This window comes from Micromonospora sp. I033, from assembly GCF_053890995.1.
Genome location: NZ_JBSSLX010000013.1, coordinates 1 through 55,633, shown reverse-complemented (window position 1 = coordinate 55,633; position 55,633 = coordinate 1). Strand labels below are relative to the sequence as shown.

Annotated in this window: 47 protein-coding genes and 1 tRNA gene; 34 read left to right on the top strand and 14 right to left on the bottom strand. The window is 72.4% G+C overall.

Features of this window, described 5'->3' with window-relative positions; all coding sequences use genetic code 11:
• A partial coding sequence (locus tag ACW0Q9_RS04345) for a tetratricopeptide repeat protein (RefSeq protein ID WP_456178565.1) occupies positions 1-433 on the bottom strand: 433 nt, incomplete at its 3' end.
• 232 nt (positions 434-665) lie between these two features.
• On the opposite strand from ACW0Q9_RS04345, the gene ACW0Q9_RS04340 reads away from it, so the two are divergent.
• A tRNA-Leu gene (locus tag ACW0Q9_RS04340) sits at positions 666-752 on the top strand.
• Positions 753-1,053: 301 nt separating this feature from the next.
• Complete coding sequence (locus tag ACW0Q9_RS04335; RefSeq protein ID WP_456178564.1) at positions 1,054-1,452, top strand: MerR family transcriptional regulator; 399 nt, start codon at positions 1,054-1,056, stop codon at positions 1,450-1,452.
• Positions 1,453-1,588: 136 nt separating this feature from the next.
• Here ACW0Q9_RS04335 and ACW0Q9_RS04330 read toward each other — a convergent pair whose 3' ends face one another.
• The 5 genes from ACW0Q9_RS04330 to ACW0Q9_RS04310 all read right to left on the bottom strand — a co-directional run bounded on the left by ACW0Q9_RS04330 (position 1,589) and on the right by ACW0Q9_RS04310 (position 10,024).
• A complete protein-coding gene (locus tag ACW0Q9_RS04330; RefSeq protein ID WP_456178562.1) occupies positions 1,589-2,347 on the bottom strand; it encodes a methyltransferase domain-containing protein in 759 nt (252 codons plus the stop codon).
• 187 nt (positions 2,348-2,534) lie between these two features.
• Positions 2,535-3,371, bottom strand: coding sequence for a DUF4352 domain-containing protein (locus ACW0Q9_RS04325; protein WP_456178561.1), 837 nt, complete (start codon positions 3,369-3,371; stop codon positions 2,535-2,537).
• A gap of 250 nt (positions 3,372-3,621) precedes the next feature.
• On the bottom strand, positions 3,622-7,413 hold the full coding sequence (locus ACW0Q9_RS04320) for an AfsR/SARP family transcriptional regulator (protein WP_456178560.1): 3,792 nt from the start codon (positions 7,411-7,413) through the stop codon (positions 3,622-3,624).
• A 183-nt stretch (positions 7,414-7,596) separates the two neighbouring features.
• Positions 7,597-8,895, bottom strand: a complete 1,299-nt coding sequence (locus ACW0Q9_RS04315) for a hypothetical protein (protein WP_456178559.1) — start codon at positions 8,893-8,895, stop codon at positions 7,597-7,599.
• Positions 8,896-8,911: 16 nt separating this feature from the next.
• Complete coding sequence (locus ACW0Q9_RS04310) at positions 8,912-10,024, bottom strand: TOMM precursor leader peptide-binding protein (RefSeq protein ID WP_456178557.1); 1,113 nt, start codon at positions 10,022-10,024, stop codon at positions 8,912-8,914.
• A 504-nt stretch (positions 10,025-10,528) separates the two neighbouring features.
• On the opposite strand from ACW0Q9_RS04310, the gene ACW0Q9_RS04305 reads away from it, so the two are divergent.
• From ACW0Q9_RS04305 to ACW0Q9_RS04290, 4 genes are all read left to right on the top strand, one after another.
• Complete coding sequence (locus tag ACW0Q9_RS04305) at positions 10,529-11,386, top strand: MerR family transcriptional regulator (RefSeq protein ID WP_456178555.1); 858 nt, start codon at positions 10,529-10,531, stop codon at positions 11,384-11,386.
• Entirely contained in the window at positions 11,383-12,372 is a 990-nt protein-coding gene (locus ACW0Q9_RS04300) for a BtrH N-terminal domain-containing protein (protein ID WP_456178553.1), read from the top strand. Before ACW0Q9_RS04305 ends, ACW0Q9_RS04300 begins: the two co-directional genes overlap by 4 nt.
• Before the next feature lie 123 nt (positions 12,373-12,495).
• A complete protein-coding gene (locus tag ACW0Q9_RS04295; protein ID WP_456178552.1) occupies positions 12,496-12,870 on the top strand; it encodes a YciI family protein in 375 nt (124 codons plus the stop codon).
• 125 nt (positions 12,871-12,995) lie between these two features.
• A complete protein-coding gene (locus tag ACW0Q9_RS04290) occupies positions 12,996-13,343 on the top strand; it encodes a VOC family protein (protein WP_456178550.1) in 348 nt (115 codons plus the stop codon).
• A gap of 17 nt (positions 13,344-13,360) precedes the next feature.
• Here ACW0Q9_RS04290 and ACW0Q9_RS04285 read toward each other — a convergent pair whose 3' ends face one another.
• Positions 13,361-14,023 (bottom strand): response regulator, encoded by a 663-nt coding sequence (locus ACW0Q9_RS04285; RefSeq protein ID WP_456178549.1) that lies wholly within the window; start codon positions 14,021-14,023, stop codon positions 13,361-13,363.
• 76 nt (positions 14,024-14,099) lie between these two features.
• Entirely contained in the window at positions 14,100-15,230 is a 1,131-nt protein-coding gene (locus ACW0Q9_RS04280) for a sensor histidine kinase (RefSeq protein ID WP_456178547.1), read from the bottom strand.
• 143 nt (positions 15,231-15,373) lie between these two features.
• Between ACW0Q9_RS04280 and ACW0Q9_RS04275 the strand changes: the two genes are divergently transcribed.
• The 5 genes from ACW0Q9_RS04275 to ACW0Q9_RS04255 all read left to right on the top strand — a co-directional run bounded on the left by ACW0Q9_RS04275 (position 15,374) and on the right by ACW0Q9_RS04255 (position 20,808).
• Complete coding sequence (locus ACW0Q9_RS04275; protein ID WP_456178546.1) at positions 15,374-16,363, top strand: carboxymuconolactone decarboxylase family protein; 990 nt, start codon at positions 15,374-15,376, stop codon at positions 16,361-16,363.
• Between the two features lie 3 nt (positions 16,364-16,366).
• The gene (locus tag ACW0Q9_RS04270) at positions 16,367-16,819 is read left to right on the top strand and encodes a DUF6220 domain-containing protein (protein WP_456178544.1); all 453 of its coding nucleotides are present in this window, start codon (positions 16,367-16,369) and stop codon (positions 16,817-16,819) included.
• On the top strand, positions 16,816-18,555 hold the full coding sequence (locus tag ACW0Q9_RS04265; RefSeq protein WP_456178542.1) for a multicopper oxidase family protein: 1,740 nt from the start codon (positions 16,816-16,818) through the stop codon (positions 18,553-18,555). Before ACW0Q9_RS04270 ends, ACW0Q9_RS04265 begins: the two co-directional genes overlap by 4 nt.
• Positions 18,556-18,684: 129 nt before the next feature.
• A complete protein-coding gene (locus tag ACW0Q9_RS04260; RefSeq protein ID WP_456178541.1) occupies positions 18,685-19,068 on the top strand; it encodes a UBP-type zinc finger domain-containing protein in 384 nt (127 codons plus the stop codon).
• A 360-nt stretch (positions 19,069-19,428) separates the two neighbouring features.
• On the top strand, positions 19,429-20,808 hold the full coding sequence (locus ACW0Q9_RS04255; protein WP_456178539.1) for an FAD-dependent oxidoreductase: 1,380 nt from the start codon (positions 19,429-19,431) through the stop codon (positions 20,806-20,808).
• 81 nt (positions 20,809-20,889) lie between these two features.
• On the opposite strand, the gene ACW0Q9_RS04250 is transcribed toward ACW0Q9_RS04255, so the two are convergent.
• Together ACW0Q9_RS04250 and ACW0Q9_RS04245 are read right to left on the bottom strand one after the other, a co-directional pair.
• Positions 20,890-21,966, bottom strand: coding sequence for a glycosyltransferase family 2 protein (locus ACW0Q9_RS04250; RefSeq protein WP_456178538.1), 1,077 nt, complete (start codon positions 21,964-21,966; stop codon positions 20,890-20,892).
• 4 nt (positions 21,967-21,970) lie between these two features.
• Complete coding sequence (locus ACW0Q9_RS04245) at positions 21,971-23,770, bottom strand: hypothetical protein (protein ID WP_456178537.1); 1,800 nt, start codon at positions 23,768-23,770, stop codon at positions 21,971-21,973.
• 176 nt (positions 23,771-23,946) lie between these two features.
• On the opposite strand from ACW0Q9_RS04245, the gene ACW0Q9_RS04240 reads away from it, so the two are divergent.
• The 3 genes from ACW0Q9_RS04240 to ACW0Q9_RS04230 all read left to right on the top strand — a co-directional run bounded on the left by ACW0Q9_RS04240 (position 23,947) and on the right by ACW0Q9_RS04230 (position 25,947).
• The gene (locus ACW0Q9_RS04240) at positions 23,947-24,393 is read left to right on the top strand and encodes a hypothetical protein (RefSeq protein WP_456178535.1); all 447 of its coding nucleotides are present in this window, start codon (positions 23,947-23,949) and stop codon (positions 24,391-24,393) included.
• Positions 24,384-25,304 (top strand): hypothetical protein, encoded by a 921-nt coding sequence (locus tag ACW0Q9_RS04235; RefSeq protein WP_456178534.1) that lies wholly within the window; start codon positions 24,384-24,386, stop codon positions 25,302-25,304. Before ACW0Q9_RS04240 ends, ACW0Q9_RS04235 begins: the two co-directional genes overlap by 10 nt.
• Before the next feature lie 115 nt (positions 25,305-25,419).
• Positions 25,420-25,947, top strand: a complete 528-nt coding sequence (locus ACW0Q9_RS04230; protein WP_456178533.1) for a hypothetical protein — start codon at positions 25,420-25,422, stop codon at positions 25,945-25,947.
• A gap of 27 nt (positions 25,948-25,974) precedes the next feature.
• Here the strand turns inward: ACW0Q9_RS04230 and ACW0Q9_RS04225 are convergent, their stop codons facing one another.
• Complete coding sequence (locus tag ACW0Q9_RS04225; protein WP_456178531.1) at positions 25,975-26,481, bottom strand: tetratricopeptide repeat protein; 507 nt, start codon at positions 26,479-26,481, stop codon at positions 25,975-25,977.
• A 109-nt stretch (positions 26,482-26,590) separates the two neighbouring features.
• On the opposite strand from ACW0Q9_RS04225, the gene ACW0Q9_RS04220 reads away from it, so the two are divergent.
• The 9 genes from ACW0Q9_RS04220 (at position 26,591) to araA (ending at position 37,803) form a co-directional block, all read left to right on the top strand.
• Complete coding sequence (locus tag ACW0Q9_RS04220; protein WP_456178530.1) at positions 26,591-27,559, top strand: DUF5937 family protein; 969 nt, start codon at positions 26,591-26,593, stop codon at positions 27,557-27,559.
• A gap of 247 nt (positions 27,560-27,806) precedes the next feature.
• Complete coding sequence (locus ACW0Q9_RS04215; RefSeq protein ID WP_456178528.1) at positions 27,807-28,793, top strand: LacI family DNA-binding transcriptional regulator; 987 nt, start codon at positions 27,807-27,809, stop codon at positions 28,791-28,793.
• A 232-nt stretch (positions 28,794-29,025) separates the two neighbouring features.
• A complete protein-coding gene (gene araB / locus ACW0Q9_RS04210; protein ID WP_456178527.1) occupies positions 29,026-30,708 on the top strand; it encodes a ribulokinase in 1,683 nt (560 codons plus the stop codon).
• Positions 30,705-31,394, top strand: coding sequence for an L-ribulose-5-phosphate 4-epimerase (locus ACW0Q9_RS04205; RefSeq protein ID WP_456178525.1), 690 nt, complete (start codon positions 30,705-30,707; stop codon positions 31,392-31,394). Before araB ends, ACW0Q9_RS04205 begins: the two co-directional genes overlap by 4 nt.
• 158 nt (positions 31,395-31,552) lie before the next feature.
• The gene (locus ACW0Q9_RS04200) at positions 31,553-32,542 is read left to right on the top strand and encodes an ABC transporter substrate-binding protein (protein ID WP_456178524.1); all 990 of its coding nucleotides are present in this window, start codon (positions 31,553-31,555) and stop codon (positions 32,540-32,542) included.
• A 137-nt stretch (positions 32,543-32,679) separates the two neighbouring features.
• The gene (locus tag ACW0Q9_RS04195; RefSeq protein WP_456178522.1) at positions 32,680-34,221 is read left to right on the top strand and encodes a sugar ABC transporter ATP-binding protein; all 1,542 of its coding nucleotides are present in this window, start codon (positions 32,680-32,682) and stop codon (positions 34,219-34,221) included.
• Positions 34,218-35,288, top strand: coding sequence for an ABC transporter permease (locus tag ACW0Q9_RS04190; RefSeq protein ID WP_456178521.1), 1,071 nt, complete (start codon positions 34,218-34,220; stop codon positions 35,286-35,288). Before ACW0Q9_RS04195 ends, ACW0Q9_RS04190 begins: the two co-directional genes overlap by 4 nt.
• The gene (gene yjfF / locus ACW0Q9_RS04185; RefSeq protein ID WP_456178520.1) at positions 35,285-36,274 is read left to right on the top strand and encodes a galactofuranose ABC transporter, permease protein YjfF; all 990 of its coding nucleotides are present in this window, start codon (positions 35,285-35,287) and stop codon (positions 36,272-36,274) included. Before ACW0Q9_RS04190 ends, yjfF begins: the two co-directional genes overlap by 4 nt.
• Positions 36,275-36,300: 26 nt before the next feature.
• Positions 36,301-37,803 (top strand): L-arabinose isomerase, encoded by a 1,503-nt coding sequence (araA, locus tag ACW0Q9_RS04180; RefSeq protein WP_456178519.1) that lies wholly within the window; start codon positions 36,301-36,303, stop codon positions 37,801-37,803.
• A gap of 71 nt (positions 37,804-37,874) precedes the next feature.
• Here the strand turns inward: araA and ACW0Q9_RS04175 are convergent, their stop codons facing one another.
• The gene (locus ACW0Q9_RS04175; RefSeq protein ID WP_456178517.1) at positions 37,875-39,068 is read right to left on the bottom strand and encodes an endo-1,4-beta-xylanase; all 1,194 of its coding nucleotides are present in this window, start codon (positions 39,066-39,068) and stop codon (positions 37,875-37,877) included.
• 391 nt (positions 39,069-39,459) lie between these two features.
• Between ACW0Q9_RS04175 and ACW0Q9_RS04170 the strand changes: the two genes are divergently transcribed.
• On the top strand, positions 39,460-40,497 hold the full coding sequence (locus ACW0Q9_RS04170; protein WP_456178516.1) for a LacI family DNA-binding transcriptional regulator: 1,038 nt from the start codon (positions 39,460-39,462) through the stop codon (positions 40,495-40,497).
• 43 nt (positions 40,498-40,540) lie between these two features.
• On the opposite strand, the gene ACW0Q9_RS04165 is transcribed toward ACW0Q9_RS04170, so the two are convergent.
• Positions 40,541-41,545 (bottom strand): LacI family DNA-binding transcriptional regulator, encoded by a 1,005-nt coding sequence (locus tag ACW0Q9_RS04165; protein ID WP_456178514.1) that lies wholly within the window; start codon positions 41,543-41,545, stop codon positions 40,541-40,543.
• 140 nt (positions 41,546-41,685) lie between these two features.
• On the opposite strand from ACW0Q9_RS04165, the gene ACW0Q9_RS04160 reads away from it, so the two are divergent.
• From ACW0Q9_RS04160 to ACW0Q9_RS04130, 7 genes are all read left to right on the top strand, one after another.
• The gene (locus tag ACW0Q9_RS04160) at positions 41,686-42,996 is read left to right on the top strand and encodes an extracellular solute-binding protein (protein WP_456178512.1); all 1,311 of its coding nucleotides are present in this window, start codon (positions 41,686-41,688) and stop codon (positions 42,994-42,996) included.
• Positions 42,993-43,991 (top strand): carbohydrate ABC transporter permease, encoded by a 999-nt coding sequence (locus tag ACW0Q9_RS04155; RefSeq protein WP_456178511.1) that lies wholly within the window; start codon positions 42,993-42,995, stop codon positions 43,989-43,991. Before ACW0Q9_RS04160 ends, ACW0Q9_RS04155 begins: the two co-directional genes overlap by 4 nt.
• Positions 43,988-44,854, top strand: a complete 867-nt coding sequence (locus tag ACW0Q9_RS04150) for a carbohydrate ABC transporter permease (protein WP_456178567.1) — start codon at positions 43,988-43,990, stop codon at positions 44,852-44,854. Before ACW0Q9_RS04155 ends, ACW0Q9_RS04150 begins: the two co-directional genes overlap by 4 nt.
• Before the next feature lie 39 nt (positions 44,855-44,893).
• Positions 44,894-47,218, top strand: a complete 2,325-nt coding sequence (locus ACW0Q9_RS04145; RefSeq protein WP_456178509.1) for a beta-xylosidase/alpha-l-arabinosidase — start codon at positions 44,894-44,896, stop codon at positions 47,216-47,218.
• An 86-nt stretch (positions 47,219-47,304) separates the two neighbouring features.
• Entirely contained in the window at positions 47,305-48,270 is a 966-nt protein-coding gene (locus tag ACW0Q9_RS04140; RefSeq protein WP_456178508.1) for an acetylxylan esterase, read from the top strand.
• 359 nt (positions 48,271-48,629) lie between these two features.
• Complete coding sequence (locus tag ACW0Q9_RS04135; protein WP_456178507.1) at positions 48,630-49,625, top strand: glycoside hydrolase family 11 protein; 996 nt, start codon at positions 48,630-48,632, stop codon at positions 49,623-49,625.
• Positions 49,626-49,745: 120 nt separating this feature from the next.
• On the top strand, positions 49,746-50,618 hold the full coding sequence (locus ACW0Q9_RS04130; RefSeq protein WP_456178505.1) for an alpha/beta fold hydrolase: 873 nt from the start codon (positions 49,746-49,748) through the stop codon (positions 50,616-50,618).
• A gap of 64 nt (positions 50,619-50,682) precedes the next feature.
• Here ACW0Q9_RS04130 and ACW0Q9_RS04125 read toward each other — a convergent pair whose 3' ends face one another.
• Positions 50,683-50,841, bottom strand: coding sequence for a hypothetical protein (locus ACW0Q9_RS04125; protein WP_456178503.1), 159 nt, complete (start codon positions 50,839-50,841; stop codon positions 50,683-50,685).
• Between the two features lie 208 nt (positions 50,842-51,049).
• Here ACW0Q9_RS04125 and ACW0Q9_RS04120 point away from each other — a divergent pair, with 208 nt between their 5' ends.
• From ACW0Q9_RS04120 to ACW0Q9_RS04110, 3 genes are all read left to right on the top strand, one after another.
• Positions 51,050-52,417, top strand: a complete 1,368-nt coding sequence (locus ACW0Q9_RS04120) for a pyridoxal phosphate-dependent decarboxylase family protein (protein ID WP_456178502.1) — start codon at positions 51,050-51,052, stop codon at positions 52,415-52,417.
• A gap of 140 nt (positions 52,418-52,557) precedes the next feature.
• Positions 52,558-54,978 (top strand): ATP-binding protein, encoded by a 2,421-nt coding sequence (locus ACW0Q9_RS04115; protein ID WP_456178501.1) that lies wholly within the window; start codon positions 52,558-52,560, stop codon positions 54,976-54,978.
• Between the two features lie 147 nt (positions 54,979-55,125).
• Positions 55,126-55,578, top strand: a complete 453-nt coding sequence (locus ACW0Q9_RS04110) for an iron chaperone (protein ID WP_456178500.1) — start codon at positions 55,126-55,128, stop codon at positions 55,576-55,578.
• Positions 55,579-55,633 lie beyond the last annotated feature (55 nt).

The following is a 55,633-nucleotide window of genomic DNA, read 5'->3' as shown; positions in this document are numbered from 1 at the left end:
CGGCGGCGGAGCCGCCGAGGTACTGGCGGGCTGCGCGTACCGCGGGGTGGTCCGGACCGAGCACGGCGGGGCCGGCGGTGGCCACGCGGGCGTAGTTGCGGCGGGCCTCGTGCCGGTTGCCGAGTTCCTCCGCCACCCCGGCGAGGTCGAAGCTGAGCGCGAGCATCAGCGGGTCCCCGTCGCCGCAGCGACGCTCGCCGGCCGCGTAGGCCTCTTCGAGGACCCGGCGGGCGGCGGCCGGGTCGTCGGCCTCGCGGTGCAGCCGGGCCAGCAGGTGACCGGTGGCCAGGACGTCCGGGTGGTCCTCCCCGTAGGCCGGTCGGGCCGCCGCGAGCGCGTCGGCGAGCAGACGGCGGGCGGTCGCCAGGTCACCCGCGGAGCGCAGCGCGAGGGACTGGTGCTGAGCGGCGGTCAGGGGGGAGGGGTGGGACACGTGAGCAATGCTGCCCGGAATCGCCGGTTCCTCGCTACCCGGCCCCCGGGATCCGGTATCGGCCACCGGCGCCGGCCGCCATGCTGCGGCGTTGACCTGGGGAAACCCGGACGCGTGACGGCGATGTGCATGATCCACCAGGGGCGTGTACAGTAATGCCCCGTGCGGCCCGCCGGGCCGGCCGAAGCGGTGAGCAGATCACTTCGGCCGACAGGGTAGGCTGGACGAGCAGGTCCGGGTGGCGGAATGGCAGACGCGCTAGCTTGAGGTGCTAGTGCCCGTATAGGGCGTGGGGGTTCAAGTCCCCCCTCGGACACCAACCGAATTCCAACGGTGCGTGGCAAGGTCGATACTTGCCCGCACCGTTTATGTTTCCGGGGCGTAGGTCAGGTTCAGCCCGGGGCTGCGGTCGACCTCCCGCTTGTGTTCCGGCTCGGCGTCCCGCAGAGCGTTCACAGGTCGCCGAGCTCCTCGACGATGGCGATGATCTGGTTCTCGCTCAGGCGAGGACGGCGATGGTGTGACGCCGCTGTAGCGGCCCGAAGCTGTGGACGAGCCAGGTGTCCAACCCCGGATGGGGCCTAGTGTCGGTCGGTATGCGGTCAGGCGACGAGGCGACGATGACGATCGGTGAGATTGCCGGCAGGTTCGGGCTGGCCACCCACGTGTTGCGGCACTGGGAGTCGGTGGGGCTGCTGACGCCGGCTCGGGTGGTGGCTGGGCGCCGCCGTTACGGCTCCGCCGACCTGTACCGGGTCGCGACGATCCTTCGCGCGAAGGAGGCGGGACTGTCGCTGGAGCAGATCCGTGAGCTGGTGACCTCCGCCGTGCCGGGGCGGCGGCGCGAGATGCTGCTCCGTCACCGCGCGGACCTCGTCGCACGCATCGACGCGCTGCAGGAGTCGCTGCGGTTCATCGAGGGGGGACTGGAGTGCGAGCACGAGGACTTCACCACGTGCCCGCATTACCAGGCCATGGTGCGGGCGCGAATCGGGCCGCGGGCCACACCTCACGTGTGACGTGCAGGCCTTGTCGCGACGGCCGGCCAACGATCCGGATCCGTCGGAGCCGGCCGCGTCACCCATCGGACCGCTGACCTCCCCGACGTGGCAACCACCCAGCCGCGACAAACAGGGGTACGTCGATTCGAGGGGATCAGGGGCGGCGGGCTGAGGCGACGAGCATCGGTATGGCCACGAACAGTCGTCCGATGCTCGCCCGGGACTGCTGGTCCCGCACCCAGTCAGCACTCTGCTCCGCGGTGACGCTGCCCGCGCTGACCGCCTTGGCGGCGAAGGCCTCGACCATCGGCAGGAATCCGGGTTCGGTGAAGATGCCGGTGTGCGCTTCGACGGCGACGTCCTGGAATCCGGCGTCCAGGAGCAGGTTCCGGTACGCCCGGGCCGCCTGGGGGCTCGGGAGGGAGTCGGCCTGGCTGCGCAGGATCGCTCTGGTGAGGTCGGGGTGGGACGAGTCGATCATCAGCGCGTCCCAGTCCTGTCCGATCAGCACGATCCGCCCACCTGGGGTCAGCACACGCTGTGCCTCCGTCAGCGCCGAAGCGGGGTCCGGCAGCACGTGCAGGACCTTGTCCGCCCGGTAGCCCGCCACCGCCTGGTCGGGGAGCGGGAGAGACTCGGCGGTGCCCATCCGGAACTCGATGCCCGGCCAGCGGCGCCGCGCCGTGGCGATCATCAGCTCGTCCGGGTCGACACCGATCGCGGCGACGCCGCGCTGGTGGAGTTCGACCACCGCGCGTCCTGTCCCGCAGCCCACGTCGACGACGGAAGCGCCGGGGGCCAGGTCCAGCAGCTCGTAGCTGCGGTGTCGTAGCCGAACCAGGCCCGCCTCGGTCTCCGCGGCGTCGAGTCGTCCGATCAGCCCGGCAGTGGCATCCATTGTGTCTTCGCTCATGGACGCCACCCTCCGACTTCAGGTCGACCTGAAGTCAAGGAGTCAGCCCTCAGTCAGGGCGCCACGGGGCAAGGTGCTCGGCGACGCGACTGCTCGGGTCCCGGCTCCGGCTGACAGCGACAGCCCCGGAGGATCTCCGGGGCTGTCGGCTGTCGTCGCCAGGTCAGGCTTGTCCGCCGGCGGCCGGTCAGAGGGTGACGACGGCGTCCTCGGCGAAGGTGAACAGGCCGGCGTCGAAGGTGATCGTCTTCAGCTTCGTGCCCTTCGGCACGTCGAAGTAGACGTTCGCCTTCACCGAGTTGCCAGGGTTGATCTCGTCGAGGAAACCCTGCCCGTCGGTGTTGCCGTAGATCCCGGCCTCGCCGTCGGCCTCGTACTCCCGGCCGGTGGCGTCCTGGGCGGTGAGGGTGCCGTCGGCGTGGAAGGTGTGCGCGCTCTTCGTGACGTTCTTGACGGTCACGTTGACCTTGCAGAAGGTGCCCTGCGCCTTGGTGTTCAGGAACTGGCTGCCCACCTGGGAGATCCCGCACCTGACGCCGTTGACGGTGAACTCGAAGTCACCGCCCCGCACCTTGTCGCCGACGCCGAAGGTCTTCGGTTTGGCCGGGGCCGGCGCCGCGGTCGTCTTCGCGGGCTCCGGCTTGGCCGGCGCAGGGGCCGACGTGCTCGGGGCGACGGCCGCGGGGGTGGAGGTGCTGGAGCCGGCAGCGGGGATGTCGCTGCTGGCGGACACACCGGTCTTCTTGTCGTCGCCGCTGACCAGGCCGATCACCATCGAGCCGCCGCAGCACAGCACGATGAAGGCGCCGACGCCGATGAGGGTGGGGATCAGCCAGGGCCGCTTGCGGGCGGCGGGCGCTGGCGCGCCGGGCGGCGGCGGGAACTGGCCAGGCTGCTGAGGGAACTGCCCGGGCGCGGGCGGCGGGAACTGCCCGGCGGGCACCTGCGGGATCGGAGCCGTGGGCGGCTTCGGCTGCTGGCCGGCCGGCGGCTGGTTCTGCGCAGGGTCGTAGGGGGTGCTCATTGAGTGGTGTTCTCCCAGGTCTTGATTCGCGCTGCCCCGTTAGTTGAGCGCGATAATTTCCACTCTGGCGCATTCCCGCTCAGGCAACGGTCCTCCGGCTGGCCTGACCCAAACGCCTGGTCAGCTCGAGAAAAACCCGATCCGGTGGCCCGGCCGTCAGCCGTTGAGCCACCAACTTGTTCACACCCCGGCCGCGGCGTCCGCAGTGGCTGGAGTCGGTCCAGCTGCCCGCACCAGCTTGCAGAGCGTTCTAGGCGACGCGGCCCGGGCGACGAGGGTCAGCGGGACGCGACGTCCAGCGGTCGGGATCGGTATCGGCCAGGAACCTTTCGATCCCGGGGTCGCGGCCCGTCACGCAGTTGTCCAGGATCTCCCGCGCGGCGGACCAACTCGACTCGGCGAGGCCGACGTCTCCGGTCAATCGGTGCACTCGGGCGGACTGCCGCAGCACGATGCCGTACAGGAAGGGGCGGCCCAGACCTTCGGCGAGATGACCAGCGCGGTGCAGGTCGGCAAGGGCGACCTCGGCCTCTTTGCGGCGCAGTGCGAGTTCGGATCGGACGATCAGGCCGTGCCATTCCGCCTCGCCGTATCCCACCTCGCGGGCCTCGGCGATTCCGCGGTCCAGCCACCAGCGAGCTTCCTCGGCCCGGCCCTGCCGGACCAGGGCTCGGCCGACTGACACGCGCGACATCGCCAGAAAACGGTCGCCCAGCGCTTGCCGGACCTCCAGCGCGCGGCGGGAAAAGCGTTCCGCGGCCGCCGGGCGACCCAGGATGTCGTACGCCTCGCCGAGGTTGTGCAGGCTGATTGCCAGATTGAAGTCGTTTCCCGTGTCCCGATGCAGCCGGTACGCCTGGACGAAACACGAGACGGCATCGGCGGGCTGGTCGATCTCGTAGAAGATCAGACCGATGAGCTGCAGCGTAGTGGCCTGCAGCGGATCGCCGACCCGCTTCCGTATCGCCAGCGCGGTCCGGAGATGCGCCAGCGCTTCCTCCGGGTCGCCGAGTCGGTGCCTGGCCAGCCCCAGTGCGGTCAGCGCCAGCGACTCACCCCATGGATCGCTGGCGGCCGCGTTCCGGGCAAGCGCTGCGAGCTCGCCGAGTTCGGTCCAACGTGACCGGGGCGTCAGGTAGTGGCCGATCGCCCGCAACAGACCCGGTGCGGCCTCGCCGGGATGACGGCGAGCGACAGCCAGCAGCGTGGGGAGTTCGCGCTCCAGCCACCGGTCGGCAGCCGTCGGGTTGACGAAGGTCATGGCGTGCGGCGACTCGGCCGGACCGCGGTCGAGCGGTCCCGGCCGGACCATGTTGGCCGCCGCCCAGGCGGTCGCCACGTAGTAGGCGATGACGCGCTCCGCGGCGGCGCGCGTCTCGTGGTCGGCTTCGTCGCCGCCGACCAGTTCCTGACCGGTGAGGCGGAGCAGGTCGTGAAGCCGGTACCGGTCGGACTCGAGCTGCTCCAGCAGCTGCAGTTCGACCAGGCGCTCCAGGACGGCGTCGGCCCGAGCCAGAGGTACGTCCAACACCGCGGACACCGCGGCGGCGTCGACCGGCTGCACCGCCAGCTCCGCCAGCAGGCGGAACGCCTGAGCCGCCTGCCGGTCCACCAGGGTCCCGGACTCCTGCAGTTGCTGGTACCCGGAACGCAGGCAGGCCCGGACGCTGAACTGCGGAAGTTCCAGCAGGTCCAACCGGTCCCGCTCGTCGGTCAGCCGATCCGCCAGCCGGCGGAGCGGCAGCGTCGGGTGAGCGGCCAAGCGGGCACCGACCACCCGCAGCGGTAACGGGAGGTGCTCGCACAGCCGGCCAAGCCGGGCGGCCTGCTCCAGCTCTGCCGCCACCCGTTCCGCACCGATCAGCTCGGCGAGCATCCGCACGGACTCCGCGGGTGACAGCGGGCCGACCGGCACGTGCGCCGCACCGTCCAGCGAGTTGAGCATCATCCGGCTGGTCACCAGCACCAGGCAGTCCGCCGACGCGGGCAACAGCGGGGCGACCTGGTTCGCGTCGATGGCGTTGTCGAGCAGGATCAGCACCTTGCGGCTGGCCGACAGAGATCGGAACTGGGCGACCGCTTCCGCCTGGTCCCCACTGATCGCGGAGGCAGGCAAGCCCAGGCCGGTCAGCATGCGGGTCAGCGCCGCGAGCGGAGTGAGCGGGGTGAGCGCCGGGGTGGAACCGTGCAGGTCCAGGTAGAGCTGACCGTCCGGGAACCGGTCGGCGAACGTGTGCGCCAGCCACACCGCCAGGGTCGACTTCCCGGAGCCCGCGGGACCGTTGAGGGCGAGCACGGCGGGACGCGCCCGGGTACGGGACGCCCCGGCGGCGAGCCGCAGGGCGGTACGCTCCCGAACCCGGCCGACCAGAACGGCGGGTGCGGGCGGCAACTGTCGTGGTCGGACCGGGACCGGTTCGGCCGACGGCACCGGACCGGTGACCGGATCGCTCGGTGTCCAGAGCGTCCGGTCCTGCGTCAGCACGGCGCGGTGCGCCTGCCGCAGATCCGGCCCCGGTGCGATGCCGAGCTGCTGATGCAGGGCCAGCCGGGCACGTTCGTACGCCTCCAGCGCGCCGGCCGGATCGCCGGCCTGGCTGAGCCCGTTCATCAACAGGGCGTGGGCCCGTTCGCGGGTCGGATTGGCAGCGACGTGTCGGCGCAGGAGCGGCACCGCGTCGCCCGCCCGATCCATCCGCAACAGCAGGGCGGCCTGCTCCTCCACCGCGTACGTGAACTCTGCGTCGAGTTGCGCCGTGTACCAGCTGAGCAGCGGTCCGGTTCGCACGTCGGCGAGCGTCACGCCGCGGCGCAGGGCGAACGCCCGGCCCAGAAGGGACAACGCCCGGTCCTGGTCGTTGGCGGTCCGAGCGGCCCGGGCGGCGCCGGTCAGCTGTCGGAAGGTCAGGGCGTCGAGCTGGTCCGGCGCCAGATGCAGGATGTAGCCACTCCGGGCGGGCACCAGCAGGTCTCGACCGGCCGGGCCGAGGTGGTGCCGGATGGCGTCGACGCGTTCGCGCAGTTCGTCGTGGGCCGCGGGAGGCGGGTCCATTCCCCAGATTTCCTCCGCCAGGGTGTCGAGATCAACGGGCTCGCCGGCCCGCACCAGCAGGCAGGCGAGCACGGTGCGGGATCGGGGTGGCAGGGCCGGAAGCGCGGAGCCGTCCCACTCCACGCGCAGCGGACCGAGCAACCCGAACCACAGGACCCCAGGGGGCGTCGCAGAACGTCGCCCCGTCGTCGCGGTCGTGGCCCGCCTTGGCGACGAAACACCGCGAAGATTCTCCCGCCGGGGCTCTGTGAGCGTGGGCTCGGGCACGACCTGGAGGCGGGGATCGTTGCGCAGGATCCGGTCCCGCAGCCGTACCAGCTCCGGCGTCGGGTCGACGCCGAGTTCCTCGGCCAGCCGGCGGCGAAGCTGGTCGAAGCGGTCCAGCGCCTCGCCCGGCCGGTTGGTCAGGTACAGCGCCCGCATGAGCCGCCCGACCAGCGGCTCGCGCCACGGGTACGCCTCGACGAGTTCCAGCAGCCGGCCGATCACCTCGTCGTACCGGCCGAGGCTCAGTTCGAGATCGAGGCACCGCTCGACGACGGTCATCCGGCGCTCGTCGAGACGTTGGGCGGCGGCGGTCAGCGCCGGCGTACGCAGTCCGTCGAGCGCCGGGCCGTGCCACAGCGCCAGCGCTTCCCGGAGGCTGGCCACGGCCGCCTCCGGCCCGCCCTGGTCGACGTGCCGGTCGGACTGGCGGACCCGGGCCTCGAAGACGTCCAGATCGAGCTGACCGTCGGCGACCGTCAGCAGGTATCCGGAGCCCTGGGTGCCGATGACGTCGGCGGCGAGTCCGGCCGCACGCATCGCCCGCCGTGCGGCGGCCACCCGGTTGCGGACCTGCACCTCGGCGCTCCCCGGAGGATGGTCGCCCCAGGCGGCGTCCACGAGCCGGGAGACCGGCACCAGGCGGTTGGCTTCCAACAGCAACGCGGCCAGCATGGCCTGACTGCGCGGGCCGCCCACGCGTACCGGCCGGTCGTCGACGCGCACCTCCACCGGACCGAGCAGCCGGAACGTCACCGCTGGCACCTGTTCGCCCTCCGAAGCGCCGATCAGGGCGACCGCGATCGGCGGATCGCGGTCGCCGTGTCAGGCTCGACAGTAGGCGAGGGCGGGCAATCGGCAACGTTGGTGTCCGGGGGGAGTGGCGAACCGGCCAGCCGGCCGGGCGGGTCAGCCGGCGGGCATCGGCTCCGCCCGCGGCACGTCGCGGGCCGTGGACGGCGGCCGGCGGCGCCGGATGTGCCGGCGGTAGAGCGTGCCGAGGAAGATCGCCTGCAACGTGCCCTCGACCGCCAGGACGAGCGCTCCGTCCAGGGCCGCGAGCAGGCTTCCACCGGTCGCACCGGCGACCACCGCCGAGCCGGCCTGGACCGCCCCGTGCAGGATGATCGGGATCCCGAATCCGACGAAGCTGGCCAGCGCGACCGTGCTGCCGAGCACGACCGCCGCCGAGTAGATCCGCACCGCGTGGCGTTCGTGCGGCGGCAGGTCCGCGCTCGGATCCGCCCCGGCCGCCGCCACCCGATGGGGCAACGCCGCGTGGCCGCACCGGCGCAGCAGGTGCCGGGCGTACGCGAGACCGTCGTGGAACAGGTTGCGGCACCGCAGCAGGTCCAGCAGGACGAAGTAGAGGTCGGTCCGCATGTAGACGTGCAGTTGCGCCGCCATCGACATGACGATCACCAGCACGACGGCGGCCAGCAACCGCTCGACCAGCGGATGCGGCGCGGCGTACCCGATCACCAGCAGCGCGCCGCACACGACGGCGAAGTCACACAGCAGACCGCTGAGGTAGACCCGGTACCGGTGCCGGCGCGGCACGGACCAGATCGCCGTCACATCGGTCTCCAGCACCAGGTGGTGCAGCCGGGTCCCGAACCGGATCCGGGCCGGCGCGCCCAGTGAGCGGGCCGCGACCAGGTGGCACAACTCGTGGAGGATCGCCGTGACCGAGAAGAGCGCGGTGTTGATCAGCACGGCGAGGCCGACGTAGTCGGTCCAGAAGAAGTCGCGGTAGGACGGCAGCAACTCGGGACGCCGCACCACGGCGACCAGGGTCGCCGCGACGAGCGCCAGGTAGCCCAGCTTCGCCACGGGGCTGAAGAGCCAGCTCACGTGCCGGGCCCGCAGGCGGGACAGATGCGGCCGGAGCGGGCGGTGCGGATCGACGACCGGCCGGCCGTCGACCTCGGCGACCATGCCCGCCTCCCGCAGCGCCACCACCAGGTCCACGAGGTCGACCTCGATGTCGTGCTCGGCGGCGAGCCGGTGCTCGGCCGCGCCGATCGACATCCCGGCGTCGAGCAGCTCGACCGCCCGAACGCCGATCGCCGGCAACTCCACGAACTCGCCGACGTCCGGCCGACCCACCACCACCGTGTCGGGGTCGTCGTCGGACGGCCGGACCCGAAGCGGGTGGAACCGGACGTGGCTGTCAGCCGCCGGCAACGTCTCCGCCATGTCGGTCACGGCCACCTCCTCGTCCTCAGCTCCGGCCCTCGGCACGGGCACCGCAGGAGGGGCAGTCGGGGTCGTGCGGGACGTCGATGAAGTACTGGTGATCCCAGCGCGCGATGCTCTGATGGAAGACCCGGCCGGCGACCTGCTGGGGCAGGCCGGCCAGGTGGTAGAGAACCTCCAGCGCGCAGAGGTGACCGGCCACGTTGGCGCTGGCCGCGATGACCGCGTTGGGTCGCGGCAGACCGGTCAAGGGCCTGCCGTCGGTCTGCATCTCGTGTTTGTCCGGTCGCCGGCCCAGGCAGGTGTAGCAGCCGGTCCGGTACGGCAGGAACGAGCCGACGACGGTCATCGGGCCGGTGTAGAGAGCCATGAACCAGGGTGTGCGGGTACGCAGGGCCGCCTCGTTCGTCCAGTTCTGGATGAGGCGCTCGGGCTTGTCGGCGCAGAGCACGAAAACGTCGCAGTCGGCCATCAGCGGCACGAGCTCCTCGGCGGAGTGCACCTGGCGCTCCTCGCCGGTCACCTCCACGCGGGAGTTCATCGCCCGCAGCCGCTCCACCGCGACCTTCACCTTCGGCTGGCCGATGTCCCGCTCGGTGTAGAGCAGCTGGCGGGTCAGGTTCGGCTCGTCGACGACGTCGAAGTCGATGCAGTGCAGGCTGCCGACGCCACTGGCGACCAGGCCGGCGGCCACCGCCGTACCGGTGCCGCCGAGGCCGAGCAGGCCGACCCGGGCCCGCCCGATCCGAGCCTGAACCTCAAAGGGCGACCGGCGCGGGGTGGTGTCGATCCAGGAATAGAAGTGCCGCGCGCGGTCGTACCGTACGGCGGCGTCGGGCGTGAATCCGTCGGGCAGCGGCGCGGCGGCGTCCTCGATGAACCCCTGCTCGATCAGCTGGTCCACCACTTCGCGAACGCTGTCCTCGTCGAGGTCCGGGTGGGTGACGGCGAGGTCCGCACAGAGCTGGGCCAGGTCCCGGGTGCCGTCCAGCAACGTCAGGATCCGGGCTATCGTGCAGTCCTCGTCGTCCTGGATCTCGGCGGCGACGCCGTACTGCATCAGGCCGACGAGCAGTCGGTTTCCCGGCAGGGTGTACGGCTCGTGGACACTCTTGACGCGCGGCCGGAGCATGCGCATCCGCGACCTCACAATGCTATTGGGGCAGGTGGGATGTGGCGGCCGGGTCGGCCGGCGTTCCGGATGGAGCCCGACGGATCGGCACTTCGGTCGCCGCCCCCGATGTCCTGCAGCGACCGAAGTGCCGATCGCTGCTCAGGCGCTCTGGCCCTCGCGGATGACCGTCGTCTCCAGCCGCTCCAGCTTGCGGACCTTGAGCGCGAGCTTCTTCTTGCCGTTCTGCTCGACCTTGGCCTTCTCCATGACGTGCCTCCTCGGGTCGCATCGCCTCCCGGTCACCCCGGAAGGTGAGCCCACCCTGGCGCCGGCCGTCATCAGCCGAGCACAAGTCGATCATCGATGACCCCCGGAGCCTTGGAGGGAGCCAGGTGTCCAGCGGTGTGATCAGACGTCGCTGGCCGGGGTGCGTCCGGTGATGATTCTGTTCCTGGTCGGTGCGGCAGGGGCCGGGCCGGGGGGGTTGACCCTCTCCCAGAGGGAGGGTCGAGGCTGTGGGAGGCGCCGGTGACGGGGTTGATGCCGATCGGGGTGTTCGCGCGGGCGACCCGGTTGTCCGTTCGAGTGCTGCGTAACTACGACCGGCTGGGTCTGCTCGTCCCGGCGTGGGTCGATCCGGATACCGGCTACCGCCGGTACGGCGTCGACCAGTTCGCCCGCGCGGGGCTGGTCCGGCGGCTGCGGGAGTTGGAGGTGCCGTTGCCCGAGATCGCGGAGATCCTGTCGGCCGATACCCCGGAGCAGGCACGCGGCGTCATCGCGCGGCACCGGGAACGCGTGGCCGCGCGGGCGGCCCGGCTCGACGAGATCGCCGGGCGGTTGGGGGCCGTGCTGGCCGAGCCGGGGCGCGTGCCGGGCTGGCTGCACGTGTACGAACGGTGGCGCGACGCCCAGCCCATCGCCCGCACGCTGGTGCGTGCCCCGCTGAGCGGGCTGGCCGAGGCGCTGGCGCCCGGGTTCGCGCGGTTGTTCGCCGGCCTCGCCGAGCAGGGGATCGCCCCGACGGGACCGAGCGGGACGCGCTACCTCAGCGACGACCTCGACGCGCCGGAGCTGGAGGTGGAGGTGTTCGCACCGGTGGCGCGCCCGCCCCGGCCGACCGCGGCGATCGCACCCGGGGAGTTGCCGGGTCGCCTGCTCGCCGCGACCGTCCACGAGGGCGGCTACGACGACATCGAGGCCGCCTACCGATCGCTGGGGCGGTGGATCGCTGAGCAGGACCGGGTGCTGGCGGGCCCGGCCGAGGAGCGCTACCTCGTCCCGCCGGCGCCCGGCGTGCCCACGGCGGCGCTCCGCACGGAGATCGCCTGGCCGGTCCGGCCCCCGTCCGGCCCGTCCGGACCAGCAGACGAGGAGACCGAATGATCATCGAGGACGTGGCGTTCCCCGCCGGTCGGCACTGCGAGACCACCGCGCTCGGGGCCCTGCTGCACCACCGGGGCGTCGAACTGTCCGAGCCCATGCTGTTCGGCCTCGGCGAAGGTCTGGGCTTCGTCTACTGGGATGCGAAGAGCATGGACTTTCCGTTCCTCGGGGGCCGCACCAAGCCGAGCATGATCACTCGGACCGTGGCCGACCGGCTGGGCCTGACGCTGCACATCCAGGAGACCGCCTCACCCCGCCGAGCCTGGCAGAACGTCACCGCCGCCCTCGACGCCGGACGCCCGGTCGGCCTGCAGCTCGACTGCTACCACCTGGACTACTTCACCACGAGGGTCCGCTTCGGGGGCCACTTCGTCGCGATGTACGGCTACGACGACAGCCAGGCCTATCTGGTCGACACCGCCCAGCAGGGCGGCGCTGTGACGACCACGCTGACGAGCTTGGCGCGGGCCCGCAGCGAACGTGGACCGATGACCGCCCGCAACCTCTCCTACACCATCGCCGGCCCCACCGGCCGGCCCGATCTGGGCGACGCCGTCCGGCGGGCCATCCGCGGCAACGCACACACGTTCCTCCACCCACCCATCGCCAACCTCGGCCACCGCGGCATCGGCGGAGCGGCCCGACAGGTGGCGCGGTGGCTCGACCGCTCCAGCGACCCGTCCCGCGACCTCCCGCTGGTCGCGGCGCTGATGGAACGCGGCGGGACCGGCGGGGCCCTGTTCCGCAACATGTACCGCGACTTCCTCGCCGAATGCGCCACGATCGTCGACGACGACAATCTCCGCCTCGGTCACGAGCTCTACGCCGAGATCGCCCCACTGTGGACCGAGGTCTCCGACCGCATCGCGGCCGCCGGAGAAACCAACGACCCGGACCATCTGGCCCGCGCCTCGGCAATCCTCACCGAACTCGCGGACCGGGAACGCCACGCCATGCAGATCCTGACCGGCGTTCGCACCGACTGACGCACCTCGACGATCGAGGTCCCGTGGAGAAATCTTCTGCCCTGGCGTCGGATCCGGGGCGAGTCGTTCGTAGAACAGGTGACAGGCGGCCGGAGGAGGCCGTCGCGACAAGGGAGTCATGGGATGACGCGGTACTTGATCTCGTTCAACGACGGCGCGATGGACCACATCCCCGACGAGGAGCTACCCGACGTGGGCAAGGCCGCGCACGCGGTGGTCCAGGAGGCCGTGAACGCCGGCGTGTGGGTGTTCGGCACCGGACTGCAGAGGCAGAGGGCGAGCGTCGTGGCCACGGACGGGACGGTCACCGACGGCCCTTACCCGGAGACCAAGGAGGTCATCGGCGGGTTCGTGGTCGTCGACGTGGCCTCACCGGAGGAGGCGCTGGCGTGGGCTGCCAAGATCGCCGTCGCGTGCCGGTGCGCGCAGGAGGTCCGGCACCTCATGCCCGACCCCGAACTGGACGCGATGCTCCGCCAGGCTGACCGGCGATGGTGACATCCCACGACGTCTGATCGAGGGAGGCCCGGCGGACCCGGCCGGCGGCGTACCTCCGGCCGGTCGTCGGAGTCTCCCGCGCGGATCACCGCCGCGTGGTCGTAGGGCGCGGGTATCGTCGCAGGGTGATCAATGGCACACACGTGGTGATCTACAGCGAGGACGCCGAGGCCGACCGGGCCTTCTTCCGGGATGTGCTGGGCTACCCCCACGTCGACGCCGGCCGTGGATGGCTGATCTTCAAGCTGCCGCCGGCCGAGGTCGCCGTCCATCCCGCCGGTTCCGCGTCCCACGAGCTGTTCCTGATGTGTGACGACGTGGCCGCGACCGTCGCCGAGCTGACCGCCAGGGGCGTCGAGTTCACCCAGGCGGTCAGCGACGAGGGCTGGGGCCTGCGGACGGTGCTCCGCCTCCCCGGCGGCGGGGAGCTGGGCCTGTACGAGCCGCGCCACGACAGGGCGTACGAACTCTGAGCGACGCGGACGTGCCGTCACCGGCGACGCGGCGCGACGAGCCCCGACTCGTACGCCCACACGACCAGCTGGGCGCGGTCGCGGCAGTGCAGCTTGGTCATCGCCCGGTTGACGTGGGTCTTGGCGGTCAACGGACTGATCACCATGCGCTCGGCGATCTCGTCGTTGCTCAGCCCTCGCGCGACGAGGTCGACGATCTCCTGTTCGCGGGCGGTCAGCACGTCGCGCCCGGCCGCCGGGTCGGCCGGTGGCGGGGCGGCGACGAACTCACTGATGAGCGTCCGTGTGACCGCCGGGGCGAGCAGCGCGTCGCCGCGCGCCACCACGGCGACGGCCTGCAGCAGGTCGGCGGGGTCGGCGTCCTTGAGGAGGAACCCGCTGGCGCCCGCGCGGAGTGTGGCGAAGACGTAGGAGTCGAGCCCGTAGTTGGTGAGGATGAGGACGCGGACCGCGGCCAGATCGGGATCGGCGGCGATGCGGCGGGTGGCTTCGATCCCGTCGAGCCCCGGCATCTGGACGTCCATCAGCACGACGTCCGGCCGCAGGCGTCGCGTCAGCTGGACGGCCGACGCGCCGTCGGCGGCCTCGCCGACGACCTCGAGGTCGTCCTCGGCGTCGAGCAGGGCCCGGAACCCGGCCCGCATCAGCGCCTGGTCGTCGGCGATGAGCACACGGATCATGCCGGCTCCTCCCTTCGGTCGGAGCCGCCACGATCCGTGGCGGACTGAGCTGCTGAGACCTCGCGCAAGCGCTCGGTCATGCCGGACCGTCCAGCGGGAACGTGGCGCGCACCGCGAAGCCGCCGCCGTCGCGGGCGGCGGCGTGCAGCATGCCGCCCAGTCCGGTGACCCGTTCCCGCATGCCGCGCAGGCCCACACCCGGTGTCACCGGCCGGACCGACGACGCCTGGCCGTCGTCGGTCACCGAGACGGTCAGCTGCGCCGGGGCGTATTCGACATGGATCCGCGCGGTGGCGGGGCCGGCGTGGCGCGCCACGTTGGTCAGGGCCTCCTGGACCACGCGGTAGCCGGCCTGGTCGACCTCGACGGGCAGGTCCCGGGGCTGGCCGGTGACGGTCACGTTCACCGGTACGCCGGCCGCCCGGGTCCGCTCGGCGAGCTCGCCCACCCGGGCCAGCCCGACGCGGTCCTCGTCGGAGGGTGAGCGCAGGACGGCCAGGGTCGCCCGCAGCTCGCGCATCGCGGCGGCGCTCGCCTCCTGGATCGCCAGCAGCACGGCGGACGGTTCCTCACCGTGCTTGCGGGCCAGGTGCACGGCGATACCGGCCTGCACCTTGATCACGGAGATGCTGTGGGTCAGCGAGTCGTGCAGATCCCGGGCGATGCGCAGGCGCTCCTCCCCGGCGCGACGCAACGCCATCTCCTCGCGGGTGCGTTCGGCCTCGATCGCCCGCTGCTCGACCTGTTCCAGGTACGCGCGGCGGTGCCGCGCGACGAGCCCGGCGACGTTGGCCGCGAAGAACCAGCCCAGCAGCAGGGCGGTCCGCTCGACGATCTGCTGACCGGGCCGGCCGGCGGGCGCGACCGAGACGTCACGGGCCAGGAAACCGCCGAGGAAGACGAGGCTGGCCAGGGCGGCGATCGCGCGGTGCCCCCGCCACGCGGCGACGTAGACCGTGCCGAGGACGGGGAACGCGGCGGACACCCCGGCGTGCACCCGGACGTGGAGGGCCAGCATGGCGGCGGTCACCACGCTCAACGCCACCACCGGGTGCCGCCGGCACACGGCCAGGGCCGCCGCCATGGCCAGGACCAGGGCGACGTCGAGCGGCCGCACCGGTGCGGCGTCCGGCGCGACAGCGGCGTTGGCGAGCAGGAGCCCGCCGAGGGCGAGGCCGCCGAGGGCGTACGGCAGATCGCGGCGCATGATCGGACTCTAGAGCGGTCGTCACCGGGGAGCATCCCCCGTCCGCGGTAGCTGAGGCGTACCGCGGACGCGGTATCGGCGGCCGGGCAAGTGCCTGCGGCGGCACGACGCTTTCCCGGCCCGCCGAGCCGAGCATCTAGCCCATGACATACCGCTTCTTCACTCCCGCTCCCGCCAAGGCGGCGACCGGTCTCACCGCGGAGGTCTACCGGCAGCTGCGGACCGAGTTCATCGGGCCGGTGCCCACCTTCCAGGCGCTCTCGGCCGTGCCGGAGGTGCTGGCCGCGACCTGGGCGCTGATGCGCGAGGCACTGCTCGCCGGGGAGGCGCCCCGGGTCGACCGCGAGCTCGTCGCGTCGGCGGTGTCCCGGGCCAACCGCTGCCGGTTCTGCGTCGACGCCCACGTGATGCTGCTGCACGCGCTGAGCGAACACGAGCTGGCCGAGGTCATCGCCCGGGGCGGGACGCCTCCGGAGTCGAGGCACGCCGAACTCCTGGGCTGGGCCGAGGCGAGCCGCAGCCCCAGGGCCGCCGGCTGGACCAGTCCGCACGGCCCGGAGGTCACCGGCACCCTGCTCGCCTTCCACTTCATCAACCGGATCGTCTCGGCGCTGCTCGATCCCGATCTGCTGCCCGGCGGCCTGCAGCGCTCGCCCGTGGTGCGGTCGGTCGGGGGCCGCCTCTACGCCAGGGCGGCCCGGGAGCGGAAGGAGCCGGGCCGCAGCCTGTCACTTCTCGATCCCGGCACGACGGCGTCACCGGCCTGGGCCGGGGACAGTCCGGTCGGCGTCGCGTACGCGGCGTTGCGGACCGCCGCCCTGCGCGGCGGAGACCTGCTGGGCGACGTGGCCCGCCAGACCGTCACGGCCACGGTGCGCTGGGAGGACGGGCGGCACCCGGCCCGGCCCGCGGAGTGGGCCGCCGACCTGATCCGGGACCTGCCCGGCACCGACCGGGTCGGGACGCGGATCGCGCTGCTGGCGGCGTTCGCGCCGAGCGCGATCCGCTCGGGCGACGTCGCCCTCTGGCGGCTGTCCCATCCGGCCGACGCCGATCTCGTGCGGCTGGTCGCGTACGGCGCGATCACGGCCACCGACCACGTCGCCGGGGCACTGGCCCCGTCCCGTCGCTAGGAGATGACCATGCGTAAGGCCTTCGTCGTCGTCAGCACCCTGTCGCTCGTCGCGTTCGCCCTGCAGTTCGTGTTCGCGGCCGTCGGCGCGTTCACCAGACCCGCGGGCGAGGGCGCGTACGCCCTGCACAGCGTCACCGGGATGGCGGTCATCCCGGTCCTGACCCTGCTCACCATCCTGTTCGCGGTGCTGGCCAAGGCGCCGGGCCGGCTCGTCGGAATGGCGGTCCTGCCGCTCGGCCTCGTGATCCTGCAGGCACTCATCGCCATGCTCGCGAACGCGGCCACCGACGCGGCGGGCGCCAGCACCCCGTTCGGCCTGACCATCGCCGGGCTGCACGCGATCAACGGAATCGTGGCGGTGCACGTCGTGGTCGGCGTGGCCCGGGGCGCCCGGCAGCTGGCCCGCCCGGCGCCGGCCGGTCCCGTGAGCGTCCGGGAAGGGGCGCCGGCGTGACCACCGGCTCGCTGCTCGCGGCCGACCTGGTGATCGCGGTCCTCGCGGCCGCCGGGTGGCTGGGCGGCGGCGCCGCGTCGGCCGCCCGGCGTCGTCCGCTCGCCCTGGGGCTGGCCGCCGCCGCGCTGCTCGCCACGCTCGCCCGCGCGATCACGACCATCGCGCTCGCCCGCGCCGGCTGGTGGTTCGCGGCGGAGAAGGTGCTCATCGCCGGTCCGCTGTCGCTCGCGGCGGTGGTGGTCGCCGGTCCGCGGCTGCTGCGCATTCCGCGCGACATCCGGTCCGTCGCGGTCCCGCTCCTCTTCGCCGGGTACGCGGAGAGCGCCGCCCTGCTCGTCACGGTCCTGCACGGCTATCCGGCGTCGGCGGGCACGGGACTCCTGGCGGTCTCCGGGGTCCTCGCCGCGACCGCGGTCTCGTGGCGCGCACTCGGCGCGCGCCCGTCCGGAACGGTGTCCCGGGCCGCCCTCGCGGTGGCGGTCGGGGCGCTGGTGACCGGGACCGGGTTGGCCGTCGCGCCGGAGGCCGCTCCCGGCGTACCCCATGGGTCCGGATATCGGGAGGCGCGGACGGTGGGCGAACCGACCAGGCGGTTCACCCTGACGGCCGGAACCGCCACGGTGCGCGTGGGCGGCCGCGACGTCGCGGCGTGGGCGTTCAACGGGCAGGTTCCCGGGCCGGAGCTGACCGCCACCGCCGGTGACGTGGTGGAGGTGACGTTGCGCAACAAGGACATCGCGCGGGGCGTGACGCTGCACTGGCACGGGTACGACGTGCCGAACAGCCAGGACGGGGTGCCCGGCGTCACGCAGGCGGCGGTGCTGCCCGGCCAGGAGTTCGTCTACCGCTTCCGCGCCGACCAGGTCGGGACGTACTGGTACCACACGCATGCCGTGTCGGACCTGGGCGTGCGGCGGGGCCTCTACGGCGTCCTGGTGGTGCGGCCGGCGCCGGTGACCGGCGTCGACGTCACGGTGCCGGTGCACACGCTCGACGGCCTGCCGCTGCCCGCACCGCGAACGGAGTCCGTCGAGGCGGGGGTCCCCGTGCGGCTGCGGCTGATCAACACCGACAGCACGACCCACCGGTACGCCCTGGCCGGGACGCCGTTCCGGGTCGCCGCGATCGACGGATCCGACCTGCGGGGCCCGACGTCGCTCGTGGACACCGCCGTGCTGGTCCCGGCCGGGGGACGTTACGACCTGGTGTTCACCGCACCCGCCACGCCGGTGGCGCTGTTCGTCGACGGACGGGCGGTCTACTCGACCGGACCGGTGTCGGCGACCACCGACGCGTGGCCGGTGCTGGATCCGCTCACCTACGGCGCCGGGTCTCCGGTGCCGTGGTCCCGGTTCGACAGGAGTTTCACCCTCGTCCTCGACCGCGGCCTCGACCTGCACGGGCTGCTGCCGCGGTACGCCCACACGGTCAACGGCGCGGCCGACCCGGACATCCCGCCCCAGGTCGTGCGCCTCGGCGACGTCGCCGCGTTCACGATCGTGAACCGGTCCCAGTTCGTGCACCCGTGGCACCTGCACGGGCATCACGTCCTGGTGCTGTCCCGCAACGGGCAGCGGGCCACCGGGAGCCCTCTCTGGCTCGACTCGTTCGACGTGCGGCCCGGCGACGTCTGGGAGGTGGCGTTCCGGGCCGACAATCCCGGAATGTGGGCCAACCACTGCCACAACCTGGCACACGCCGACGCCGGGATGACGCTGCACCTGATGTACTCGTGATCCCTGCCGTCGCCGGGCGAGGTGCGGGCGGAGGCTGTCGGGTGCCAGACTGCGAGGCCGGGGCGACCCGGCGAAACAGGTGCGATCGGCACCGGCCGGGGGAGGCCGTGAAGCGGGAGGAATGACATCGTGGGTGACCCGACCGAGCCGGAGCAGGAGCGACAGCCGGTGAGCGCGGCGATCGACCCGGCTGTGCCACCGAGCGGGCCGGGCTGCGTGGAGTGCGAATCCTCCGGCGGGTGGTGGTTCCACCTGCGCCGCTGTGCGGCCTGCGGCCACGTCGGCTGCTGCGACTCCTCGCCGAGCCAGCACGCGACCGCGCACGCGGCCGCGACGGGTCACCCGGTCATCCAGAGCTTCGAACCCGGCGAGTCGTGGTTCTGGGACTACTCCGACGACCAGTTCTACGCCAGCGGGCCGGAGCTGGCGGAGCCCCGCTCGCACCCCGTCGACCAGCCGGCCCCCGGTCCCCGGGGCCGGGTGCCGGAGGACTGGAAGTCCCGGCTGCACTGACCCGACCGTACTTCGTCGGCGCGCTCGTCGCTCACCTGCGGGTGGGTTCGCGCCAGCTCGTGGGATGGGCCGTGTTCTTCTCCACCGCGGCGGCCGCGCTGGTCGTGAACCTCAGTCACCAGGGGTGACGACTGACCGCTAGTCGACTGAGACATCGGTCACGGCGTCCCTGGCGGCGGCCGCAATACGAGGCCTGACCAGGAGTTTCACCGCGCCCTCGGGTGGTTGGCGGAGGGGTCGGAACGGGCGGCGCTCCTGACCGGAACTTCACTGTCAGTTAGTCGTCCGCCAATTCGCTTCCCTCACGGACACGCTGTGCCGCTGACTGGTTACATCCCCATCAGCGAAACGGAGTCAACCGTGTCCACCACCAACCAGACCGGACGAGCGGTCGTCCTCGGCGGCAGCATGGGCGGCCTGCTCGTCGCCCGGGTGCTCAGCGAGTCGTACGCGACGGTGACCGTCTTCGACCGGGACGAGCTGCCGGCGGAGGCCGCCGACCGCAAGGGTGTGCCGCAGAGCGGGCACTCGCACGGGCTACTCGCCCGGGGTCGCCAGATCCTCGAGGAGCTGTTCCCCGGCCTGACCGCCGACCTGACCGCCCACGGGGCCGTCCCCGTCGACATCCAACGGGACTGCGTCTGGGTCAACGACGGCCACCGGATCCCCCGGGTCGCCTCCGGATTGGCGGGGCTCTGCGTCAGCCGACGCGCCCTGGAGGCGTACGTCCGGGACCGGGTCCGTGCGCTGCCCAACGTGGAGATCCGGGACCGGTGCGAGGCGGTGGGCCTGCTCGCCGACGGCGGCACGGTGACCGGCGCACGGATCCTGCCCCGCGGCGGCCGGGAGGAGCGCCACGACGCCGACCTCGTCGTGGACGCGACCGGCCGCGGCAACCGCGGCCCCACCTGGCTCGCCGAGCTCGGCTACCAGCCGCCCGTCGAGGAGCGGGTGGACCCCCGGACGGTGTACGTCTCCCGCGACTACCGCCGCGTCCCGGGCGGGACCGCCTTCGCGGCCGTCATCAGCAGCCCGTCGCCGGCCGCCCCGTACGGCGGGGTGGCCATCGCCGCGGAGGGGGACCGGTGGATGGTGACCCTCCTCGGCGTCGGCGCGGACCACGCGCCGCCGGTCGACGCCGAGGGTTACCTCGCCTTCGCCGGGCGGCTGCCCGCGCCGGAGCTGCACGCGCTGCTGAGCCGGGCCGAGCCGCTCGGCCCGGCGAAGCGGATGCGGCTGCCCACCAGCGTGCGCCGCCGCTACGAGCGCCTCGCCCGTCTTCCGGAGGGGTTCATCGCGGTCGCCGACGCGATGTGCAGCTTCAACCCCGCGTACGGGCAGGGCATGACGGTGGCCGCGGCGGAGGCGGTCGTGCTGCGTGACTGCCTCCGCCGGGGCCGGCGGGACCTGCCCCGCCGCTTCTTCGCCGCGGCGGCGAAGGTGGTCGACGTGCCCTGGGACATGGCCGTCGGCGCCGACCTGCGCCACCCGACCGTGGTGGGGCCGCGCAGCCGCCGGACACGCTTCCTCAACGGGTACGTCGCCCGGCTGCACGCCGCCGCGGCGCGGCACCCCGTCGTCGGGCGGCGCTTCCTGAGCGTCGCCAACCTGATGACGCCGCCGCCGGGGCTCTTCGCGCCGGGGATCGTCGCCCGGGTGCTCTGGTCCGGCCGGCGCACCACGCCGGCGCCGGCCCACCGGCCGCTGGTGCCGCAGGTCGAGGAGCTGGTCGCCCGGTAGGTCGGGCGACAGGGGTGGGCGGCCCGGGGCGGCCGTCCTCCCGGCGCGACCGCCGCGCGGCCACGCCCTCGTCCGGGGCGGCTACGGCGCGTCGCCGCGCACGGACCGGTCGGCGGCGCGACGGAGGCGGTCGTGCCGGGCGGGGTCCTCGCGGGCCGGCACCCCGTGCCGGACCGGGTCCGCCGACCGCGCCGCCGGCTGGGCCGGTACGCGCGGCACCGGCCCGCTCTCCGTGACCAGATCCTCCGTCTCCTGGACCAGGTAGTGCGGCCGGCGCTTGGTCTCGTAGTAGATCCGGCCGATGTACTCGCCGATCACGCCGAGGATCATCATCTGGATCCCGCCGAGACCGATCACGCTGACGATGATGGTGGTGTAGCCGGGGACGTCGATGCCCTTCTCCACGGCGTCGGCGACGACCCAGGCCATGTATCCCAGCGCGATCAGAGTGAGGAACAGGCCGCCGTAGATGGCCAGGCGCAGCGGCCGGTTGTTGAACGACAGAAGACCGTCGAACGCGTAGTTGAAGAGCTTGCCGAACGTCCACCGGCTCCGGCCGGCCTGGCGGGTCTCGTTGCGGTGCGCCACCACGACCGTCCGGAACCCGATCCAGGAGAACAGTCCCTTCGAGAACCGGTTGTATTCCGGCATGGCCAGCACGGCGTCCACCGCGAGCCGGGACAGCAGCCGGAAGTCACCGGCCCCGTCCAGCAGCCGTACGTCGATCCACCAGTTGACCACCCGGTAGAAGGACCGCGAGGCCAGCATCCGCAGGAACCGGTCACCGTGCCGGTCCCGGCGGGCGATCACCTGGTCGAACCCCTGGCGGTACAGCGCCACCATCTCGGGCAGCAACCGCGGCGGGTGCTGCAGGTCGGCGTCCATGATGACCACGGCGTCCCCGGTGGCGCGCTCCAGGCCGGCCAGCATGGCCGCCTCCTTGCCGAAGTTCCGGCTCAGCGACGTGTACCGCACCGACGGGTCGCGGGCGGCCAGCCGGCGCAGCGCCACCAGGGTGCCGTCCGCGCTGCCGTCGTCGACGTACACCACCTCCACGTCGACGTCGGGCAGCTCGGCCAGCGCGGCGGTCACCCCACGGTGCAGCCGCTCGACAGACGCCTCCTCGTTGAAGCAGGGCACCACCACCGACAGCCGCACGTCGTCACCCGCCCGCCTGGTCGAGGTGGTAGACCAGCACGCCGTCGTGGTCCTCCCTGGTGATGCCCAGGCCGTCGACCGGCCGGGCCGCGATGCCCTCCCACGGCGTCCCGACGGCCCGGTCGGGCAGGGCCACCACCGACCGCACCCCGATGCCGCGCAGGTAGGCCACGCTGCCGGGGTCGGGGAACGAGGTCGCCGCCGCCCGGGTCTGCGCCTGGGTGACGGGCTCGAAACCGCCCAGCCCGTTCGTCACCCGGGGGAACCCGTCGGTCGTCCACAGCATGTAGTGCAGGTCGTTCGTGCCGCCGATCGGCAGCAGCAGGACGGGTTCCTCCGCCACCCGCAGCGCGGCCGGTGGCCGCGGCACCACCGGGTGCGGCGTGCGGTTGACCCCCTCCAGGCCGACCAGGGCCAGGGGCACCAGGAGGGCCGCCGACGCCAGGACCCGCGTCCGCCTCCGGGCGGGCGACCGCCGCGCCGACTCGGCGAACGCCGTCACCAGCCCGGCCGCCAGCACCGCCAGCAGCAGGCTGGTCCAGTGCATCATCCGGCCCGGCGTCCGCAGCGCGTCCCACCCGGGCAGGTGCCGGGAGAGCGTGAGGTAGCCGGGGTCGCCGTCGCCACCGAGGGTGGCGCCGAGCCCCAGCAGCACCGTCCCGAGGACGCCGAGCCCCAACGCGATCCGGTGCCGGACCGGGTACACCGAGACGAACAGGCCCGCCATGGCCATCCCGATCAGGGCCATCCCGGGCAGCAACGCCATCTCCGGGGGCCAGGACAGCTGTTCCCGGGCCGCCGCGTGCCGCTCACCCCACAACCAGGAGTCCGCCGGGGCGGTGACGAAGCCCAGCAGCGGCGGCGAGAAGCTCTCCGTCCAGTCCAGGGTCCGTACGGCCTGCGGATTGAGGTCGACGACCCGCAGGTAGACCAGGCCCAGCAGCAGCGTCACCGCGCCGAAGAGGAGCCCACCGGCCAGGTCCGCCAGCAGCAACCGGCGGCCGAACGGGGGTCTCTCCCGTCGCCGCCACCACGACCAGCCGTAGCCGCCGGCGGTCACCAGCACCGCGGCGAGCAGGAAGTAGACCAGGGGCAGCCCGATGCCGAAGCCCAGGGTGACCTGCCAGGCGGCGACGAGCCACCCGGCCAGCGCCCAGCCCGGTCGGCGTCGCTCCGGCCGGTACCCGTGCCGCAGCGACCAGCCGTGACCGCGGGCCAGCATCGCCAGGGCCAACGCGATCCCGCCGCTGGACAGGATGTTGAGGTGACCCGCGTGCGCCAGCCGCCACGGCGCGTACGCCCACGCGACCCCGGCGACCGCGCCGCCCCACCGGCCCGCCCCGAGCTGCCGGACCAGCGCGTACGCTCCGACGAACGCCAACGCGTGCACCAGCACGTACATGACGTTGTAGCGCACCAGGGCGGCCTCGAAGCCCGAGCCGAGCGCGCCCGCCGGTGCGTACCCGAGCAGGGTGTCGCTGTAGGCGAACGTGTACGTCTCGGGGTAGAACGTGTTCGAGTGCCAGAGGTCGAAGGGCTGCGTCAGCACGGCGTGCCCCGCCCAGGCGAGCTGCCACGCCTGCAACGTCGGGTCGCCGAGGTCGCCGGGGACCGTGCTCGCCGGATGCCGCATCGTGGGCCACGTCAGCGCCACCGCCAGCAGCACGCCACCGACCACCGCGCCCGTCCATTCGTGGCGTAGCCGACGCCACCGGATCCGCCGGCCGCGGCTCGGGGCCGCGGGGATCCCGCTGTGGTCGGCGCCCTCGGCGGTCGGCGGGCCGTCGGCGGCTCGGATGGTCATGAACAAAGATGGTCATCGATCATCGTCGCGTTGTCGAGCCGCGGCCCGAACTGTGGGCCCCGCCGATCTGCCGACTGCCGGTCATTCGCCGGTCATTCTCCTGGCACCCCCCGGCGCGAGCTGTGACGGTGGTGGCCAGAGGGATCAGCGTCAGTCAATGCATGGGAGGCGGCATCGTGAGGACAGGAATGCTCAAGCGGCTCGGGCTGGCCGTCGGGTTCGCGGGCGTCGGCATCGCCGGGAGCGTGATCGCGGCTGCGCCGGCGTCGGCCGGACCGTACTGTGACCCGGGCAACCACTGCGTCTTCGTCGCCGGGCTCGGCAGTGCGAAGCACTCGTACTTCAACAGCGACAGCAACTTCACCGACGACTACTTCAGCGGCACCAGCGTGGTCGTCAACGACAACGTGTGGTCGGCCAGCAACTCCAGCACCGGCGGATACGAGAGCCACTACTACTACGACATCGGTAACGGTGGCGGCCTCGTGTTCTGCGTCAACCCGGGCAGCTCGGTCAACGCCTCACAGCTGTCGGACGACGGCATCAACGGCAACTGGGTCGGCCAGCGCGACGAGGCGAGTTCGCTGCTCCTGCGACCCGCCACCCCGATCCGATGCTTCTGACCGACAGCAGAGGCGGCTCGTCCGGCGACCAGCGGTCGCCGGGCGGCCGGCTCGGCCGTGCCCTCCGGCTCGTACTCGTCGTCGCGGGCGCCGGGTGGGCCCTCGGGGCGTCGGCCTCCCCGGCCGATCCCGCCGAGCAGGCCGGGCCGGCGCTCGCGCACCTGCGCACGATGCCACCGATCTACCGTCTGGTCTACACGCGGACCAGGACGGACGAGCGCATCGACACCGCGCAGCAGCGCCTCGTCACCGCCTGCATGGCCAAGGTGGGCCTGACCTACACCGCCCCACCACCGGCGAAGGCGGGTCACGCGGCGGAGGGCCCACGCCCGTTCGGCCTCGAATCGCTCGACGCGCCCGACGCCGACCGGGCGCGGTCGGTACGGGAGGAGCAACGGCCCGACGCGGTGGCCTACACCCGCGCGCTCTACGGCGACCCGGAGAAGCGCCTGTCCGGCAGGGGCGAGAGGCTGTCGGTGTCCCGCCCCGCGACCGGGTGCCTCGCCGAGGCCGAGCAGCGGCTGCTCGGTGACGCGCGGCAGCGCTGGATCCAGCTGCGGGTGCTGCTGTTCGAGGCGGAGCAGCGGTCCCGGGACCTTCTCGACCAGGACAGCGGGTTCCGGGCGGCGAACGCCGGGTGGCGGCGCTGTATGAACCGGGCCGGCTTCACCGCGCCGGATCCGCTCCGGCTGCTGGCGACGCTGCCGGCCGGAACCGACGTCCGCACGCACCCGGCGACCAGGGCCGACACCCGGTGCAAGGCGAGCACCGGCTACCTGCGGATCGCGTACACCCGGCTCGCCGTGGTCCAGACCGAGGTGCTCGGCGCCGACCCCTCGATCGTCCGGGACTGGCGCGGCATCCTGGCACGCCAGGACGCGGCAGCCCGGGCGGCGCTCGGCGCCGGCTGACGCGCCGACCCGCCGCGACACGCGCACGGTATTGACACCCTCACCCGTCGAGAGCACATTCCGGAGTGGACCCGGTCGGTCGCGGCCGGGGCGTCCGCCTGGAGGGACGACCGCCATGCAGAAGATCAGGTCCACCGGCAGGGCCCGGCTCGCCTCGGCGGTGGCGCTGCTCGCGCCGTCGCTCGTGCTCGTGGCCGGGCCGGCGCCCGCGTACGCCGCCGACACGACCACCCGGATCCTCCGGGCCCCGCTGGATCTCTCCGTCGTCCTGCCCTGCGCCAACGGCGGCCTCGGCGAGGTCGTCGACTTCGACGGCACGTTCTCCGAGCTGTACCACGTGACCGTCGACGAGACCGGCGGCTTCCACGTGCACATCGTCGAGACCCAGTCCCACGTCCACGGCACAGGTGCGACGACGGGGGACCGCTACGTCAGCACCCGGGTAAACCTCTTCGCCTACAACGAGGGTTCCGGCGGGCTGCCGATCACCTCCACACAGCAACTGGTGTTCAAGATCGTAGGGCCGGGGCCGGGCAACGACGCCTCGCTCCGGATCACGAACCACACGACCCTCAACGCCGACGGCACGGTGACGGTCGCCTTCGACACGTACACGGCGGAGTGCGAACCCACCGCGCCCTGACCCGCCGGGGGCGCCCGGCAACACGGCTCAGTGGGGCTCGACCAGGAGCCGGGCGTAGTTGGCCATCGACCGCTGGTAGCGCGGCAGGTGTTTGGCGAGCGCCCCGACAGCGATCGACACCGCCTCCCGCTCCCGGCCGACGCTGGTCAGCGCCAGCGCGAGCGTCGCACTGACCGCGTCGTCGAGCTCGTCGGAGCCGCGCTCGCGCTCCTCGGTCAGCAGCCGGACGCTCTCCTCGGCCTGCCCGATGTTCCGTAGCGAGCTGGACATCTGGATCACGGAGCGCCGCCGGCGGATGCCGTCGATGCCCAGTTCCAGCGCCGTGCGGTAGAGCGGGACCGCCCTGTCCGAATGGCCGGTCGAGTCCCAGGCGCAGGCCCGCTCGAACGCCGCCACCGGATGATCCGGCCCCAACTCCGCGGCGAGGGCGTCGACCCGCTCGCGGAACTCCTCCTCGTCCCAGTCGTCGGGCCCCGCGTTGAAGGCCGCCCACAGGTCCGCGCTGCGCTGCTCCCAGTCGGCGCTCGGGTTCATCGTCTTCTCCTCGTGATCATCGGTCCGTACGGGGAGAACTGTGCGAGCGCTGGTACGGTGGCCGCCAGTGATTCGGCGAGGGCCGAATCTCTTCTCTGGGGCGGTGCGGATGGCGATCACGCTGCGGTTCGGCACCGTCGACCTGCTGCGCTGCCGCTTCGCCATTTCACCCATGGTCGAAACGCTGTCCGCGGTGCGCCTGCTCTCCCCGCGGGAAGGCGTCGGCCCCCACCGCCGCTGGCTCGACACCCTCGACCCGCGGGCGCTCGACCTCCGGCCGATCGCCCTGCTCCAGCCGCGCCGCGGCTACACCCCCGACTTCCTCTCGCCCCCTCCGGTCAGCCCGCACGTCCGGTTCGAGGACGAACTCGCGGCGGTGGCGGCCACCGACCATGAGCGGGTACGCGCAGAGGTGCGACGGTCACTGGCGGACACCCCGGGGGCGGCCGAATCGGCGACGGGACGCCTCCTGCTGGGCGACCCGGCCGTCGTGCTCCAGACGCTTGTCACACTCGTGAAGCAGGCGTGGGAGGCCCTGGTCGAACCGTACTGGCCACAGGTACGCGGGCTGCTCGACGCCGATGTGGGCTTCCAGACCCGGCGTCTCGCCGAAGGCGGCCTGGACCGGCTGTTCGCCGAGTTGCATCCCCGACTGCGCTGGACCAACGGCGTGCTGACCCGCGAGTACGGCGACGACGAGCATCGCGACCTGCGCGGCGAGGGGCTCGTCCTGGTGCCCAGCGCCTTCAAGTGGGATCAGGTCGTCGTCATCGTGGACCCGCCGTGGCAGCCCACCGTGATCTATCCGGCGCGAGGGCTCGGCACGCTCTGGCAGCCCCTGTCCACCGATCGGCACGCCGCGCTGGGACGGCTGATCGGCAGGACCCGGGCGGCGCTGCTGCTCAGCCTCGACGAGCCGGCCAGCACGACCTCGCTGGCCCACCGTCACGCGCTGGCCGCCGGTACGGTCTCCGAGCACCTGTCGGTGCTGCGCGACGCCGGGTTCGTGGCCGGGGAACGGCACCGGCACGAGATCCGCTACCGACGGACGCCCCTCGGCGACGCCGCACTCCGTTAGCGCGGTGTCCACCGGCGCGTCCGCCGCGGTCGGCCTATTGATCTTCGGACGTGAGGGTGTGGGCGCTCGCCGTCGGGGGCGGGACGGCCGCTGGGCGTACACTGGCGCTGGCCTTTGCGGGTCCGCCCTGGTGCCGTGCCGGGGCCGAGTGGGGTTGCGGACGGGCCGTCCAGGCCGCTCCGGCGCCGGCCGCCGGGCGCCGGGTCCAGGTCTGGCGGGGAGGATGAGTGCCGTGCGTGGTCCCGCGATGACGGATGTGGCCCGCCTCGCCGGGGTTTCCCATCAAACCGTGTCGCGGGTGCTGAACGGGCATCCCAACGTCCGTGAGCAGACCCGGCTGCGGGTGCAGGCGGCGATCACCGAGTTGGGATACCGGCCCAACCGGGCCGCTCGCGCCCTGGTGACTGGCCGGTCGCAGGTCATCGGTGTGGTGGCGCAGAACACGACCCTCTACGGCCCGGCGTCGTTGCTGGCGGCGCTGGAGCAGACCGCCGCCGAGGAGGGCTTCGCGGTCAGCGTGGGCAGCGTGCGGGACCTGGACCGGGTCTCCATCTCCGCGGCCGTGGAACGACACCTGGCGCATCGGGTGGCGGGAATCGTCGTGATCGCTCCCGTCGAGTCGGCCGGCGAGGCGTTGGAGCATCTGCCGAAGGACGTTCCCCTGGTGACGGTCGACGGCGATCCGCGTCGTCCGGTGCCGCTGGTGACGGTGGACCAGGTGGCGGGTGCGCGCGAGGCGACGCGGCACCTGTTGGACGCGGGACACCGCACGGTGTGGCACGTGTCCGGGCCGGCCGACTGGTTCGACAGCGCCGGGCGGATCGAGGGCTGGCGGGAGGCGTTGCGGGCCGCGGGTGCCGAGGTGCCGCCGCTGGTGCCGGGGGACTGGTCGGCGGCGTCGGGCTACCGGTGCGGGCAGATGCTGGCGCGCGTGCCCGAGGTGACGGCCATCTTCACGGCCAACGATCACCTGGCGCTGGGCGTGTTGCGGGCCCTGCACGAGTACGGCCGCCGGGTGCCGGACGAGATCAGTGTGGTGGGCTTCGACGACGTGCCCGAGGCGGCGTACTTCATCCCGCCGTTGACCACGGTCCGGCCGGACTTCGCCGCGGTGGCCCGGGCCAGCCTGGGCCTGCTGCTGGCGCAGATCGAGTCCGGTGCGGTCGGTGAGTCGCGGCAGACCATCGCGCCGACCCTGATTCCCCGGCAGAGCGTCGCCGCCCCGCCCCGCTGACCGCCGGCGGCAGGTTCCCGACGCGGCGCCGGTGAGGCGCTGCCTGGTGCGACGTCACGGGTTCCCGGGCGCCGTCGTCGAGCTGTGATCGTTAACAAGAGCCCCGCCGTCCCGGCCCGGTCAGACCGAGGGTGCTCCGATGACTTTGCCGTTACGGGAGTGTTGCCGGCGGCATCTTGACCCGTGCCGATGTGAGCGCTAACAATGTGAGCCAGGACACGGGGAGGTGGAGATGGCGAGTGTGGACGGACCGGGGGACCGGTACGTCGTCGGGGTCGACTTCGGCACGCTGTCGGGCCGGGCGCTGGTGGTCCGGACCGGTGACGGGGCGGAGCTCGGCACCGCGGTCCACGAGTACCGGCACGGGGTGATCGAGTCCGCGCTGCCGGACGGGGCGCCGCTCCCGCCGGACTGGGCGTTGCAGGACCCCGATGACTACCGGGACGTGCTGCGCCGGGCGGTGCCCGCCGCCGTGGCGGCCGCGGGGATCGACCCGGCCCGGGTGATCGGCATCGCCACCGACTTCACCGCCTGCACCGTCCTGCCCACCCTCGCGGACGGCACCCCGCTCTGCGAGGTGCCCGACCTGCGGAGCCGGCCGCACGCCTGGGTGAAGCTGTGGAAGCACCACGCCGGGCAGCCGCAGGCCGACCGGATCAACGCCCTGGCCCGGGAGCGCCGCGAGCCGTGGCTCCACCGGTACGGCGGGAAGATCTCCGCCGAGTGGCAGTTCGCCAAGGGTCTGCAGCTCCTCGACGAGGATCCCGAGCTGTACCGGCACGCCGCGCGGTTCGTCGAGGCGGCCGACTGGATCGTCTGGCAGTTGTGCGGGGCGGAGACCCGCAACATCTGCACCGCCGGCTACAAGGGCATCCGGCAGGACGGCCGCTACCCGTCCCGGGAGTTCCTGGCGGCGCTGGACCCCGGGTTCGCCGACTTCGTCGCCAAGCTGGACGGTCCGCTGCTGCCGATGGGCGCCCGGGCCGGCGCCCTCACCGCGCAGGCCGCCGCGTGGACGGGCCTGCCCGAGGGCATCGCGGTCGCGGCCGGCAACGTCGACGCCCACGTCACCGCCGCCTCGGCCCAGGCCCTGCTGCCCGGCCACCTGGTCGCCATCATGGGCACCTCGACCTGCCACGTGGTCAACGGCGCCGGGCTGGCGGAGGTGCCGGGCATGTGCGGCGTCGTCGAAGGTGGACTCAGCCCGGGCGCCTGGGGGTACGAGGCCGGACAGAGCGGCGTCGGCGACATCTTCGGCTGGTTCGTCGAACACGCCGCGCCGGCCGGCGCGGATTCGCACGAGCGCCTCTCCGAGCTGGCCGCGGCGCAGCCGGTCGGCGGCCACGGGCTGATCGCCCTCGACTGGTGGAACGGCAACCGCTCCCTGCTGGTCAACCACGACCTGAGCGGTCTCGTCGTGGGGCTCACCCTGGCCACCCGGCCGGCGGACGTCTACCGGGCGCTGCTGGAGTCGACGGCCTACGGCACCCGCATGATCATTGAGGCGTTCGTCGAGGCGGGGGTCCCGATCCGCGAACTGGTGGTGGCGGGCGGCCTGACCGCCAACCGGCTGCTGATGCAGATCTACAGCGACGTCACCAACCGGCCGTTGAGCGTCATCGGTTCGGCGCAGGGGCCCGCGTTGGGTTCGGCGATCCACGCCGCCGTCGCGGCGGGCGCGTACCCGGACGTCTACGCGGCCTCGGCCGCGATGGGCCGGGTGGACCGCGACGCCTACCGGCCGGATCCCGGGCGGGCGCGGGCCTACGACGCGCTGTACGCCGAGTACCGGTCCCTGCACGACCACTTCGGTCGCGGCGGCACCGAGGTCATGTCCCGCCTGCGCGCGATCCGCAACGCCGCCGTCGACCGGTCGGGAGCGCCGGTCACGACGCCGCTGGAGGTGGTCGCATGAGCGCCGGACCCGGTCAGATCCGGCGGCTCCGGGAGAGCGTCGCCCGGTTGCACGCCGAACTCACCCGCTACCGGTTGGTCGCCTGGACGGCGGGGAACGTCTCCGCCCGGGTGCCCGGCCAGGACCTGATGGTCATCAAGCCGAGCGGCGTGGACTACGACGACCTCGCGCCGGAGAACATGGTCGTGTGCGACCTCGACGGGGTCGCGGTCGAGGGTGACCTCTCGCCGTCCAGCGACACCGCCGCCCACGCCTACGTCTACCGGGCAATGCCGGAGGTGGGCGGCGTGGTGCACACCCACAGCACGTACGCGACGGCCTGGGCGGTCCGTGGCGAGCCGATTCCGTGCCACCTCACCGCACAGGCCGACGAGTTCGGCGGCGAGATCCCGGTCGGCCCGTTCGCCCTGATCGGCGGCGACGACATCGGCAAGGGGATCGTCGACACCCTCGCCGGGCACCGCTCGCCGGCCGTGCTCATGCGCAACCACGGCGTCTTCACCATCGGCCGGGACGCCCGCGCCGCGGTGAAGGCCGCGGTGATGTGTGAGGACGTCGCCCGCACCGCGCACCTGGCCCGGGCGCTCGGCGAGCCGCTGCCGATGGCGGCGGCCGACGTCGACGCCCTGCACGCCCGCTACCAGAACGTCTACGGACAGCGACTCCCCGCACCCAGGAGCCCGTGACGGGCGCCCCGATCGCGCGGCGGTCCGCACCCGGGCCGTCCGCGTCGCACCACCCCCGGACACCACCTCTGACAGCACCACCACCAGCGCAGGGCGTACGCCTTCCCGGGGCGTGCTGCTCGCGGAACGCTTACCCCGAGGAGATTGCGGTGAAGAGAATGAGGACCCCCCTGCCGTCCCGGAAGGTCATCGCGGTGCTCACCGCCGCGCTGCTCACCACGGGCATGGCGGCCTGCGGCAACAGCGACACGGGTGGTAACGGCGACGACGGCACGATCACGCTGGGCTTCTCCCAGGTGGGCGCCGAGAGCGCATGGCGTACGGCGAACACCACCTCGATCAAGGAGGCCGCGGCGGCGGCCGGGATCGAGCTGAAGTTCGACGACGCCCAGCAGAAGCAGGAGAACCAGATCAAGGCCATCCGCAACTTCATCCAGCAGAAGGTCGACGTGATCGCCTTCTCGCCGGTGGTGGAGTCCGGCTGGGACACCGTGCTCAAGGAGGCCAAGGACGCCAAGATCCCGGTGATCCTCACCGACCGGTCCGTCGACTCCGCCGACAAGTCCCTGTACAAGACCTTCCTCGGCTCGGACTTCGTGAAGGAGGGCCGGCTCGCGGGGGAGTGGCTGGTCGAGCAGAAGAAGGCGGCGACCGGCCCGGTCAACATCGTCGAGCTGCAGGGCACGACCGGTTCGGCGCCGGCGAACGACCGGAAGAAGGGCTTCGCCGAGGCGATCGCGGCCAGCCCGAACCTCAAGATCATCGCCTCGCAGTCCGGCGACTTCACCCGGGCCGGCGGCAAGCAGGTGATGGAGCAGTTCCTGAAGGCCAACCCGAAGATCGACGTGCTGTTCGCCCACAACGACGACATGGGCCTGGGCGCGCTGGAGGCGATCACCGCCGCCGGCAAGGTGCCCGGCAAGGACATCACCATCATCACCGTCGACGCGGTCAAGGACGGCATGCAGGCTCTCGCCGACGGGAAGTTCAATTTCATCGCCGAGTGCAGCCCGCTGCTCGGTCCCCAGCTCATGGACCTGGCCAAGAAGGTGCACAACGGCGAGGAGGTCTCGGCCCGGATCGAGACCAAGGAGACCACCTTTACCCAGGAGCAGGCCAAGGAGGCCCTGCCCAACCGCAAGTACTGACCGGACCGCGGGGGGCCGACGCCCCCCCGGCATCCGTTGCGGCGGCCGGGCCTCGGGCCCGGCCGCCGCGCCGGCCCCACCGACCGGGGCCGCGCACGGCGCGGGCCTTCCCGCCACTCCCAGAAAGGTCCGGTGGCATGACTGGCAGCCATCCAGTCCTGACAATGACGGGGATCAGCAAGTCCTTCCCCGGGGTACGCGCGCTCGACGACGTGTCCTTCCGCCTCTTCCCCGGCGAGGTGCACGCCCTGATGGGGGAGAACGGCGCCGGCAAGTCGACCCTCATCAAGGTGCTGACCGGGGTCTACGGCGCCGACCGCGGCACCGTGACGCTCGGCGGCGAGCAGGTGTCGTTCACCGGCCCCATGCAGGCCACCGCCGCCGGGGTGAGCACCGTCTACCAGGAGGTCAACCTGTGCACCAACCTCTCGGTGGCGGAGAACATCTTCATCGGCCGGGAACCGCGCCGGCTCGGCGCGGTCCGCTGGGGCGAGATGCGCCGCCGGGCCCGCGCCCTGCTCGCCCGGCTCGACCTGGACATCGACGTCAACGCGCAGCTCGGCAGCTACTCGCTGGCCGTGCAGCAGATGGTGGCGATCGCCCGCGCCATCGACATCGAGGCCCGGGTCCTGGTCCTGGACGAGCCGACCTCCAGCCTGGACGCCGGTGAGGTCGCGCAGCTGTTCCGGGTCATGCGGCAACTGCGCGACGACGGCATCGCGATCCTGTTCGTCACCCACTTCCTCGACCAGGTCTACGGCATCGCCGACCGGATCACCGTGCTCCGCAACGGCCAGCTCGTCGGCGAGTACGCCACGAGCGAGCTTCCCCAGCTCAGCCTGGTGGAGAAGATGATCGGCAAGGAGTTGCGCGTGCTGGAACGGCTCGACGGGCAGCCCCGGCACGACCTCGCCGAGCGGGCGGAGGGCACGCCGCTGCTGGACGTACGCGAGCTGGGCCGCCGGTCCGCGGTGGCACCCTTCAGCCTGACCATCCACGAGGGGGAGGTGGTCGGTCTCGCCGGCCTGCTCGGCTCGGGCCGTACCGAGGTGGCGCGGCTGCTGTTCGGCGCCGACCGCGCCGACCACGGCAGCGTCCGGGTGCACGGCTCCGCCACGTCGCTGCGGACGCCGGCGGCCGCCATCGCCCGCGGGATCGGCTTCTGCTCCGAGAACCGGCGCGCCGAGGGCGTCATCGCCGAGCTGACCGTGCGGGAGAACATCATCCTCGCCCTGCAGGCCGCCCGCGGCTGGCTCCGGCCCGTGCCCCGCCGCCGCCAGGACGAACTGGTCGAGCGGTACGTGCGCGCCCTGAGCATCCGGCCGGCGGACCCCGACCTCCCGGTGGGCAACCTCTCCGGCGGCAACCAGCAGAAGGTGCTGCTCGCGCGCTGGCTCATCACGGAGCCTCGGCTGCTGATCCTCGACGAGCCGACCCGGGGCATCGACATCGGCGCGAAGACCGAGATCCAGCGGCTGGTCGCCGAGCTCTCCGACGGCGGAATGGCGGTGCTGTTCGTCTCCGCCGAACTGGAGGAGGTGCTCCGCCTCAGCCACAAGATCGCCGTGATGCGCGACCGCGAGATGGTCACGCAACTGCGCAACGACGAGAGCGTCGACGCCGACCGGATCATGCGGAGCATCGCGGCCGGCGCGGGGCACGAGGGGGTGCCGTCATGAGCCACCGAAAGGCCGCATACCGGGCGCTGACGAGACACCGGCTCTTCTGGCCGGTCGCCGTCCTCGTCGTCATGCTGGCCGCCAACACCGTCTACCGGCCCGGCTTCCTCTCCGTGCAGATGAGGGACGGCCACCTGTACGGCAGCCTGATCGACATCCTGCGGCTGAGCGCGCCACTGATCCTGGTCGCGCTCGGCATGACGCTGGTGATCGCCACCGGCGGCATCGACCTGTCGGTCGGCTCGCTCTGCGCCATCAGCGGCGCCATCGCCTGCCTCCACATCAGCCGTCAGCCCGACCAGAACAGCCTCGGCGGCGTGCTGACCGCGCTGGCCCTGGGCCTGGGGGTGGCGCTGGTGCTGGGCGCCTGGAACGGCGTGCTGGTCGCCGTCATCGGCATCCAGCCGATCATCGCCACGCTGATCCTCATGGTCGCCGGCCGGGGACTCGCCCAGCTGATCACCGAGGGGCAGATCCTGACCGTCAACTCCGGCCCGTACAAGGCGATCGGCGTCGGTCACCTGCTGACCCTGCCGCTGGCCATCTTCATCGCCCTCGCCGCCGCCGTGCTGGTCGCCGCGGTGACCCGGCGGACCGCCCTCGGCCTGATCATCGAGTCGGTCGGCGGCAACGCCAGGGCCAGCCGGCTGGCCGGCATCCGCTCCGGGCGGATCACGTTCCTCGTCTACGTGATCAGCGCGGCCTGCGCCGCGGTCGCCGGATTCATGATGACGGCCAACGTGTCCAGCGCCGACGGCAACGCCGCCGGTCTCTGGGTCGAACTCGACGCCATCCTCGCCGTGGTCATCGGCGGCACCTCCCTCGCCGGTGGCCGGTTCTCCCTCGGCGGCACGATCCTCGGCGCGCTGCTCATCCAGACCCTCACCACCACGGTGTACGCCATGAACATCTCGCCCCAGACGTCGCTGCTGTTCAAGGCGGTCGTGGTCATCGCGGTCTGCCTCGTCCAGGCACCGGGCTTCCGGGCCCGGTTCGCCCGACGCCGAGCCCCGGCGGCCGCGCCCGCCACCGTCACCGAGCAGTCGAAGGAGCAGGTGCCGGCATGACCACCCTGTCCCTGATGGCGGCCCGCACCTGGTCACGACTGCCCCGACGGCACGTCCCGGTCCTGGCCACCCTCGCCCTGCTGCTCGTCCTGTACGGCGTCGGGGTCTCCCAGTACCGCGCGTTCTCCAACATCCAGGTCGTCTTCAACGTCTTCATCGACAACGGCTTCCTGCTCGTCGTCGCGGTCGGGATGACCTTCGTGATCCTCACCGGCGGGATCGACCTCTCCGTCGGCTCGGTCGTCGCCATGACCGCGATGGTGTCGGCGTTCCTGCTGAGGGAGGGGCTGCCGGCGGCGCTGGTGCTGCTCATCGCGCTGCTCATCGGGCCGACGCTCGGATTCCTCATGGGTTGTGTGATCCACTTCTTCGACATCCAGCCGTTCATCGTCACCCTCGCCGGGATGTTCTTCGCCCGGGGGATGTGCACCTTCATCAGCGGCTCGTCGATTCCGATCACCGACGGGTTCTGGACCCGTATGTCGCAGGAACGGATCGGGAACCCGAGCGGGAACTTCGTCTCGATCAGCGTGCTCATCGCCTTCGCCGTGGTCGCCGTCGCCGCGTACACGCTGGCCTACACCCGGCTGGGCCGCAACGTGTACGCCATCGGGGGCAACCCGCAGTCCGCGCTGCTGATGGGGCTTCCGGTGGGGCGGACCCGGATCGCCGTCTACACGATCAGCGGCCTCTGCGCGGCGATCGGCGGCATCCTGCTGTCCTTCTACACGCTCTCCGGCGCCCCACTGATCGCCGTGGGCATGGAGCTCGACGTCATCGCGGCCGTGGTCATCGGCGGGACCGTGCTCACCGGCGGCTCCGGCTACGTCTTCGGCACCGTGCTCGGGGTGCTGGTCCTCGGGGTCATCCAGACGTTGATCACCTTCGACGGCAGTCTCAACTCCTGGTGGACCAAGATCGTGATCGGCGGCCTGCTCTTCGCGTTCATCCTGCTTCAACGTCTGATCGGAATCCGCTACAAGTGACCGACCATCTCGCGGAAGGCAACCCCATGGCAACGCACGCTGAGCCTGAGATCTGGTTCCTCACCGGCAGTCAGGCCATGTACGGCGAGGACACCCTTCGCCAGGTGGCCGACCAGTCGCGGCAGATCGCGGCGGCGCTCGACGACTCGCCGCACATCCCCGCCCGGGTCGTCTGGAAACCGGTCCTGACCACCAGCGGCGACATCCTGGCGGTGTGCCGGGACGCCGCCGTGCAGGGGGCCGTCGGCGTGATCGCCTGGATGCACACCTTCTCGCCGGCGAAGATGTGGATCGCCGGCCTGGACGCGCTGCGGACTCCGCTGCTGCACCTGCACACCCAGGCCAACGTCCTGCTGCCGTGGGACGAGATCGACATGGACTTCATGAACCTCAACCAGGCGGCGCACGGCGACCGCGAGTTCGGGTTCATCCAGACCCGCCTCGGGGTGGCCCGCAAGACCGTCGCCGGACACGTCAGCGACCCGCGCGTGGTGTCCCGGGTGGGCGCCTGGACGCGGGCGGCGATCGGCTGGTCGGCGATGCGGTCGCTGCGGCTGGCCCGCTTCGGCGACAACATGCGCGACGTGGCGGTGACCGAGGGCGACAAGGTGGAGGCGGAGCTGCGCTTCGGTGTCTCGGTGAACACCTACGGCGTCAACGACCTGGTCCGGGTGGTCGGCGAGGTCGCCGACGCGCGGGTGGACGACCTGGTGAAGGAGTACGACGACAGCTACCGGTTGGCGCCTGAGCTGCGCCCCGGGGGCGACCGGCACGAGTCCCTCCGCTACGCCGCCCGGTTGGAGCTCGGCCTGCGTGGCTTCCTCGAAGCGGGCGGGTTCCGCGCCTTCACCACCAACTTCGAGGACCTGGGCGGGCTGCGCCAGCTGCCCGGCATCGCCGTGCAGCGCCTGATGGCCGACGGCTACGGCTTCGGCGGCGAGGGGGACTGGAAGACCTCCGTCCTGGTCCACGCCCTCAAGGCGATGGCGGTCGGGGTCGACGGCGGGACGTCGTTCATGGAGGACTACACCTACGACCTCACGCCCGGCCGGGAGCTGGTCCTCGGCGCGCACATGCTCGAGGTGTGCCCGAGCATCGCCGCGGACGTGCCCTCCGTGGAGATCCATCCACTCAGCATCGGCGGGCGGGAGGACCCGGTCCGGCTGGTCTTCGACGCCGAGCCCGGTCCCGCGGTCGTGCTCGGCCTGGCCGACATGGGGGAGCGCTTCCGGCTGGTCGCCAACGAGGTCGACGTGGTGGCCCCGCCGCATCCCCTGCGCCGGCTTCCGGTGGCCCGGGCCGTCTGGCGTCCCCGCCCGCACCTGGCCGGCTCCGCCGAGGCGTGGATCACCGCGGGCGCCCCGCACCACACCGTGCTGTCGCAGGCGGTGGGGGTCGAGGAGCTGCACGATCTGGCCGAGATGAGCCGGACGGAGCTGGTCGTCATCGACGCCGACACGGAGCCGCGCCGGTTCGCGCAGGAGATCCGCTGGAGCCAGGCGTACCACCGGCTCGCCCGGGGATTCTGAGGCACCGCCGCGTTCCGGACGCGGCCGGGCGGGGCCGGTCGACCGACCGGCCCCGCCCGGATCCGGTGCGCCTAGCGGCGCGGTCGCTGCGGGACGCGCGGCAGGACGTACGGCGGGCCGCTGAAGATCAGGTCGGCCTTCATCAGCTGGTACGCCCGCTTGGGCTGGTAGTTCTCGTCGTAGATGGTGGCCAGGCCCTCCGGCGGGTCGGAGAACCAGCCGGGCACCCAGGAGTGCTTGTCGGTGAAGCCCCAGACGGTGAACGACAGGCAGCGCCGCTCCGCCAGGCAGGCCTGCAGTAGCACGCTGAAGTTCGCCGCCGAGGCCTGCAACCGCGGGTTGATCTCGTTCGAGTCGCCCGCCTGGACGCCCTCGGTGAGCTGGCTGCGCACGTCGACCTCGGTGAAGGCCGTGGCCAGCCCCAGCCCGGCGAACTTCCGCAGCGCCTCGGCGACCTGGAGGGTGTCGTAGTTGCCGTACTGGGTGCCGAGGTGGCCCTGGCTGCCGATGCCGTCGATCGGCACGCGCTGGGCCAGCAGGTCCTTGGCCATGTCGTACACGAACTGCGTCTTGTCGTTCGCCGGGTCGCCCGAGCCGAAGGCCTCGATGTTGTAGTCGTTGTAGAACAGCAGGGCGTGCGGGTCGGCCGCGCGGGCCCAGCGGAAGGCGTCGGCGATGTAGCCGGGGCCGAGGTGCTGGGCCCAGAACCCCTTGTAGTGCAGGGTCGACGGGGTGTCCCAGGGGTCGCTGACCGCCTCGTTGACCACGTCCCACTGCCAGATCCTGCCCTTGAAGTGGGTGACCACGGTGGTGATGTGGTCGCGCAGGATGTCGCGCAGCTCGGCCTTGCTGATGGAGCCGTCGGCCACGCCGCTGGTCAGCCAGCCGGGCAGCTGGTTGTGCCAGACCAGGACGTGCCCGCGGACGCGCTGGTTGTTCTGCTTGGCGAAGGCGACGAGCTGGTCGGCCGGCCCCCAGTTGTAGGTGCCGCGGGTCGGCTCCAGGCTCTCCCACTTCATCTCGTTCTCGGCGGTGACCGTGGAGAACTCGGACGCCGCGAGCTGGCGGTACCGCGGGTCGGCGGGGTCGTTGAGGGCGGCCATGTCGACGGCCGTGCCGACGGCCAGGCCGTGGCGCAGCGCGAGGTTGCGCAGGCTCTGGTCGGCCGGGTCGTACGAGCGGCCCGCCGTGGCAGGTGCGCCGCTGAGGGTGGCGGCGGTGGCCACGGCGACCGCGCCGGCGGCTATCCATCGTCGTAGTTTCATGAGCTTTCCTCCGGGGGACGGGTCGACCGGGGATGTCGACCGGAAGGGCGCGGGGCGCGCGGCAGGTGGCGCGCCGGACGCCGACAAGAGGGACGGTGCGGGAAACCGTGGCTCGAGCCTGGCCGAGCCGATACTTCCGAGCAAAGTTCCGGTAACTGAGCCGGAACAATACGATTGTCGATCCCCCTCGTCAACCACGGCAGACCCGGCGCCAGCCGGCCGGTGGAGGCGGTCGGGGTGGCGGCCGAGCAGCCATGGCGGGGCCTTGACCCGGAACGCGGCGGGTCATACCGTGCCCTCAAGCGCTCGAAAGTACCGGCATCCGACCGAAAGTCCCTGGGGCTCCGAGCGGGCTGCCGGCCCGGGAAACTTTCCCTCGGACGCTCGGGCGATGACGAAAGGGCGACCGGTGGCCTCGGACGATTCCCGGCAAGTCACGATCGCGGCGATCGCGCGGCTGGCCGGTGTCTCGGTGCCCACGGTGTCGCGGGTCGTCAACGGCCGCTCCGACGTCGCGCCGCGGACCCGGGAACGGGTCGAGGAGCTGCTGACCCGGCACGGCTACCGCCGCCGCAGGCCGAGCATGCGGCCCAGCTCCGGTCTGATCGACCTGGTCTTCAACGACCTGGACAGCCCCTGGGCGGTCGAGATCATCCGTGGGGTCGAGGACGTCGCACACGCGGCCGGCATCGGCACCGTGGTCTCCGCGATCCACCGGCGCAGCTCGTCGGCCAGGCAGTGGCTGGACAACCTGCGCACCCGCTCCACCGAGGGGGTCATCTTCGTGACCTCCACCCTCGAACCGCCGCTGCAGGCCGAGCTGCGCCGTCTCAACATCCCCGTCGTCATCGTCGACCCCGCCGGGGTGTCCCCGCAGGAGGCGCCCACCATCGGCGCGACCAACTGGGCGGGCAGCCTGCGCGCGACCGAGTACCTGCTCGGCCTCGGCCACCGGCGGATCGGCTTCATCGCCGGGCCGCCGCAGCTGATGTGCAGCCGGGCGCGCCTCGACGGCTACCGGGCGGCGCTGGAGACCGCGGGCCTCAGCGTCGCCGAGGAGCTGATCCGCCCGGGCAACTTCTATCACGAGGCCGGGTTCGCCGCCGGTAACCAACTGCTGCGCCTGCCCGACCCGCCCACCGCGATCTTCGCCGCCAGTGATCAGATGGCCCTCGGCGTCTACGAAGCCGTGCGGCGACGCGGCCTGCGGGTGCCCGACGACGTCAGCGTCGTCGGCTTCGACGACCTGCCGGAGGTCCGGTGGTGCTCGCCGCCGCTGACCACCGTCCGGCAGCCCCTCGCGAAGATGGGGCTGCTCGCCGCCCGCACGATCCTGCGCCTGGCTCAGGGTGAGCGGATCGAGAGCCCACGGGTGGAACTGGCCACCCAGCTCGTCGTCCGCGACAGCGCAGCCCCGTTGGTCGCCTGACTCCCGGCGGGGCGCGATCCGGCGCGCACCTCGGGCGACGGCATCACCGGTGGGGGCGGCACGAGGCCCGGACCACCAGCTCGGTGGGGAGCCGGATGTGTGTGTCCCGCTCGACGCCGGCGATCAGGTCGATGAGCAGGCGCAGCGCCTCGGCGCCCATACGCTGCAGCGGTTGCATGATCGTCGTCAGTGGGGGGTTCACCAGCGCCGACTCCGGGACGTTGTCGAAGCCGATGACGGACAGGTCGTCGGGCACCGTGAGGCCCATGCTCCGGGCGACGTTCATCGTGGAGATCGCCGAGAGGTCGTTTCCCGCGAAGATCGCCGTCGGTCGGTCCGGGAGCGAGAGCAGTTCCGCGGCCGTACCGGCGGCGCTCTCGGTCCGGAAGCCGCCGACGCGCACGATCCTCTCGTCCACCGGCACGTCGGCGTCGGCCATGGCCTTGCGAAAGCCCGCCTCGCGCAGGCGCGCCGACTCGAGGTCGGGGCGTCCGCTGATGTGCCCGATGCGACGGTGGCCGAGCGACAGCAGGTAGTTGGTGGCGAGCACGGCGCCGGCGAAGTTGTCCGAGTCGACGGTGGGCAGACCGGACGGGCCGGTATGGGGGTCGACGGCCACGACATGGAAGCCGTGCTTGGTCTCGATCACGGTCGGCGTGACGATCACGGCGCCGTCGATGAGGGTTCCGGACAGGCGGGCCAGCGAGCGTCGTTCCCAGCCTATGGCGGCACCTTCGCCGTCGCCGCTGGAGTAGGCCAGCAGCTGGTACCCGCTGCCGGCGACCTCCCGGGACGCCCCCTTGAGCAGTTCGGTCGAGAACGGCTCGAATTCGGCGACCAGGATGCCCAGCACGTTCGTGCGGTGGCTGCGCAGGCTCTGCGCCCCCAGGCTGGCCTCGTAACCGAGCTCGTGGATGACCTGCTGGACGCGCTCCACGGTCGCCTGGGCCACGCCGTAACGCCCATTGACAACCTTCGATACGGTTGCCACCGAGACGCCGGCGGTACGTGCCACATCCGACATCTTGACCCGCTCGGGGAACACCACCCGACGATGATAGAGCCGCTGCGTAGAGGCCGTCACGAGCGACTCGAAAACGTTATCGACAACGATTGACACCAAGTTTCGCGGCTGTAAAACTCCCCCGCAGGCCTGAGTACCGCGACTGCCTGACGGAGGAGACATCGATGGCGACGAAGCGCCGTGCGGGTGCCGCCCTGGCACTGCTTATGGCAAGCGCTCTCGTCGTCGCTGGTTGCAACAGCGGCGGCGACGACGAGGCGTCCAGCGAGAGTGAGCTGTTCAAGAACCCGGTGACCCTGACCTGGTGGCACAACGCCCCCCAGGACGGGCCCGGCAAGACCTACTGGGAGAAGGTCGCCAAGGACTTCTCCGCGGCCCACCCGACCGTCAAGATCGAGATCGAGGCGATCGAGACCAACCAGCTGCAGCGCACCCGGATTCCCGCCGCGCTGCTGAGCAACGACCCGCCGGACGTCTTCATGTCGTGGGGTGGCGGCGAACTGGTCGAGCAGGTCGAGGCCGACTACCTCAAGGACATCACCGACCAGGTCAAGACCGAGGTTGCCAGCATCGGCAGCGCGGCCGAGATCTGGCAGGTGGACGGCAAGCAGTACGGCCTGCCGTTCCGGATGGGCATCGAGGGCATCTGGTACAACAAGGACATGTTCGCGCAGGCGGGCATCAGCGCGCCGCCGACCACGTTCGAAGAGCTCAACGCCGCGGTCACGAAGCTCAAGGCCATCAACGTCACCCCGATCGCCGTGGGCGCCGGTGACAAGTGGCCCGCCGCGCACTGGTGGTACAACTTCGCGCTGCGCGCCTGCTCGGTCGACACCCTGAAGAAGGCGTCCAAGGACAAGGTCTTCGACGACCCGTGCTTCGTGAAGGCCGGCCAGGACCTGAAGGCCTTCATCGACACCAAGCCGTTCCAGAACAACTTCATCGCCACGCCGGGCCAGAACGACCCGACCAGCGCGAACGGTCTGCTCGCCAACGGCAAGGCCGCGATGGAGCTGATGGGCGACTGGAACCGGGGCACGCTCGACAACGTCGCCACGGACAAGGCGAAGCTCGCCAAGTTCCTCGGCTGGTTCCCCGTGCCGGCGATCTCCGGTTCGGCCGGCGACCCGAAGGCGGCCCTCGGCGGCGGCGACGGGTTCGCCTGTGCCAAGAACGCCCCGGCCGAGTGCGTCGAGTTCCTCAAGTACATCGCGAGCCCCGAGGTGCAGAAGGGCTACGCCGAGACCGGCACCGGCCTGCCCGTCGTCAAGGGCGCGGAGGCCGGTATCCAGGACCCCGCCCTGAAGTCCATCCTGAAGGCCACGTCCGAGGCGAGCTACGTCCAGCTCTGGCTGGACACGGCCTACGGCAGCACCGTCGGCACCGCGATGAACGACGGGATCGTCGGCATCTTCTCGGGCAAGGGAACGCCTGAGCAGGTCGTCGCAGGGATGAAGGCAGCCGCGAGCAAGTGACCTCCACCAACGAAACCCGGTTCCCCGCCGGCGGCGTCTCCGCGCCGCCGGCGGGTCGCCGGCCCGCCGGGCGCTCGTCCTCCCGGCGGGCCGAGACGCGCCGCAAGTGGTACGAGATCATCGGACTCACGACGCCCGCGCTCGTGGTCTACGTGATGTTCGTGCTGGTGCCGATGGGCTTCGCGGTCTACTACAGCCTGTACCGGTGGCGCGGGGTCGGGCCACCGACCGAGTACGTCGGCTTCCGGAACTACACGCTCGCCTTCCAGGACCCGATCTTCCTCGACGCGCTGCGCAACAACGCCGTCATCGTGTTCGGGTCGCTGCTGATCCAGGGCCCCGTCGCCCTGGGCATCGCCCTGCTGCTCAACCGTCGTTTCCGCGGCCGCGCCGTGTTCCGCCTGCTGGTGTTCGTGCCCTACGTGCTCGCCGAGGTCACCGTCGGCATCATGTGGAAGCTGATCCTGGCCGAGGGCGGCACGGTCGACGCGCTGCTGCGATCCCTGGGACTGGGCAGCCTGGTGCAGGCGTGGCTCGCCGACCTCGACGTCGTCATCTGGACGCTGCTGTTCGTCCTCACCTGGAAGTACGTCGGCTTCGCCATCATCCTCCTGCTCGCCGGCCTGTCGAACGTGCCGCACGAGCTGACCGAGGCCGCCGCGATCGACGGCGCGAGCTGGTGGCAGACCCAGCGCCACGTCACGCTCCCGCTGCTCGGCCCGACCATCCGGATCTGGGCGTTCCTGTCGATGATCGGTTCGCTGCAGGTCTTCGACGTGATCTGGGTGACCTCGGTGCCCGCGGTGCGGTCGCTCGGGGCCTCGGGAACCATGGCGACGTACATGGTGGACAACGGCTTCTTCGCCCGCCTGTGGGGCTACGGCAACGCGGTGGCCGTCATCCTCTTCGTCATCTCCTTCGTCGCGGCACTGCTGTTCCAGCGCTTCATCCTCCGTCGGGACATCGAGGGCGCCATCACCGGAAGGGCGAACTGACCGTGGCTACCAACCCCGTCCTTTCCCCGTCCGCCGAGCGCCGGCCGGTGTCCTGGGGCACCCCGCTCACGTACGCGCTGGCGCTCGCGGTCGCGGCCGTGTCGATCGCCCCGATCCTCTACGTGATCGTCGGCGGCTTCCGCACCACCCCGCAGATCGTCGCGGACCCGGGGGGCCTGCCCGACCCGTGGGTCTGGGACAACTACGCCCGGGTGCTGACGCAGGGCAGGTTCTGGCAGCAGGCGTTGAACAGCGCGGTGATCGCCCTCGGCACCACGCTCGGCGTCGTGGTGCTCGGCCTGGCCGCCGCGTTCGTCCTGGCCCGGTACGCCTTCCGCGGGCGGGAAGCGCTCTACACCTTCTTCACGCTCGGCCTGCTCTTCCCGGCCGGGGCGGCGATCCTGCCGCTCTACCTGATGCTGCGCGACCTGGACCTGATCAATTCCTACTACGCGGTGATCCTCCCGCAGGTCGCGTTTCAGTTGCCGCTGACGATCGTGATCCTGCGGCCCTTCCTGTCCGCCATCCCCCGCGAGCTGGAGGACGCCGCCGCTATCGACGGCGCGAGCCGGCTCGGCTTCCTCTGGCGCATCGCGCTGCCGCTGTCGCGGCCCGCGCTCGTCACCGTCGGCGTCCTCGCGTTCGTGGCGAGCTGGAACGCGTTCCTGCTGCCGCTGCTCGTCCTCGGCGATATCGACCTGCACACCCTGCCGCTGGGGGTGCAGAACTTCTCGAGCCAGTTCTCCACCGACACCGCGGGCGTCCTCGCCTTCACGTCGCTGGCGATGCTGCCGGCGCTGTTCTTCTTCACGCTCGCCGAGAAGCAGATCGTCGGCGGCCTGCAGGGTGCGGTCAAGGGCTGAGCGACAGCGGTACAAGCACAACCAATGGAAAGGCACAGCATGACTGAGGTCCACGCGGTGGTGGGCGGGCCGGCACCGGCCCAGGCAGCTCCCGGCCACGATCGGCCGGACGGGCACTCCGGCGAGGCGCGCGTACGTGAGCTGCTCGGCCGGATGACGCTCGAGGAGAAGATCGCGCAGCTCGTCGGCTTCTGGGAGAAGGAGGACGGCGAGGCGGTCGCACCCCTGCAGGGCGAGTTCGGCGACGCCGTCAAGCTCGAGGACTTCGCCCGGCACGGGCTCGGCCACCTCACCCGGGCCTACGGCACCCGCCCGGTCGACGCCGCAGCCCGCGCGGCCTGGCTGTGGAAGTTCCAGCGGGACCTGGTGACGGGCACCAGGCTGGGCATACCGGCGATCGTCCACGAGGAGTGCCTGACCGGGCTCTCCGCGTGGAGGGCGGCCACCTTCCCCACGCCGCTGGGCTGGGGCGCCGCGTTCGACCCCGAGCTCGTCACGGAGATGGCCGCGGCGATCGGGGCCTCGATGCGGGCACTGGGCATCCACCAGGGCCTCGCCCCGGTGCTCGACGTGATCCGGGACCCGCGCTGGGGCCGCGTGGACGAGTGCATCGCCGAGGACCCCTACCTGGTCGGCACCATCGGCACGTCGTACGTGCGCGGCCTCCAGTCGCAGGGCGTGCACGCCACGCTGAAGCACTTCGCCGGCTATTCCGCGTCGCGCGCCGGGCGCAACTTCGCCCCGGTGCACGCCGGCCCCCGGGAGCTCGCCGACGTGCTGTTCCCCCCGTTCGAGATGGCGATCCTCGACGGGAACGCGCGCAGCATCATGCACTCCTACACCGAGATCGACGGCGTGCCCGTCGCCGCCGATCCGACGATGCTGACCGGCGTGCTGCGGGACAGGTGGGGCTTCGACGGCACGGTGGTGTCCGACTACTTCGGCGTCGCCTTCCTCAACCTGCTGCACCACGTCGCGGCCGACCACGCGGAGGCGGCCGAGCAGGCGCTGGCCGCGGGGGTCGACGTCGAGCTCCCGACGGGCGACGCCTATCTGACCCTGCGGGAGCGGGTGTGGGCCGGCAAGCTCGACGAGGCGCTCGTCGACCGGGCGGTGCTGCGGGTGCTGCGCGAGAAGCTGGACCTCGGGCTGCTCGACGCCACGTTCACGGACGAGCCACCCCGGGCGGTCGACCTCGACTCGCCGGAGCACCGGTCGATCGCCCGCCGCCTCGCCGAGGAGTCGGTCGTCCTGGTCGCCAACCAGGGCGTCCTGCCCCTGCCGGCGGGCCGACGCGTGGCGGTCATCGGTCCGAACGCGGACCGGCAGGCCGCGCTCTTCGGGTGCTACTCGTTCCTCAACCACGTGCTCGTCCAGCATCCCGGCGTGGAGACCGGCATCGAGGTGCCGACCGTCCTCGACGCGCTGCGTGCCGAGGTGGGCGCCGATCTCGTCACCTGGGCGGGTGGCTGCGACGTGGACACCGACGACCGGTCCGGTTTCGCGGAGGCCGTCGCCACGGCATCCGCCGCGGAGGTCGCCGTCCTGGTCGTCGGTGATCACGCCGGTCTCTTCGGGCGGGGCACGGTCGGGGAAGGCTGCGACCGGGAGGACCTGGAGCTGCCCGGAGTGCAGCGCGAACTCGTCGAGGCCGTGCTGGCCACCGGCACGCCGGTCGTCCTCGTGCTGCTCACGGGCCGGCCGTACGCGGTCGGCTGGGCACTGTCGCGCTGCGCGGCGGTGGTGCAGGCGTTCTTCCCCGGTGAGGAGGGGGCCGGAGCGATCGCGGGCGTGCTCTCCGGGCGGGTCAACCCGTCGGGCAAGCTGCCGGTCAGCCTGCCCGGCTCGGCGGGGGCGCAGCCGTACTCGTACCTGCATCCCACGCTCGGCGAGGGCAGCGAGGTGACCAACCTGCCGGCGACGCCGGCGGCGGCGTTCGGCCACGGCCTGTCCTACACGACGTTCGCGCACACCGGCCTCACCGCGCCGGCGGCGGCACCGACCGACGGGACGCTGCAGGTGGCGGTGCGCGTGACCAACACCGGCGCGGTGGCCGGCGACGACGTGGTCCAGCTCTACGGCCGCGACCTGGTGGCCTCGGTGACCCGGCCGGTGGCGCAGCTGCTCGGCTACCGGCGGGTCCACCTGGACCCGGGCCAGTCGGTCACCGTCGAGCTGACGGTCCCCACCACTCGCCTGGCCTTCTCCGACCGCACGCTCACCCGGGTCGTGGAGCCCGGCGACGTCGAACTCTGGATCGGCACGAGCGCGCAGCGGGACACGGAGGCGCTGACCACCCTGGTCGGTGACACCGTGCCGGTCACCACCCACTCGCCGCGCTGGACGACGTCCGAGATCCGGTGAGGCCGGCCCGCCGGGCGTCCCGTGGACGCCCGGCGGGACCGCTCCGGCCGGCTGATCCCGCGACCCCACGAGCTGAGAGGGGGCCGATGTACACCGACCTGCCCGAGGCGGAGCTGCGCGCCTACCGCAGCGTGCTGCGCGAACCGGACGACTTCGACGCGTTCTGGGCCGACACCCTCGCCGAGGCCCGCGGATGCGGTGACGACGTCGCCGTGACGGCGCTGGACACGCCGTTGACCAACCTGGACGTGTTCGACGTGACGTTCCCCGGCTTCGCCGGCCAGGCGGTGCGCGCCTGGCTGCGCGTACCGCGCGGCGCCACCGGCCGGCTGCCCACCGTCGTGCAGTACGTCGGCTACGGTGGCGGTCGGGGCCACCCGCTGGAGAACCTGCTCTGGGCCGCCGCCAGTTTCGCGCACCTGCAGATGGACACCCGGGGGCAGGGCTCCGGGTGGAGCCGGGGCGACACCCCTGACCTGGCCGGGGCCGGCCCGCAGGCCCCCGGCGTGGTCACCCGGGGCATCGAGGACCCGCGCCGGTACTACTATCGGCGGTTCCTCACCGACGCCGTCCGGGCCGTCGACGCCGCCCGCCGGCTGTCCGCGGTCGACCCGGGCCGGGTGGCGGTGCTCGGTCACAGCCAGGGGGGCGCTGCGGCGCTGGCCGCCGCCGCCCTCGTGCCGGACCTGCGGGCGGCCGTGGCGTACGTGCCGTTCCTGTGCGACATCCCGCGCGCCGTGACGGTCACCGACGCCCATCCGTACCGGGAGATCCGGGACTACCTGGCGGTGCACCGGGACCGGGAGGAGGCGGTGCTGCGCACCCTCGGCTACGTCGACGGGGTCGCCTTCGCCCGGCGGGCGGGCGTGCCGGCGCGCCTCTCCGTCGCGCTGATGGACGAGATCGTGCCCCCGTCCACGGTCTTCGCCGCGGTCAACGCCTACCGGGGGCCGGTGGAACTGGCGGTGTGGCGGTACAACGGCCACGAGGCGGGCGGCATCGACGACGACGCCGCGGCGCTCGACTTCCTCCGTGCCGCCCTCGACGGCTGACCCGTGTCCGCCTGACGTCTCTCGGAACGTTCCGGAAGGTCGGAGCGGTGCAGGCCCCAAAAGGCCGAGGCTCGACCGGTTCACCGGCGGATCTCCATCGATCATCTCTGTCGGTTGACCAGCGACTATGGCTCGCGTCCAAGATCCCTTGTGGCGGCTGGGTTTCCACAATGTTTCCGGAAGTTGTTGACAACGCGACGGCGGGCACCCGATGCTGTCGCCATCGAGGCTCATCCATCCCCGCCGATGCGAACCACCACCCCGCGACCTGCTCCTCCGGTCGTCGTGCAGGGCGACCGGCCACCGGGTCGTGCCGCGCCGCTGGCCTCCGCCAGCCCCACGAGAGAGGAAGCACGCACATGACCGACGCCCCCGCCCCGCCGAGGACGCGCAGACGCAGCCGCCTCAGGATGCTCCTCGGCGGTGCCTGCGCCGTCGCCCTGGTCACCGCCGGCACCACGGCGCTCCTGTCCGGCCCGGCGCACGCCCAGACCGTGACGTCGAACTCCACCGGCACGCACAACGGCTACTTCTATTCCTTCTGGAAGGACAGTGGCAACGTCTCCATGACCATGGGTAACGGCGGCCAATACAGCACCCAGTGGAGCAACGTCAACAACTTCGTCGCCGGCAAGGGCTGGAATCCGGGCGCACGCCGGACGGTGACCTACTCCGGCACGTTCAGCCCGTCCGGCAACGCCTACCTGACCCTCTACGGGTGGACGAGGAACCCGCTCGTCGAGTACTACATCGTCGACAGCTGGGGCACCTACCGGCCACCGGGCGGCCAGGGGTTCATGGGCACCGTCACCAGCGACGGCGGCACCTACGACATCTACCGGACGCAGCGGGTCAACGCGCCCTCCATAGAGGGCACCAGGACCTTCTACCAGTACTGGAGCGTCCGGCAGTCGAAGCGGGTGGGCGGCACCATCACCGCCGGCAACCACTTCGACGCGTGGGCCCGGTACGGCATGAACCTGGGCTCCCACGACTACCAGATCATGGCCACCGAGGGCTACCAGAGCAGCGGCAGTTCCAACATCACGGTGGGCGGCGCCGCCCCCGGACCCACCACACCGCCGCCCGGTGGCGGGTGCATAGTCAGCGTCAGCCGCGGCGACGAGTGGAGCGACCGGTTCAACGTCAACTTCTCGGTCAGCGGCACCAGCAACTGGGTCGTCACCATCCGCACGAGCGGCGGTCAGACCCTGCAGAACAGCTGGAACGCCTCGATCAGCGGCACCAGCGGCACCCTGACGGCGCGCCCCAACGGCAACGGCAACAACTTCGGCATCACGCTCTACAAGAACGGCAACAACACCACGCCGACCGCGAGCTGCGCGACCGGCTGAACCGATGCGTGGGTGGGGTGCCGTCGGTGGGCCGGCACCCCACCCGCCCCTCGGGACCGGGGCCGTCCGGACGGCTCACCGGCCGTCGTTTGCCCGAGGGCCGGACGGGTAGGCCGCGCCATGGCAGCCGTGCCCGTGGCGCACCGCACCGTCGACGTGGACGGGATCCGGACGTTCTACCGGGAGGCCGGCGCGCCCGACGCTCCGGTCGTGCTCCTGCCGCACGGATACCCGTCGTCGTCCTTCCAGTTCCGCCACCTGATGCCGGCGCTCGGCGACCGTTGGCGGCTGCTCGCCCCCGATCTGCCCGGGTTCGGCTACACCCGGGAGGACGAGGGGCGGTTCGCCTACACCTTCGACGCGTACGCCGACTTCCTGCGCCGGTTCACCGAGGTCGTCGGCCTGCGCCGGTACGCCGTCTACCTCCAGGACTACGGCTCGCAGTTCGGGCTGCGCCTGGCGATGAGCGCGCCGGACCGGGTCGCGGCGCTGGTCATCCAGAACGGCGACATCTATCCCGACCAGCACGGACCGAAGTACGCGCCGCTCAGGGAGATGTGGACGCAGCCGTACCCGCAGGCACTGGAGACGGTGCTTCCGAACATCTCGGAGGCGGGATTCCGCGACGAGTTCGTGGGCGAGCTGCCGGAGGAGATCGCCGACCGGGTCAGCCCCGACCTGTGGACCCTGTCCTGGGCGCAGGTGGGCCGCCCGCCCGGCCCGCGGAACCTCGCCCGCCTGCTCGTCGACCAACGCACCACCGTCGACTGGTTCCCCCGCCAGCAGGCGTACCTACGCCGGCACCGGCCGCCCACGCTGATCCTCTGGGGGCCGCACGACGGCTACATGCCCGCGGGTGCGGCGCGCGCGTACCTCCGGGATCTCCCCGACGCGGAGCTGCACCTGCTCGACGGCGGCCACTGGCTGCTGGAGACGCACCTCGACGAGGTGGTGGCGCTGATGCGGGACTTCCTGGAGCGGGTGCACCGCTAGGCCGCGATGAGAACACGGAGGGGTGCCGGCACCCTCCAACGGGCGCCGGCACCGCTCGCGCCCGTCAGCGCTTGGCCTCGTGCTTGGCCATCTGGGGCTTCTCGCCCTTGCCGACCCGCCGCAGCGCGTCGCGGAGCTGGCCCTCGGTCATCTTGGAGTTGCCCTCGATGCCCGCCTTGTGGGCCTGTTGGCGAAGATCGTGCAACTGTTCCCGGTCGCCCATGTCGGCCTCCCGTGGTGCGGTGGCGCGGGCGGCTCCGCGCGCCACTGTCGGCCCTCGTCTTCCCGGGCCCACGGGGGGCAAACGGCCCAGCCCTCGTCCGCCCGGCCGGTGCCGTTCCGGGCTGTGGGAGCGGCGCGGACCGGGACAGTTCGCCCACGAGGTCGGGCCGTGGGTGCGCAGGTGGAGGCCGGCTGGTTAGGGTGCGTCGGTGGAGGAGCCGAGTCACCTGTTCCGGCTGGCCGCTGACCACGCGGCGGCGTACCGGAGGTCGTTGCCGGACCGGCCCGTGGGGGTGCCGGTCGACCAGGCGGCGGTGACCGCGGCGTTCGGGGGACCGTTGCCCTCCGCGCCCTGCCCGCCCGAACAGGTGTTGGCCGACCTGCTCGCCGCGGCCGAGCCCGGCCTGGTCGCGAGCGCCGGTCCGCGCTACTTCGGGTTCGTGGTCGGCGGCGCGTTGCCGGCGGCCACCGCGGCTGACATCGTCGCCGCCGGCTGGGACCAGCTCGCGTTCAACGCGGTCACGTCGCCGGCCGCCATCGCCGCGGAAGCTGCCGCCGGCGGGTGGCTGAAGGACCTGCTGGGGATTCCCGCGTCGGCGTCGGTGGGTTTCGTCACCGGCGCCCAGGCGGCGAACACCGTCGGGCTGGCCGCCGCCCGGCACCAGGCGCTCGCCGACGCGGGCTGGGACGTGGAACGGCGTGGGCTGCTCGGGGCGCCGCCGATCCGGGTGGTCGTCGGCGACGAGCGGCACGGCACGATCGACCGGTCGCTGCGCCTGCTGGGCCTCGGCACGGACGCGGTGGAGCCGGTGCGGACGGACCGGAACGGCGCCATCGAACCCGGGTCGCTGCGGGCCGTGCTGCGGGCCGGCGCCCCGGGACCCACCATCGTCTGTCTCCAGGCCGGCAACGTGAACACCGGCGCCTGCGACGAGCTGCGGGGCGCGGTCGAGCTGGTCCACCGCCACGGTGGCTGGGCGCATGTGGACGGGGCTTTCGGGCTGTGGGCGGCGGCGAGCCCGGCCACCCGGCACCTCGTCGACGGGCTGGAACTGGCGGACTCCTGGGCCTGTGACGGCCACAAGTGGCTGAATCTTCCGTACGACACGGCTTTCGCCTTCTGCCGCCGGCCCGACGTGCACGCGGCGGCGATGTCCTACGCGGCGGCCTACCTGGTCGGTTCCGGCGGCTCGCCGGCGGGGGCGGACCTCACCGCCGAGTCCTCGCGCCGGGCGCGGGGGTTCGCGGTCTGGTCCGGGCTGCGCGAGCTGGGCCGTGACGGGGTCGCGGCCCTGGTCGACCGGTGCTGCGCGCTGGCCCGCCGGTTCGCCGACGGCCTCGCCGCGGCGGGGTTCGAGGTGGCGAACGAGGTGGTGCTGAACCAGGTGCTGGTCGGCTTCGGCGACGACGCGCGCACCGACCGGGTGGTGGCGGCCGTGCAGGCGGACGGCACCTGCTGGGCGGGCGGCACCACCTGGCGGGGGCGGCGGCTGATGCGACTCTCGGTGTCGAACGCCACGACGACCGAGGCGGACATCGACCGCTCGATCGCCGCGATCGCCCGCCTCGCCTCCTGACGGCCCGGTCCGGAGCACACCGCAGGCGGCGTCAATCGCATTCCTGACTTCGATGGTTGTCGTTGTCCACGTACCCTCGGGGTGTCACAGGCGATCGACCGGCGACTTCTGCCGGAAGGTGTCCCGAGGCGGAGGCGCACATGATCGGCAACGCCCTGCGCGCCCACCGGCGGGCGATGAGCCTCTCCCAGGAGGAACTGGCGGAACGGGCCGGGTTGAGCGTCCGGAACCTGCGGGCCATCGAGATCGGCCAGGTTCGCACGCCCCGGCAACGGACCGTCCGGCTGCTGGCCGACGCGCTCGGCCTCACCCCCGCCCAACGGCTGCGGTTCTACGCCCTGGCCCGGGCCGGGGAGGCGACCGGCGCGCCCACGGCGCCCCGGGCCGCCCCGGAGGCGTCACCGCTGCGGCCCGTCCCGGCCCAGTTGCCGGCCGACCTCGACCTGGTCGGGCGCGGCACTCCGCTCACCCGACTGGACCGCCTCCTCACCGGCGGGCCGTCGCGGGCGGCCACGACGATCGCGATCGTCGGACCGGCGGGAATCGGGAAGACCAGCCTCGCCGTGCACTGGGCCCACCGGGTCCGGGGCCGGTTTCCCGACGGACAGCTCTTCGTCGACCTGCGCGGATTCGACCCGCGGCAACCACCGTTGGCGGCGGGGCTCGCGTCGGCGGCCTTCCTCGACGCGCTCGGCGTGCCCGCCTCGTCGATGCCGGCCCACGACATCGGGCGGACCGGCCTGCTCCGCAGCCTGCTCATCGACCGGCGGATGCTGCTCGTCCTCGACAACGCCCACGACAGCGAGCAGGTCCGGCCGCTGCTGCTCGGGGGAGCGGGCTGCCTGGTGCTGGTCACCAGCCGGGACCGGCTGGTGGGGCTCATGGCCCGCGACGTCGCCCGTCCGGTCGAGCTGGGCCCGCTCACCGCCGAGGCGTCCCGGGAACTGTTGACCGGCCGGACCGGGCCACCGCGGACGGCGGCGGACTCGGCCGCCTTCGACGCGATCACCGGGGCGTGCGGTGGGTTGCCGCTCGCCCTCACGGTAGCGGCCGCCCGGATCACCAGCCGCGCGTCGACGCCGGTGCAGGCGGTCGCGCGGGAACTGACCCGGACGGGGAACCGGCTGGACGGGCTCGCCAGCCGTGACACCGCGACGGATCTCCGCTCCTGCCTGGACGGTTCGTACCAGCTGCTCAGCAGGGCCGCCGCTCGGCTGTTCCGACTGCTCGGCCTGCACCCGGGGCCGGCCACCGCCGTGGCGGCGGCCAGCCTCGCCGGCGTTCCCGTGGACGGGGCCTACCCGCTGCTCACCGAACTGCACCAGGCCAACCTGCTCACCGAGCAGGGGGACGGGCGCTACCACCAGCACGACCTGATCGCCGCGTACGCCGCCGAACTGGTGCGCCACGACGACGAGCCGTTCCGGCACGCGGCGCTGCGGCGCCTCTGCGACCATTACCTGCACACCGCGATCGCCGGTGCCCAGCTGCTGGAGCCACGGCGGGAGCTGCCCCTCGTGCCGGCGCCCGCGGTGGGGACGGCGGTGCCGGTGCTGGGCACGGCCGAGGAGGCGCGGAACTGGTTCGTGGCCCACCATCCCACCCTCCTCGCGACCGTCCGCCTGGCCGAGGCGCAGGGTCTCGCGACCGTGGTCTGGCGGCTCGCCTGGGTCCTGACGGCGTTCCTGTCCCGCGGCGGTCACTGGGCCGACCAGCTCGCCGTCCACCGGGTCGCCCTGCGGGCGGCCACCGCCGACGCCGACCTGCTCGGCATGTCGTACGCCTACCGGGGGCTGAGCCGCGCGTACCTGCGGCTCGGTCGGCCGGACGCGGCGGAGGCGGTGCTGCGCCGCGCCGTGCGCCTCGCCGCCGAACTCGGCGACCAGAGCGGTCGCGCCCGCGCCCACCACGGGCTGTCCGTCGCCGCCGAGCGGCGGGACGACCTGCGCGTCGCCCTCGGTTGCAGCCGGCGGTCCGCCGCGATCTTCGGTGCCGTGGGCAACACCAGCGCCCGCGCGGAGGTGTTGAACGGCGCGGGCTGGCTCAACCTGCAGGCCGGGCAGGTACCGCGGGCGATGCGGCAGATCCGGACCGCCCTCGTGCTGCTGCGGCGTTTCGGGGAGCGGCACGGCGAGGCGAGCGCCTGGGACAGTCTCGGCTGCGCCTACGCCGAACGCGGTCACCGCGAGGCCGCCGACCACTGCTTCCGGCTCGCGCTCGCCCTCTTTCTCGACCTCGGCGACCGCTACTTCCAGGCCGAGGCCCTGGTGCACCGGGGGGACAACCGGTGGGACATGGGCGACTGGGCTGCCGCCCGGAAGCACTGGCAGCGCGCGATGCGGATCCTGACCGAGCTGCACCACCCGGAGACCGTGGCGGTCCGGCACCGCCTCGCCCGCGCGGACGGCGACCGCCCCGCACCGCCGTGCGGCACGCCGCGGACGGGCGCGGGGCCGGGCAGCCGGCGCGACCCTCATCGGCGGCGACGGGCGGTGGCGCCCGCGCCGGCCGGTGCACGGCCGCGCCGGGTTCGGGTCGTCCGGTTGCGCCCGCCGGCCTGACACCGGGCACCGACGTCGGTGTCCGTGGTGGTTTCCGTGGTCAGCACGGAAGCGGCCCGTACCCCGGCCGGGAGAGGCTGTGCGCACAGGGATCGGGCGGGCGGGGACGTCGGTGCCGATCGGGAGCCACGAGCCACAGGAGTGACCATGACCAGCACCGCAGTCAGCGGCTACGAGGGATTCACCGCCGAGGAGCGGGCCGCCATGAAGGACCACGCCCAGGAGTTGAGGGCGGCCGCGCGCCGCGGTTCGCGCGCGGAGAAGGAGGCGGAGGCGGAGCGGAACGTGCTCGCGAAGATCGCCGAGATGCAGGACTCGGACCGGGTCATGGCCGAGCGGGTCCACGCCGTGATCCGGGCCAGCGCCCCCACCCTCACGCCGAAGCTCTGGTACGGGATGCCCGCCTACGCGCGGGACGGCAAGGTCGTCTGCTTCTTCCAGAGCGCGGAGAAGTTCAAGGCGCGCTTCGCGACGCTCGGGTTCAGCGACCAGGCGCTGCTGGACGAGGGCGCGATGTGGGCGACCGGTTTCGCGCTGACCGAGGTGACGGCCGAGGTGGAGGCGCGGATCGGCGCGCTCGTGCGGCGGGCGGTGAGCTGAGCCGCGGTCCGTGCCCGTGGGGGCGCCGCCGGCGGGGGATTGGCCGCCCACCTCC

Bases quoted from the DNA above. Each gene is read 5' to 3' on its own strand.
- ACW0Q9_RS04335 (WP_456178564.1), top strand. From the start codon at position 1,054: ATGACGATCGGTGAGATTGCCGGCAGGTTCGGGCTGGCCACCCACGTG.
- ACW0Q9_RS04330 (WP_456178562.1), bottom strand. From the start codon at position 2,347: ATGAGCGAAGACACAATGGATGCCACTGCCGGGCTGATCGGACGACTC.
- ACW0Q9_RS04325 (WP_456178561.1), bottom strand. From the start codon at position 3,371: ATGAGCACCCCCTACGACCCTGCGCAGAACCAGCCGCCGGCCGGCCAG.
- ACW0Q9_RS04310 (WP_456178557.1), bottom strand. From the start codon at position 10,024: ATGCGCATGCTCCGGCCGCGCGTCAAGAGTGTCCACGAGCCGTACACC.
- ACW0Q9_RS04300 (WP_456178553.1), top strand. From the start codon at position 11,383: ATGATCATCGAGGACGTGGCGTTCCCCGCCGGTCGGCACTGCGAGACC.
- ACW0Q9_RS04295 (WP_456178552.1), top strand. From the start codon at position 12,496: ATGACGCGGTACTTGATCTCGTTCAACGACGGCGCGATGGACCACATC.
- ACW0Q9_RS04285 (WP_456178549.1), bottom strand. From the start codon at position 14,023: ATGATCCGTGTGCTCATCGCCGACGACCAGGCGCTGATGCGGGCCGGG.
- ACW0Q9_RS04280 (WP_456178547.1), bottom strand. From the start codon at position 15,230: ATGCGCCGCGATCTGCCGTACGCCCTCGGCGGCCTCGCCCTCGGCGGG.
- ACW0Q9_RS04275 (WP_456178546.1), top strand. From the start codon at position 15,374: ATGACATACCGCTTCTTCACTCCCGCTCCCGCCAAGGCGGCGACCGGT.
- ACW0Q9_RS04270 (WP_456178544.1), top strand. From the start codon at position 16,367: ATGACCATGCGTAAGGCCTTCGTCGTCGTCAGCACCCTGTCGCTCGTC.
- ACW0Q9_RS04245 (WP_456178537.1), bottom strand. From the start codon at position 23,770: ATGACCATCCGAGCCGCCGACGGCCCGCCGACCGCCGAGGGCGCCGAC.
- ACW0Q9_RS04235 (WP_456178534.1), top strand. From the start codon at position 24,384: ATGCTTCTGACCGACAGCAGAGGCGGCTCGTCCGGCGACCAGCGGTCG.
- ACW0Q9_RS04230 (WP_456178533.1), top strand. From the start codon at position 25,420: ATGCAGAAGATCAGGTCCACCGGCAGGGCCCGGCTCGCCTCGGCGGTG.
- ACW0Q9_RS04225 (WP_456178531.1), bottom strand. From the start codon at position 26,481: ATGAACCCGAGCGCCGACTGGGAGCAGCGCAGCGCGGACCTGTGGGCG.
- ACW0Q9_RS04220 (WP_456178530.1), top strand. From the start codon at position 26,591: ATGGCGATCACGCTGCGGTTCGGCACCGTCGACCTGCTGCGCTGCCGC.
- ACW0Q9_RS04215 (WP_456178528.1), top strand. From the start codon at position 27,807: ATGACGGATGTGGCCCGCCTCGCCGGGGTTTCCCATCAAACCGTGTCG.
- araB (WP_456178527.1), top strand. From the start codon at position 29,026: ATGGCGAGTGTGGACGGACCGGGGGACCGGTACGTCGTCGGGGTCGAC.
- ACW0Q9_RS04205 (WP_456178525.1), top strand. From the start codon at position 30,705: ATGAGCGCCGGACCCGGTCAGATCCGGCGGCTCCGGGAGAGCGTCGCC.
- ACW0Q9_RS04200 (WP_456178524.1), top strand. From the start codon at position 31,553: ATGAGGACCCCCCTGCCGTCCCGGAAGGTCATCGCGGTGCTCACCGCC.
- ACW0Q9_RS04195 (WP_456178522.1), top strand. From the start codon at position 32,680: ATGACTGGCAGCCATCCAGTCCTGACAATGACGGGGATCAGCAAGTCC.
- ACW0Q9_RS04190 (WP_456178521.1), top strand. From the start codon at position 34,218: ATGAGCCACCGAAAGGCCGCATACCGGGCGCTGACGAGACACCGGCTC.
- yjfF (WP_456178520.1), top strand. From the start codon at position 35,285: ATGACCACCCTGTCCCTGATGGCGGCCCGCACCTGGTCACGACTGCCC.
- araA (WP_456178519.1), top strand. From the start codon at position 36,301: ATGGCAACGCACGCTGAGCCTGAGATCTGGTTCCTCACCGGCAGTCAG.
- ACW0Q9_RS04175 (WP_456178517.1), bottom strand. From the start codon at position 39,068: ATGAAACTACGACGATGGATAGCCGCCGGCGCGGTCGCCGTGGCCACC.
- ACW0Q9_RS04170 (WP_456178516.1), top strand. From the start codon at position 39,460: ATGACGAAAGGGCGACCGGTGGCCTCGGACGATTCCCGGCAAGTCACG.
- ACW0Q9_RS04160 (WP_456178512.1), top strand. From the start codon at position 41,686: ATGGCGACGAAGCGCCGTGCGGGTGCCGCCCTGGCACTGCTTATGGCA.
- ACW0Q9_RS04145 (WP_456178509.1), top strand. From the start codon at position 44,894: ATGACTGAGGTCCACGCGGTGGTGGGCGGGCCGGCACCGGCCCAGGCA.
- ACW0Q9_RS04140 (WP_456178508.1), top strand. From the start codon at position 47,305: ATGTACACCGACCTGCCCGAGGCGGAGCTGCGCGCCTACCGCAGCGTG.
- ACW0Q9_RS04135 (WP_456178507.1), top strand. From the start codon at position 48,630: ATGACCGACGCCCCCGCCCCGCCGAGGACGCGCAGACGCAGCCGCCTC.
- ACW0Q9_RS04130 (WP_456178505.1), top strand. From the start codon at position 49,746: ATGGCAGCCGTGCCCGTGGCGCACCGCACCGTCGACGTGGACGGGATC.
- ACW0Q9_RS04125 (WP_456178503.1), bottom strand. From the start codon at position 50,841: ATGGGCGACCGGGAACAGTTGCACGATCTTCGCCAACAGGCCCACAAG.
- ACW0Q9_RS04115 (WP_456178501.1), top strand. From the start codon at position 52,558: ATGATCGGCAACGCCCTGCGCGCCCACCGGCGGGCGATGAGCCTCTCC.
- ACW0Q9_RS04110 (WP_456178500.1), top strand. From the start codon at position 55,126: ATGACCAGCACCGCAGTCAGCGGCTACGAGGGATTCACCGCCGAGGAG.